Origin of the sequence: Streptomyces sp. SLBN-8D4 (assembly GCF_049739545.1) — a bacterium.
Taxonomy (GTDB): Bacteria; Actinomycetota; Actinomycetes; order Streptomycetales; family Streptomycetaceae; genus Streptomyces; species Streptomyces canus_C.
In genome coordinates this window covers 1-57,671 of sequence record NZ_JBMGQC010000002.1, presented here as the reverse complement: position 1 = coordinate 57,671, position 57,671 = coordinate 1, and the positions used below count along the sequence as shown (strand labels likewise).

At 68.2% G+C, this 57,671-nt stretch carries 46 protein-coding genes and 2 pseudogenes (1 of these 48 running past the window's edge); 24 read left to right on the top strand and 24 right to left on the bottom strand.

Annotated elements, in window-relative coordinates; all coding sequences use genetic code 11:
* The 3 genes from RKD20_RS47115 to RKD20_RS47105 all read right to left on the bottom strand — a co-directional run.
* Window positions 1-22 carry the 5' end (the start) of a hypothetical protein gene (locus tag RKD20_RS47115; protein WP_424883559.1) on the bottom strand. The gene continues 665 nt to the left of window position 1, outside the view, so the window shows 22 of its 687 coding nt (coding positions 1-22); the start codon lies at window positions 20-22; its stop codon lies off the left edge, out of view.
* A 316-nt stretch (window positions 23-338) separates the two neighbouring features.
* Complete coding sequence (locus RKD20_RS47110; RefSeq protein WP_424883558.1) at window positions 339-974, bottom strand: hypothetical protein; 636 nt, start codon at window positions 972-974, stop codon at window positions 339-341.
* A gap of 240 nt (window positions 975-1,214) precedes the next feature.
* Window positions 1,215-2,219 (bottom strand): hypothetical protein, encoded by a 1,005-nt coding sequence (locus RKD20_RS47105; protein WP_424883557.1) that lies wholly within the window; start codon window positions 2,217-2,219, stop codon window positions 1,215-1,217.
* A 176-nt stretch (window positions 2,220-2,395) separates the two neighbouring features.
* On the opposite strand from RKD20_RS47105, the gene RKD20_RS47100 reads away from it, so the two are divergent.
* The 5 genes from RKD20_RS47100 (at window position 2,396) to RKD20_RS47080 (ending at window position 6,665) form a co-directional block, all read left to right on the top strand.
* Complete coding sequence (locus RKD20_RS47100; protein WP_424883556.1) at window positions 2,396-2,659, top strand: helix-turn-helix transcriptional regulator; 264 nt, start codon at window positions 2,396-2,398, stop codon at window positions 2,657-2,659.
* A 157-nt stretch (window positions 2,660-2,816) separates the two neighbouring features.
* Window positions 2,817-3,677 carry a DUF6083 domain-containing protein gene (locus RKD20_RS47095; protein ID WP_424883555.1) on the top strand — a complete coding sequence of 287 codons (861 nt, stop codon included), beginning with the start codon at window positions 2,817-2,819 and terminating at the stop codon, window positions 3,675-3,677.
* Window positions 3,674-4,156, top strand: a complete 483-nt coding sequence (locus RKD20_RS47090; RefSeq protein ID WP_424883554.1) for a hypothetical protein — start codon at window positions 3,674-3,676, stop codon at window positions 4,154-4,156. The genes RKD20_RS47095 and RKD20_RS47090 overlap by 4 nt, the downstream gene beginning before the upstream one ends.
* Window positions 4,153-5,664 (top strand): UvrD-helicase domain-containing protein, encoded by a 1,512-nt coding sequence (locus RKD20_RS47085; RefSeq protein WP_424883553.1) that lies wholly within the window; start codon window positions 4,153-4,155, stop codon window positions 5,662-5,664. The genes RKD20_RS47090 and RKD20_RS47085 overlap by 4 nt, the downstream gene beginning before the upstream one ends.
* A gap of 176 nt (window positions 5,665-5,840) precedes the next feature.
* Window positions 5,841-6,665 carry a hypothetical protein gene (locus tag RKD20_RS47080; RefSeq protein ID WP_424883552.1) on the top strand — a complete coding sequence of 275 codons (825 nt, stop codon included), beginning with the start codon at window positions 5,841-5,843 and terminating at the stop codon, window positions 6,663-6,665.
* 317 nt (window positions 6,666-6,982) lie between these two features.
* Here RKD20_RS47080 and RKD20_RS47075 read toward each other — a convergent pair whose 3' ends face one another.
* The 6 genes and pseudogenes from RKD20_RS47075 to RKD20_RS47050 all read right to left on the bottom strand — a co-directional run bounded on the left by RKD20_RS47075 (window position 6,983) and on the right by RKD20_RS47050 (window position 13,596).
* Window positions 6,983-9,058: an NACHT domain-containing protein gene (locus RKD20_RS47075; RefSeq protein WP_424883551.1), complete on the bottom strand. Its 2,076-nt coding sequence runs from the start codon at window positions 9,056-9,058 to the stop codon at window positions 6,983-6,985.
* 348 nt (window positions 9,059-9,406) lie between these two features.
* Window positions 9,407-9,931, bottom strand: coding sequence for an AAA family ATPase (locus tag RKD20_RS47070; protein WP_424883550.1), 525 nt, complete (start codon window positions 9,929-9,931; stop codon window positions 9,407-9,409).
* A 29-nt stretch (window positions 9,932-9,960) separates the two neighbouring features.
* A pseudogene (locus tag RKD20_RS47065) lies at window positions 9,961-10,182 on the bottom strand (IS5/IS1182 family transposase); the annotation flags it as partial.
* Window positions 10,183-10,290: 108 nt separating this feature from the next.
* Entirely contained in the window at window positions 10,291-10,848 is a 558-nt protein-coding gene (gene tpg / locus RKD20_RS47060) for a telomere-protecting terminal protein Tpg (RefSeq protein ID WP_424883549.1), read from the bottom strand.
* Between the two features lie 14 nt (window positions 10,849-10,862).
* Window positions 10,863-13,058 carry a telomere-associated protein Tap gene (gene tap / locus RKD20_RS47055; RefSeq protein WP_424883548.1) on the bottom strand — a complete coding sequence of 732 codons (2,196 nt, stop codon included), beginning with the start codon at window positions 13,056-13,058 and terminating at the stop codon, window positions 10,863-10,865.
* A gap of 307 nt (window positions 13,059-13,365) precedes the next feature.
* Window positions 13,366-13,596 carry a hypothetical protein gene (locus tag RKD20_RS47050; protein ID WP_424883598.1) on the bottom strand — a complete coding sequence of 77 codons (231 nt, stop codon included), beginning with the start codon at window positions 13,594-13,596 and terminating at the stop codon, window positions 13,366-13,368.
* On the opposite strand from RKD20_RS47050, the gene RKD20_RS47045 reads away from it, so the two are divergent.
* The gene (locus RKD20_RS47045; RefSeq protein ID WP_424883595.1) at window positions 13,498-14,349 is read left to right on the top strand and encodes a DUF6192 family protein; all 852 of its coding nucleotides are present in this window, start codon (window positions 13,498-13,500) and stop codon (window positions 14,347-14,349) included. The two genes, RKD20_RS47050 and RKD20_RS47045, sit on opposite strands and share 99 nt — an antisense overlap.
* A gap of 161 nt (window positions 14,350-14,510) precedes the next feature.
* On the opposite strand, the gene RKD20_RS47040 is transcribed toward RKD20_RS47045, so the two are convergent.
* The 4 genes from RKD20_RS47040 to RKD20_RS47025 form a co-directional block, all read right to left on the bottom strand.
* Window positions 14,511-15,068 carry a hypothetical protein gene (locus tag RKD20_RS47040; protein WP_424883547.1) on the bottom strand — a complete coding sequence of 186 codons (558 nt, stop codon included), beginning with the start codon at window positions 15,066-15,068 and terminating at the stop codon, window positions 14,511-14,513.
* On the bottom strand, window positions 15,065-16,969 hold the full coding sequence (locus RKD20_RS47035) for a hypothetical protein (protein WP_424883546.1): 1,905 nt from the start codon (window positions 16,967-16,969) through the stop codon (window positions 15,065-15,067). The genes RKD20_RS47040 and RKD20_RS47035 overlap by 4 nt, the downstream gene beginning before the upstream one ends.
* Window positions 16,953-19,052 carry a hypothetical protein gene (locus tag RKD20_RS47030; protein WP_424883545.1) on the bottom strand — a complete coding sequence of 700 codons (2,100 nt, stop codon included), beginning with the start codon at window positions 19,050-19,052 and terminating at the stop codon, window positions 16,953-16,955. Before RKD20_RS47030 ends, RKD20_RS47035 begins: the two co-directional genes overlap by 17 nt.
* A gap of 344 nt (window positions 19,053-19,396) precedes the next feature.
* Window positions 19,397-19,660: a hypothetical protein gene (locus tag RKD20_RS47025; protein ID WP_424883544.1), complete on the bottom strand. Its 264-nt coding sequence runs from the start codon at window positions 19,658-19,660 to the stop codon at window positions 19,397-19,399.
* Window positions 19,661-20,683: 1,023 nt separating this feature from the next.
* Between RKD20_RS47025 and RKD20_RS47020 the strand changes: the two genes are divergently transcribed.
* Window positions 20,684-25,411, top strand: a complete 4,728-nt coding sequence (locus RKD20_RS47020; protein ID WP_424883543.1) for an RHS repeat-associated core domain-containing protein — start codon at window positions 20,684-20,686, stop codon at window positions 25,409-25,411.
* A 65-nt stretch (window positions 25,412-25,476) separates the two neighbouring features.
* Window positions 25,477-26,010: an SMI1/KNR4 family protein gene (locus RKD20_RS47015; RefSeq protein WP_424883542.1), complete on the top strand. Its 534-nt coding sequence runs from the start codon at window positions 25,477-25,479 to the stop codon at window positions 26,008-26,010.
* Window positions 26,011-26,581: 571 nt separating this feature from the next.
* Here the strand turns inward: RKD20_RS47015 and RKD20_RS47010 are convergent.
* On the bottom strand, window positions 26,582-27,136 hold the full coding sequence (locus RKD20_RS47010) for a hypothetical protein (protein WP_424883541.1): 555 nt from the start codon (window positions 27,134-27,136) through the stop codon (window positions 26,582-26,584).
* Between the two features lie 917 nt (window positions 27,137-28,053).
* Between RKD20_RS47010 and RKD20_RS47005 the strand changes: the two genes are divergently transcribed.
* Window positions 28,054-28,428 (top strand): hypothetical protein, encoded by a 375-nt coding sequence (locus RKD20_RS47005; RefSeq protein WP_424883540.1) that lies wholly within the window; start codon window positions 28,054-28,056, stop codon window positions 28,426-28,428.
* An 855-nt stretch (window positions 28,429-29,283) separates the two neighbouring features.
* Window positions 29,284-29,904 (top strand): hypothetical protein, encoded by a 621-nt coding sequence (locus RKD20_RS47000; protein WP_424883539.1) that lies wholly within the window; start codon window positions 29,284-29,286, stop codon window positions 29,902-29,904.
* A gap of 37 nt (window positions 29,905-29,941) precedes the next feature.
* Here RKD20_RS47000 and RKD20_RS46995 read toward each other — a convergent pair.
* Window positions 29,942-30,037 (bottom strand): annotated as a pseudogene (locus tag RKD20_RS46995) (alpha/beta fold hydrolase); the annotation flags it as partial.
* A gap of 7 nt (window positions 30,038-30,044) precedes the next feature.
* On the opposite strand from RKD20_RS46995, the gene RKD20_RS46990 reads away from it, so the two are divergent.
* Together RKD20_RS46990 and RKD20_RS46985 are read left to right on the top strand one after the other, a co-directional pair.
* Window positions 30,045-31,049, top strand: coding sequence for a DUF2399 domain-containing protein (locus tag RKD20_RS46990; protein WP_424883538.1), 1,005 nt, complete (start codon window positions 30,045-30,047; stop codon window positions 31,047-31,049).
* Between the two features lie 358 nt (window positions 31,050-31,407).
* Window positions 31,408-33,384: an ATP-dependent nuclease gene (locus tag RKD20_RS46985; protein ID WP_424883537.1), complete on the top strand. Its 1,977-nt coding sequence runs from the start codon at window positions 31,408-31,410 to the stop codon at window positions 33,382-33,384.
* Here the strand turns inward: RKD20_RS46985 and RKD20_RS46980 are convergent.
* Window positions 33,344-33,973, bottom strand: a complete 630-nt coding sequence (locus tag RKD20_RS46980) for a hypothetical protein (RefSeq protein WP_424883536.1) — start codon at window positions 33,971-33,973, stop codon at window positions 33,344-33,346. The two genes, RKD20_RS46985 and RKD20_RS46980, sit on opposite strands and share 41 nt — an antisense overlap.
* Before the next feature lie 41 nt (window positions 33,974-34,014).
* Window positions 34,015-35,145 carry a hypothetical protein gene (locus RKD20_RS46975; RefSeq protein ID WP_424883535.1) on the bottom strand — a complete coding sequence of 377 codons (1,131 nt, stop codon included), beginning with the start codon at window positions 35,143-35,145 and terminating at the stop codon, window positions 34,015-34,017.
* A 478-nt stretch (window positions 35,146-35,623) separates the two neighbouring features.
* Here RKD20_RS46975 and RKD20_RS46970 point away from each other — a divergent pair, with 478 nt between their 5' ends.
* From RKD20_RS46970 to RKD20_RS46950, 5 genes are read left to right on the top strand one after another with little or no spacing between them, the layout of a single operon-like run.
* Window positions 35,624-36,763: a nucleoid-associated protein gene (locus tag RKD20_RS46970; protein ID WP_424883534.1), complete on the top strand. Its 1,140-nt coding sequence runs from the start codon at window positions 35,624-35,626 to the stop codon at window positions 36,761-36,763.
* Window positions 36,744-37,250, top strand: coding sequence for a RelA/SpoT domain-containing protein (locus RKD20_RS46965; RefSeq protein ID WP_424883533.1), 507 nt, complete (start codon window positions 36,744-36,746; stop codon window positions 37,248-37,250). Before RKD20_RS46970 ends, RKD20_RS46965 begins: the two co-directional genes overlap by 20 nt.
* Entirely contained in the window at window positions 37,171-37,737 is a 567-nt protein-coding gene (locus tag RKD20_RS46960; RefSeq protein ID WP_424883532.1) for a hypothetical protein, read from the top strand. Before RKD20_RS46965 ends, RKD20_RS46960 begins: the two co-directional genes overlap by 80 nt.
* Window positions 37,734-38,369, top strand: coding sequence for a hypothetical protein (locus RKD20_RS46955; protein WP_424883531.1), 636 nt, complete (start codon window positions 37,734-37,736; stop codon window positions 38,367-38,369). The genes RKD20_RS46960 and RKD20_RS46955 overlap by 4 nt, the downstream gene beginning before the upstream one ends.
* Before the next feature lie 49 nt (window positions 38,370-38,418).
* Window positions 38,419-40,836 (top strand): Helicase associated domain protein, encoded by a 2,418-nt coding sequence (locus RKD20_RS46950; RefSeq protein ID WP_424883530.1) that lies wholly within the window; start codon window positions 38,419-38,421, stop codon window positions 40,834-40,836.
* Between the two features lie 31 nt (window positions 40,837-40,867).
* On the opposite strand, the gene RKD20_RS46945 is transcribed toward RKD20_RS46950, so the two are convergent.
* Window positions 40,868-41,878 (bottom strand): hypothetical protein, encoded by a 1,011-nt coding sequence (locus RKD20_RS46945; RefSeq protein WP_424883529.1) that lies wholly within the window; start codon window positions 41,876-41,878, stop codon window positions 40,868-40,870.
* Between the two features lie 416 nt (window positions 41,879-42,294).
* On the opposite strand from RKD20_RS46945, the gene RKD20_RS46940 reads away from it, so the two are divergent.
* Together RKD20_RS46940 and RKD20_RS46935 are read left to right on the top strand one after the other, a co-directional pair.
* The gene (locus tag RKD20_RS46940; protein ID WP_424883528.1) at window positions 42,295-43,518 is read left to right on the top strand and encodes an esterase/lipase family protein; all 1,224 of its coding nucleotides are present in this window, start codon (window positions 42,295-42,297) and stop codon (window positions 43,516-43,518) included.
* Between the two features lie 140 nt (window positions 43,519-43,658).
* Window positions 43,659-44,018 (top strand): transglutaminase-like domain-containing protein, encoded by a 360-nt coding sequence (locus RKD20_RS46935; RefSeq protein WP_424883527.1) that lies wholly within the window; start codon window positions 43,659-43,661, stop codon window positions 44,016-44,018.
* Here the strand turns inward: RKD20_RS46935 and RKD20_RS46930 are convergent.
* Window positions 43,990-44,816 (bottom strand): IS5 family transposase gene (locus tag RKD20_RS46930; RefSeq protein ID WP_424883526.1). Its coding sequence is split into 2 segments (ribosomal slippage): window positions 43,990-44,451 and window positions 44,454-44,816, totalling 825 coding nucleotides; the frame shifts between segments, so codons are not numbered across the junction. The genes RKD20_RS46935 and RKD20_RS46930 overlap by 29 nt on opposite strands.
* A gap of 88 nt (window positions 44,817-44,904) precedes the next feature.
* Between RKD20_RS46930 and RKD20_RS46925 the strand changes: the two genes are divergently transcribed.
* The 3 genes from RKD20_RS46925 (at window position 44,905) to RKD20_RS46915 (ending at window position 47,103) form a co-directional block, all read left to right on the top strand.
* A complete protein-coding gene (locus RKD20_RS46925) occupies window positions 44,905-45,852 on the top strand; it encodes a hypothetical protein (RefSeq protein WP_424883525.1) in 948 nt (315 codons plus the stop codon).
* The gene (locus tag RKD20_RS46920; protein ID WP_424883524.1) at window positions 45,849-46,634 is read left to right on the top strand and encodes a peptidoglycan-binding domain-containing protein; all 786 of its coding nucleotides are present in this window, start codon (window positions 45,849-45,851) and stop codon (window positions 46,632-46,634) included. The genes RKD20_RS46925 and RKD20_RS46920 overlap by 4 nt, the downstream gene beginning before the upstream one ends.
* 103 nt (window positions 46,635-46,737) lie before the next feature.
* The gene (locus RKD20_RS46915) at window positions 46,738-47,103 is read left to right on the top strand and encodes a DUF2398 family protein (protein WP_424883523.1); all 366 of its coding nucleotides are present in this window, start codon (window positions 46,738-46,740) and stop codon (window positions 47,101-47,103) included.
* 871 nt (window positions 47,104-47,974) lie between these two features.
* Here the strand turns inward: RKD20_RS46915 and RKD20_RS46910 are convergent.
* A complete protein-coding gene (locus RKD20_RS46910) occupies window positions 47,975-48,565 on the bottom strand; it encodes a hypothetical protein (RefSeq protein ID WP_424883522.1) in 591 nt (196 codons plus the stop codon).
* Window positions 48,566-48,974: 409 nt separating this feature from the next.
* Between RKD20_RS46910 and RKD20_RS46905 the strand changes: the two genes are divergently transcribed.
* Window positions 48,975-49,397, top strand: coding sequence for a hypothetical protein (locus RKD20_RS46905; RefSeq protein ID WP_424883521.1), 423 nt, complete (start codon window positions 48,975-48,977; stop codon window positions 49,395-49,397).
* Window positions 49,394-49,606: a hypothetical protein gene (locus RKD20_RS46900; protein WP_424883520.1), complete on the top strand. Its 213-nt coding sequence runs from the start codon at window positions 49,394-49,396 to the stop codon at window positions 49,604-49,606. Before RKD20_RS46905 ends, RKD20_RS46900 begins: the two co-directional genes overlap by 4 nt.
* A 123-nt stretch (window positions 49,607-49,729) precedes the next feature.
* On the opposite strand, the gene RKD20_RS46895 is transcribed toward RKD20_RS46900, so the two are convergent.
* The 4 genes from RKD20_RS46895 to RKD20_RS46880 form a co-directional block, all read right to left on the bottom strand.
* Window positions 49,730-50,866, bottom strand: a complete 1,137-nt coding sequence (locus tag RKD20_RS46895; protein WP_424883519.1) for a hypothetical protein — start codon at window positions 50,864-50,866, stop codon at window positions 49,730-49,732.
* 194 nt (window positions 50,867-51,060) lie between these two features.
* Window positions 51,061-53,583 carry a DEAD/DEAH box helicase family protein gene (locus tag RKD20_RS46890; RefSeq protein ID WP_424883518.1) on the bottom strand — a complete coding sequence of 841 codons (2,523 nt, stop codon included), beginning with the start codon at window positions 53,581-53,583 and terminating at the stop codon, window positions 51,061-51,063.
* 266 nt (window positions 53,584-53,849) lie between these two features.
* The gene (locus RKD20_RS46885) at window positions 53,850-54,326 is read right to left on the bottom strand and encodes a hypothetical protein (protein ID WP_424883517.1); all 477 of its coding nucleotides are present in this window, start codon (window positions 54,324-54,326) and stop codon (window positions 53,850-53,852) included.
* The gene (locus RKD20_RS46880) at window positions 54,323-56,461 is read right to left on the bottom strand and encodes a hypothetical protein (protein ID WP_424883516.1); all 2,139 of its coding nucleotides are present in this window, start codon (window positions 56,459-56,461) and stop codon (window positions 54,323-54,325) included. The genes RKD20_RS46885 and RKD20_RS46880 overlap by 4 nt, the downstream gene beginning before the upstream one ends.
* Between the last annotated feature and the right edge of the window lie 1,210 nt (window positions 56,462-57,671).

The following is a 57,671-nucleotide window of genomic DNA, read 5'->3' as shown; positions in this document are numbered from 1 at the left end:
CGCCGAAATGATGCTCGAGCACGGTTCCGCCCCCGCCGGTCGTAGGGGCTTACACCTGCTGGCGCGTTCATTCCGCACCGTGTCCTTCCCGGTCGTACTGCGCAAACGCCGCGCACTGCGGCTTGTCGCCCAGAGCGGGCGTGCGGGCTTGCAATGCGGACCGGCGGGCCCGCAAGCGACGGCAGACGGCATCGGGCGACTTGTCGCTGCTGCCGCCGAAGCCCCGGCTGGACGATGGGGCGGCGGCCTCAAGCTTCCGGCGAAATCCGTGCCAGAGCCATGTCCAAGACCTGTGGGCGAGCTCGGGGAGCGTACCTTCCCGAGCGGCAACGGAGGTTTTAGCGGTCGGACTGGGCGGGCTGTGTTTCGTCCGTGGATGCTTCGGGGTGCGCGGGAGCGTCTGCGGCGGTGTAGAAGACCGACGAGCCCTGCTTGGTGCGCTGGGCCTGGCTCTTGGCCACGAGTCCTTCGAGTGTGGTGCGTACGACGGTGGTCTTGATGTCACGGTCGGGGTGGGCCTGGCCGAGCGTGGTGGTGATCTCCGCTGCGGAGCGCGGTTCGCTCTGCTTGGTGAGGTGGCCGCGGATGAGCTCCACGAGGGTGGACTTCGGCGTCTTGGGGGTCGCAGTCTTCGGCGCGGCCTTGGCCGTTTTGCTGGCTTGCTTGGCACCGGTCGCCTTCGCGCGGCCTTGCTTGCCCGTTGTGGGCTTGGCGGACGCCTTGCGCCGGGGCGCAGGGACCGCAGTGTTCTCAGGCGACGGCGTGGACTGAGCGGGTGCGACCGCAGGGCCGAGTGCCTTTCGGATGTTTACCAAAACGGTGTGGTCATGCTGCAGGGCGGACAACTGGTCTTGCAGCGCGGTGATTTCCGCCCCGAGGCGCTCCTGTTCCTTGGCGTTGCGTTCGAGGTCGCTCTCCACCTGGGCGGTGTACTGCGAAGTGAGTTCGGTACTCGCGAACGTGGTCTCCGTCATGATGCTCGCCTTTCCTTGGTTCGCGGCTGCGGAGCGAAAAGCAGCGCAAGAGCGGTCACGGTGACGCCGTGTTGGCGCCAGAGCGGATGTGCGTGACGAACTGCAATGTCAGGTCCTGGCGTAGAGAGTACGTAGTAAGGGAGCTGCTTGTTCCTGTTGAGTGGTGTCTTTCCCTCTCAGAGGGCCTCATGAGAGGGCTACCTGACCCGGCCGAGCTGGGGTGCGGGATGTTGCGGGCGGTCAGCTGAGGGGCAGGCGCCAGACGACCTCGCCGGTCTCCCGGTGGTGGCGCCAGGAGGCCAGGGTGCGGGCGGTCACCAGACGGTCCAGGAGTTCCTCGGTCTGGTGGCTAGAGTGCCCGCACAGCCGGGCCAGGACCTCCAGGTCGGCGCTGTGCAGGGCCTGTTCACAGGTCTGCGCAGCCAGCACCAGTGCGGTCAGACGCAGGGCTGACGGGGCAGGCGCGGGCAGCGCCAGGGGCCTGGGACGCGTCGCCCAGTGGGCGGCCCGGTGGCGGGCCCTGCGATCCGGCGCCTGATCCAGGACCCCGGGGTCGAGCAGCTGGACCGTCAGCGGGGCCGGCCTGGGAGCGGGCAGCTCCAGCCAGTGGGCGTGGGCCAGTTCCTCCCACAGCTCCCGGCGGCCGTGCAGGCGCATACCGCGCAGCAGTCCGGTCGGCAGCCGGACATGGCCCCGGCTATTGGCGCGCAGGGCGCACTGCAGGGCCAGGAGACGGGCCGCGGGGGAGGTGAACTGGGGGAGCGCTGCGGCAAGGTAGGTGAGCATCTCCCGCACCCGCAATTGCTCATGGACGGTAGAGGCCGAAGAGGCGGCCGACGGTCGGTTCGCGGCGTGGGGCCGACGCGGGCCGAGCAGGGTGTCCGGGACGACGGCGGTGTGGTTCGTCGCCGCGGCGCAGGCCGCACACGTGTCCGCGAGCCGCCAGGCACGGCCTCCCCTGTCGCGGGTCAGGGCGAGCAGTACCGGCCCCGCGCAGCCGCGGTGGCGTGCATGCCAGCAGCACCCCTGCACCCGGCACTGGCACGTGCGCAGATGTCCCGGCAGCACGTCGGCACGGGCGTGGCAGGCCAGATGCGCCAGGACGGCGGACCGTGCGGAGGAGGCCTGCAGGGGAGGAGTGCGGGCGGTGCAGTGGACACAGACGAGACTGGGCCCGCCCGGGCGCGGGCGCAGTTCCACCATCCAGATGCGCCGCACCGCGGCGTGTGCGCCAGCCAGCCTCATCAGCCTGTTGCCTCCCGTCTGTCGGTGCTGCAGGGGCGGATGCCCCCGTCCGGCATGGGTCTGGGGCACCCGCACCGTAGTGCAGAAACCTGCACCGCCGAATATCACTCTCGCTCCGCCAGATAGTGCAGAAGTCTGCACTGACAGGGCAGGGTTCTGCACCGTCGGATGGATGGGTGACGATCTTGCCGCCCGACCCCGACCTCGCTGCGCTGCGCGTCACGCTCGCACGGTTGAGGGGCGAGCGTGGGTGGACCTTCGATGAACTCGCCGAACGCAGCGGCCTGGCCAGGCGCACCCTCATCGACCTCGAACACGGCCGTGCCGCCGGCACCATCACCACCTGGCACGCCCTTGCCCACGCTCTCGACGTCTCGATCGAAGAGCTGCTGGGCACACTCTGCGAGGACCACACCCCGGCCGGGTCGAAGGACTCCTGACCCGGCCGCACACTGTGCGCAAATCACCCGGACCGGCGAATGGGCATCAAACACGTAAGCGGGCGGTCGAGTGTGTGTTCGGTATGGCTCGGCCACTCGGGGGACCGGCCCCGCCGCCGCACCGTACTCACGGCGCACGGCCTGGCACGGTCCCGCCATGTGCTCCAACCCTGCCCCCCTCGGCCGCCACTGGGACGGCGCCCCCCGCCGCCCACTGCGGACGGCCACAACCAGCCCTAGTCGGCTCCTGCGCACCGGCCACAGCAGCTGCTGCCACCGATGCGGCAACCGCATTGATGTCTACCGGCGCGCCGATCTGCGGTTCGTTGCCCTGCACCCACGAGAGCTGGCCGTCACCCACACTCCTGCCCCCTGCCGATGGCACTTGAGCTGCGGGATCGCTCACCCGCACGAGGACGGCAGCGCCTGGTGCCGCATCCCGCACGCCGTGCTGTGCCCCCGTCGCATCGCCCTCACCCGGCTCAGCCCGTACCTTGAGGAACTGCGCCGCCAACTCGCCGTGCGCTCCCGTCGGCTGGTCGACACCGGCGCCTTCGTCCCACCGCACCCGCCCGGGGCCGTCTGCACACCATCCGCCCACCGGAGACACCCCGCGAGGCGCCCCGCCCTGCCCGTCGTGCAGCTGTTGCTGGGCCGCTACCTCGCCGACCGACCGCTCGAACAGATCGGGTGTGTGGCCCAGACCCGACGGCGCCGCCGCTGCGCCCAGCGCGTGCTCACCCCGCACGCTCCCGCAGGCCGCTGGAGGTTGCTGCCCGCCGACCCGCACCACACCCAACGGGCCCCGCTTGCTGCGCTGATGGCTGTCTACGACCTCAGTCGTCTGACCCACGCCGAACAACTGCGCTGGCGCAGTCAGCGCTGCCCCCTGCACGCCGCGGCCCCCGGTGCGCCCGATCTCGCCCTGACTGGATGGCAGGTCTTTGACCCTCTCCTGCATGTGCAGCACATCCGCGCCCGCCTCCCGCACGACCAGGCCGGCCCGGAAGAGGCATGACCGTGCCCCACCACGCTCTGGAGATCACTCTCACCCGGTCCCTCACCCCGGCGGAACTCCATACCGCTGCCGGCCTGCTGCCGCTCGCGGCCAACCATGACGCCACCCGCCTGATGGCCCTGGTACGCGCCAAAACCCCGGGCCGGGCCGCCCATCGTCTGCGTCATCGGCTCGGCGCGCATCTACCCGTCGACGTGATCACCACCCACTACCCGGACGCGACCGGGCAGATCCTGCTCAACGTCGCCTTCCCGCCCGCCGTCCATGCCGCCCTCCGCAACTCCGCCGGCCAGGCGAGGCAGTCTCCCGGCCGCTTCCTGAAGCAGGCCCTGGAGCGCGCCCTTGCCCGGCATGACAGTGCCGAGGCCGACCGCCTCGACCGGGCCGTACGCGAACTCCTCGCCCACACCACCTCCGCTCACCTGCTGACGGCCCTCGGACGTGCCCTCAGCCGCCACCCCGGAGCACCACAACCGTGAAAGCGACCGACGAACAGGCTGCCGCAGCCGACGCCTTCCACACCGGTGACCACGTGTCTTTGCAGGCCGGCGCCGGCACCGGCAAGACCACCACCCTGGAACTCCTCGCCCGCACCACCACACGCCGCGGCCGCTACCTGGCCTACAACCGGACCATCGCCCAGGACGCGGCAACCCGCTTCCCCAACACCGTCTGGTGCAAGACCGCCCACGCCCTCGCCTACGCCGCCGTAGGCCACCGCTACGCCCGCCGCCTGAACGCACCTCGCCGCCCGGCCTGGCAGACCGGGCAGGCCCTCGGCATCACCAAACCCATCCGCATCGGCGAACGTGACCTCTCCCCGAAGACCCTCTCCTACGCAACCCTGCGCACCCTGTCCCGCTTCTGCCACACCGCCGACGACACGATCACCCGCCACCACGTCCCGCACCTGCGAGGCCTGGACGACCCGGACCTGCGCACCCAACTCGCCTCCCACATCGTGCCGTTCGCCCGGAAAGCCTGGGCCGACCTGCAGCACCCGGACGACGGCACGGTGCGCTTCGACCACGACCACTACCTCAAGATCTGGGCCCTCACGAAGCCGACGATCGACGCCGACTTCCTCCTGCTGGACGAAGCCCAGGACACCAACCCCGTCGTCGAACAGATCTTCCTCGCCCAACGCCGCCACGCCCAGCTGGTGATGGTCGGCGACTCCGCCCAGGCCATCTACCACTGGCGCGGCGCCCGGGACGTCATGGCGGGCTTCGACGGCACCCGGCTGGCCCTGTCACAGTCCTTCCGCTTCGGCCCGCTCCTGGCCGACGAGGCCAACCGCTGGCTGGCCATCGCCGATGCCCCGATCCGGCTGACCGGCACCCCCGCAGTGCCCACCGAACTCGGCCCCGTCGCCCAGCCCGACGCGGTGCTGTGCCGCACCAACGTCGGCGCCATGGCCCAAGCCATGGAGCTGATGGCCGCCGGACACCGCGTCGGACTGGTCGGGGGAGGAGACAGCCTGCGCGCTCTAGCCCTGGCCGCCCGGGATTTGAAGGAAGGACGCCGCACCACCCACCCGGAACTGGTCCTCTTTCCCGCCTGGGGCGAACTGCAGGACTACGCCACCCATGACCCGGCAGGACGCGACCTGCGGCCGTTCGTCGACCTCGTCGACACCCACGGCACGGACGCCATCCTGGCCGCCGTCGCTCAGCTCGTCCCCGAACCCCAGGCCGAAGTCACCGTCTCGACCGCCCACAAGGCCAAGGGACGGGAATGGGCCCAGGTGAAGATCGCCGATGACTTCACCCCGCCCAAAGACAGCGATCAGTGCGATGACACCGGCCGTGCTGTGCCCGGCCCCATCGACGACAGTGAGGCGCGCCTCGCCTACGTCGCCGTCACCCGCACCCGCACCCGACTCGACATCGGCGGCCTGTCCTGGATCCACGACCATCCCGACGGATCCCCGGCACCACCCATAAACATCGCGCCCAGCGCCCTGCCCGTCCCCGCAGCGGTGTGAGGTCCAGCAAGGTGCACCACACCGCCGGCACACCACTGCGCTGAACCCCGGCGAAGCACAGGAGAGCGCGCCGGCACGCCGGGACCGTCGAACTGATCAGCCCCCACGACGGAAAAGTCGAAGAGCACCTCGACGTCACTGCACAACCGGACACCGGTCGACGCGTCGTGGGGGAGGTGCTGCTGGACCTGCTGGGCCTGTCCGAGCTGTTCGCCCCACCGACCGCCGTCGCACTCCTGGGCAGCGGAGCTCGGCTTACCTTCGCCCAGCTCTACGCCTTGAACCACCTCTCCCAGGACATGGTCGACGGCACGGAGGCCGTCCGGGGACAGGCCAATACCGCGCAGTCCTACAAGACGGTCGTCGAGCTCGTGCTCGGACTCATCGATGCGGAGATGCGGGTGCTGACCGCCCGCCGTGACGACCTGGCCCAGACCGTGAGCCAGTTCAAACGCCGCACCGAAACCATCAGCGAGTTCCTGACCGGGAGCTCTGCGGAACTGGAAGAGGAGCTGATCCGCACCCGGAGAGAAGAGCGGGACACACTGACAGCCCTGGAGGAACTCAAGGGACGCATGCGGGCCGCGACCACGTTCGCCGATCCGCTGCGCCAGCGTGTCGCCGCCCTGGAGCAAGCACACTCCAGGGCCCGAGAAGAGGAGAAGAGCGCCCAGAGCGCCGTCTTTTCGGCCCAGCGAGCCCTCCGGAGTGCTCAAAAGCAGCCGGACACCGACCCTGTGCCGCACTGCCCTTCCTGTGCACGGTCGCTGACCGGCCGGGTCGTCCCTGAGGGCGCCTGCGCTCTGTGCCTGTGTGAACTGGACGCTGGCGCGCTAGATGGGGCCGCGCAGGCAGCCGAGACCGCGCTGACCACGGCGGAACAGCGCGCAATCGAAGCAGCCAAGACAACCAGCCAGGCCCAGGATGCTCTTGCTCAGGCCCCATCTGCGGTAGGACAGAGGAATCAGTCTGCGGCTGCCGTGGGATCTGCACCGATGTGAAGGCGTATCAGACCAGGTCATGGAGTTCCGTCGGTGCCCCTGCGGGGGCGATCGTTCGGCTGAAGCTCCGCAGGGCCTTTCTGACCCCTCGCAACCAAGGCTGAGCGATTCTCACCGAAGGTCGGGCACTGGCTTACTTTCTCCCCGATGGTTAAGCGCGCTGGTCAGAGCGTTGTACTGATCGGCGAAACGGGCGAGTGCGGCGGACCCCGACTCATGTCAGGTTGCAGGTAAGAAGCGTGTCACCGGCCCCAAGCCAGCGATCGTTCTCGCAGGTGAATTGCCTTGTGGTGGAGCAGGAAGAAAGCGTGGTGGAGCTACGACAGCCGGTCGGGTGGTTGTTCGGGGGTGGGGTGTGCGATGAGCCAGTCCTGGAGTTCCCGGTGGCGGAACTGGTAGGCCACGCCGGAGATCCGCAGGAGTCCTGCCTCGTAGGCCCAATTCAGGAAGGTGCCGAGCTGCGAGGGCAGTCGACTCCGGATGCAGAGCAGGAAAACCAGGTAGCGGCGGCCAGCCCCAGAGAACCCGTACAGCCAGGCCGCCAACCCCGACGTAACCCAGAACACGCCTACGGACTCGCCTACGGACTCGCCTGCGGGCCCGACCGCGATCCCGGCTAGGAGCCCGACGCCCAGCCCGGCGATGAGCCCGACCGTGAGATCATCCCGCACTGGATGACGGGGGTCTGTTGGCGGAGCGTAGCTCAGGCGATCTTGAATCGCGGGCATGAGCCCGTCCACAATCCCTATCATGGCCCCGCCGTAGAGCCCGAACGCGAGCCCGGCCGCGAGCCCTTTTATGAGTCCGAATCCGAACACGAGCGCGGACGCGAGCCCTAACGCGAGCCCTGCTGCGAGCCCGAACGCGAGCCATCTTGCGATAGTCCGGGCGGTCTGGCGGTTTGGGCCTCTGCTGCGCAGCTGAAGCTGGACCCCTTGAGGCATTGGGGCGAAAGGGCGACTGGCCTGCCAGATGGTTCCCAGGACAAATAGCACGACCACTAAGGCGCCGCACAGTTGGCGGGGTGAGAAGCCAGGCGGGACCTCGGACAGGAGCAGGGGAGTCAAGGCGACAGCGAGGAAGACGGCGAGCAGGGTGTCGGCGGTGCGGACGCGGCGGGGACCGGCCATGGGCCACAGCTGGTGGAGGACGATGTCGGTGCCGCTTGCGGTGGATGCCGATGTGGTGGTGGTGAGGTGGGCGGCGAGAGCGGCGAGCCAGTGGTGGGTCTGGTCGGGGCGGTAGCGGTGGGTGGGGTGCTGGTGGGCGGCTGCGGGAACGTAGCGGGCGAGGAGGTGGTCGCGGACCGCGCTGGGGGAGGCCAGGGTGAGCAGGTGGTCGGGTTCGCGGAGGTAGGCCAGAGTGTCGGCGCGGCGTTCTTCGTAGGCGGTGGCGGCCAGGTTGAGGCGCCAGGGGGTGGCCAGGGAGCGGGCCAGGGTCCCGCTGGGCGCGGTCGTGAGCGTGTCGATGACCGGCTGCCAGCGGTCCGGGCTGGTGCTGCGGGCGGTGAGATACGCGGTGGCCTGGCTGGGGGTGACGTCGTCGAGCTGGATGCGGGCGGCCTCACGTATCCGCAGGTCCAGGCTGGCCAGGTCCTGGTACTGGGTGGTGCGGCAGGTGAGGACGACTGGGGCGTTGCCGGAGGGGCCCTGGTAGACATTGAGCTGCTCCAAGGCGCGCGCGGCACGGCGACGGCCGACCGGGGTGGCGTCGGTGTCCATCTCGTCCAGGCCATCCAGGATCGGCAGGACGCGGTATCTGTCCACCAGCGTGGTTGCGTCGGCGAGGGTGATGCCCTGGTCCCGGAACTGCTGGTGGACCCGGTGGGCGAGCCATTCCTGAAGGGGTTGGTCGGTGCTCCAGTCAGCCAGGGAGAAACGGACCGGGACGGGGTCGGTGTCGGCGCGGCCTGGGAGGGTCAGCAGTCCGAGGACGAGGTCCAGGGCGAGCAGGGTCTTGCCGGCGCCCGGCTCGCCGGTGATGGCCAGGCGGGCGGGGCGCAGGTTCTGGTAGTAGGACACGATGTCGGTGAGGCGGCCGTTAGTTGCGGCGCCGCTCGCATTATTGGCGGGCTCGGTGCACTGGTGGAAGGTCACGTCGATGCGATGGGCGCCGGGCCCGATCAGTTGGGCGCGCTGCCGGGTCTCGGCCGTGGCCACGACGGCGGCCAGCGTCTTCACCTTCGCGTCGATGTCCGCTGCCGCCTCGCGGCGGTCGTCGCGGTAGGCGAACCAGGCCAGGCAGGCGGCCGGCGTACCCACTGCCAGCGCAATGAGTGTGGTGGACAGTCGCGCCACTTGGAAGTGCTTGGACAGCCACAGCGCCAGCACCACGGCCGCGAGCTGCAGGACTGCATAGAGGGCGCCTGGCCGGCGGGTCCGTGATGGTTTCATGCGACGTATGGTTACTAGCCCGCTCAGCAGCGGGCGGACGATCGTCACCTTCGGTTCTGGACTGTGACACGGCATGACATTCCGGCGTGACCTGTGAGGCGGCCCGCACTCGATGTTCGGTGTGAATCACTCAACCATCGTTGCGACAGGTCACTTTCGCCGCGTAGGCGACCGCCCTTCGCCCTCGCAGGTACGACTGTGGCCCTGACCGAAATCCAGTCGGGGCCACACATGCGTGTGCCGGAGAGATCGCCTGTGTGCCTTATCGGAGAGCTCGTTGATCAGTAGTCGTCGGTCGGAGCGGGGGTGGCGGCTCGCTTCCTCCTAGGACCAAGGTTGGCCAGACGGTCACGCGAGCGATGGCCACCGGTCGGCGGCCCACTCCAGCCATCCGGGCCACCCAGGAGGCGGACCTCCTAGCTCATGTCCATTGAGTTCCGTGGCGTCGGGCTCCTCGAACAGCGCCCTCCAGTGCAGGAGCTCCGTCTCGTGCATCACGAAGGTCTGATCAGGGGTGGTCGACTGGCGATGGGCGATCCGAGCACGTTGGGTCTCCTGGTCCACCGGCACGTACACGAGCTGACAGGACGCGCCCACAGCCGTCACCAACCAGCGGATCGCGGATCTCTCGTCACGAGACCAGCATCCGAAATCGAGGACCACGTTCGTTCCCAGCTTCAGTGCCTCCAGGCCCAGCCAGAGCAGCCGTCCTTCCAGTACATCGCGCTTCCCGGCCTGTTCGGGATCGCCGAACAGCGGGAGCATCCACTCATCCGGCGTCAGCCGCAGCGCGTTGTGCTCCTTGGCCAGCTGCCGAGCTCTCGTGGTCTTTCCGGCCCCGGGTAGGCCGACCGTCAGGAACAACCTCGTCACGCACAGATCTTGTCACGAAGGCCAAGTGATCACGGCTTGAACCAAAGGCGGATCGAAGCCACGGTGACGGCGCCGTGGAAGGCATAGGCGCGCTTGTCGAATCTCGTGGCCACGGCCTGGGAGTTCTTCAGCGCGTTGACCGTTCGCTCAACTTCGTTCCTGCGCTTGTAGATCGTCTTGTCGAAACCGACGGGCCGACCGCCCTCGCTGCGGTGGCGGTTGGCCTGCTGGTTCCTCGGCTCGGGGATCGTGAGACCGCTGATCCCGGAGCAACGAACACGGCCACAGAGCGGCGTGGTGGGGGCCTATTGCGGCTCCCCTGGCGCCGTCTCTTGCTTCCGGTGTAGCGTCCCGGCCGGTTACAGCTCGAACTGGAGGTCGACGAGGTCGGTGAGTTTCACTTCGAGGCCGTGGGCGCGGCGGCCGTTGTCGCGGAAGTAGACCTCGCCCAGGGCCTCGGCGGCGATCTGCCGGAGGTCGTCCTCATCGACACCGGCTTCCTGGGCTTGAAGGAGGCGGGCGGCGTGGCGGGGCGGCAGGGCGAGGGTGAGGTGGCGCACGCGGGCCTGGTCGGTGCTGCCGGGGGCAGCGGTGTAACCGAACCGGGCCTGCACATCGATCATGATGCCGGTCGTGGTGGCGGCGGCCTGTTTCGCCTTGGCGCGGATCTGCGGCTGCCAGCGCGTGCGCACTTCACGTTCGAGGCGTTCGGCGAGCTCCGGCCGAGGCCTTTTGATTTTATTCTTCACGTACCGCTCGACGGTGCGCTGGCTGATGCCAAGCAGTTCGGCCACGCGCCGGGTACTGCGCTGGTGCGCTCTGACTAGGTAACGCATCTGCGCCCCGGCCGACTTGGGGATCGGGCGCGTGAACCTGCCCTGCACCGCCTTGTTGAGTTCTTCCCCGACCGTGACCATCGCCGTAACGCTCCCTATTCCCCGGTGTCCTTGGCGGTGACCTCACCGGTCTTGATGTAGCGGGCGAGGTTCGCGGGCTTGCCGTCGGCACCGAGCTGTTCGAGCAGGTCCGCGCCCCACAGCACGCTCTGCGTGCCTTCGTGCTTGACCATCCCGGGCGATACCCCCAGCCGGAAGCTGCCCGGCACGGTCTTGCCGTCGGTGTCATAGGGCAGGACGTCCAAGGGGCTTGGGCCGTCGGCGGCGTACACGGCGCAGTCCGAGAGGACCGCGACCGGGTAGCGGCCGGTGGCCGCCGCTAGGTGAAGCATCTTGCGGTGCATGTTGATGCGGGCCCGGGAGATAACGGTCGCGCGGATGTCCGGCCGCCACGTCGGGCGGGCGAGCGCGGGCCAGGCCTGCCCCGGCTTCCAGCCGCCCCCGCGGGCCTTCTCCTGCAGCTTGCCGATGCCGCCCTTGACGGTCATCTTGACGGCGTCCACCACGATCCCCAGCTCTCGGTCACGGCTCTTGTAGCCGTCCATGGCCTCCAGGAACTGGTGCGGGGACAGCTTCTCCGCGACGCCGAGGTCGGCCATGGTGTCGACGTAGGCGTTCCGCAGCCGCTTGTACCAGCCGTCCAGGAACCGGCCGCTCTCCCGGCGCACCCACGCCTCCAGGGGTGCGACGTCGTAGCCGAGCTCCACGGCGTAGGCGACCGTGGGGGTGGCGTACCAGGCCGGACCCGTGGGGCGTTCGCCGGTCGGGGTGAACGGGCTGGGCAGCAGGTCTCCGCCCAGGTCGCGCCACTGCTTGCCGACTTTCACCCGGTTCAGGTCGACGTGGGAGAGGTCGACCAGCCAGGAGCCGGGCACCGCCGCATCGAATGGGGGGCGGGTGACGTGCACGGGCGGCGAGGCCAGGCCGACGACGGCACCGTTGGCGGCCGCGCCGAAGGCGAGGTTCACGTCGATGCCGACCAGGTGCCGCTGCATGCACTCGGCATCGGTCAGATCCCGCGCCCAGTCGTAGGCCTCCTCGAACAGCCGCTCGTCGGGTCCGCGCACGTGGAAGCGGGGCAGATGAGCCAGGACGGGGTGCCCGTCGGTCGCCTCGCACGGCGCCGGGTCCACCGGCTCGGTTCCCAGCGAGCCGGGCCGGTGCTCGCGGTGCCGCCTGCCGTCGGCGTCCGGCTCGCTCGCGCGGGTCGGCGGGTTGAGCGCGATCATCAGCTGCAGCCCCGTCACGGCGGTGGAACCGACCGGCGTCATCACCCTGGCCGCGTACACGCCCAGCACCCGGGCGAGTTCGGCCGGCTCCAGCTGGGCGGCATGCCCCCAGGAGCGGTCGTCCAAGGCACGCCAGGAGGGGATGCACAACTGCACGCACCTGCGGCGGCTGCCCTGGGCGGGTCGGTAGATCCGCGCCCACGGCCCCAGCCCCCGCTTGGTGAGCTGCCAGTCGGCGCGCTGGAGCTGCCTGATGACCTTGTGTCCTTCCGGGAGCCGCCCGGCAAGCCGCTCGCTCTCGGACAGGACAGCGGGCAGGCCGTAGCGCTCGCAGGCCGCCTCGGTGAGCACCAGCAGCGGGTCGCCGTCCTTCCCCGAGCCGTGCAGGCTCTCCGACCCGAGCTGCGCCTCGGCCAGCGTCCACTCCACCAGCGCGGGCAGCGACTTGGCGGGCACGTCCACGATCAGACCGCCCACGCCGTAGCCCGTTACATTCCGTTCCGTGTCGGCGTCGAGGACGAGCAGCGGACCGTGCGCGTACGCCCCGGGCGCGGGCATGTTCGCCGGGGCGGCCTTGTTCGCAGCGAGGCGCGGCGGTCCGAGGGCCCGTTGGGTATGCGGCAGTGACACGGCGGCCGGGGCCTTCTCGGCCCCGGGTACGGCGGGGGCTTTCGACGCCCCGACCGCGGGCTGAGGCCGTGCTGCGGGCGCTGCGGGGGTCGCGGTGTCCGTGTCCTCCTGCGGGGCGCCGGTGCTCTCGGGGGTGGGGTAGAGCTTGGCGAGTTGCTGGAGCAGGCGCGCGTACGCCTCCCGCTCCGGAGGCCGGGGCTCGGTCCTGCCCGACTCCCAGCCGCCGACGGTTGCCCGCCGCACGTGCAGGGCAGCGGCCACCTCGTCCAGGGTGAGCGCGTGCGCCTGGCGCAGCCGCCTGCGCTCGGCTGGCGGCGGCAGCGGGGACCGGGACGCGACCAGCGCGTCGACCGCGTCAAACAACTCGGACATGGGACACCTCCGTGCCCACCTTACCTTGAAACGCTCTCATCGCGTATAAATGGCGTACGAGTTGCGTGCATAAAGCGTACGGTGGTGTTCTGAATGGTAAGGGCCACGTAGGCCTCGCTTCCGTGGCCGAACCGCCTTCCGGGCCCTTGGCCGCGGTCCGGGGCCGCTTCGACCGGTGGAACCGCCGCGCCCCGGCCGTCCCGAGCGTTCGCGGCTCTTTCCCGAGCAGGTGGAGGCGGTCGGGCCGATGCAGCCCAACGGGGGTGCGCATCCGGCTCCCGGTGAGGAGCCGTTCGGTGTCGAAGCCTCATTGCAGATCTATGCCGACGATCTCGGTCTGGCGCTGAGTACGATCCGCAGTTACCGGTTCGCCGCCCACCGGCCCGAAGGGCAGCGTCGTCACGGCGTCTCCCACGAGGTCCACTACGTCCTTGCGGGCATCGCGGACGACCAGGTGCGTTTCGAGACGATCGACGCCCCTCCGCTCGACGAACATGCCCGGGTGCGGCGCTGGACGACGGGCCTGGCCAAGAAGCACGTCGGGCAGCTCCCGGACCGTCCCGAGACGCCCCCGCAGAAGGTCGCGGCCATTCACCGCCTGCCGACGACGACGAGGTCGCGGCCCAGGTGGCCACGGCCGGGTGCGTCGCCGCCCCGAACGGCCCCTCGCCCACCGTGTCCAAGTGATCAAGGTAGGACAGTTGCCAGACGTTGTCCCGCAGGCGGGGCAGCTCGCTGGGTGTACCCCGGCCGCACGCGGTGCACCGGCAGGGCGATCGCATTCCAGGGGGGATCGACGAGACGGAACCGGCGCGGGCGAGGGGGAGTGGTCACGGATCTGGTCGATGAGGTCGCGTTCCCGCTCCCCGAGTGTGGCCAGGGGTTGGTGTGCCGACCAGGTCGCCAACGCGGGCGTGGTGCCGGCCTTGGATGTCGCGGGTGGCGGGCTCTCGGCGGGCTCCGCATCCCGAGCAATACGGGAGTGGGAGATGCACATGCGGCACCGCTGTCCATTCAGAGGCTTGTCGATGCGTACGACTCCGTGGCAGCCGGGGCAGGCTGGCCGGACGGTCCCGGCCTCGTGCAGCAGGTCGATCAGCTTGAGGATCGCGCGGTGGGGTGCGAAGTGACCGTCGCCGGTCAGCAGAGCTGGGTGGGATTCCAGAGCCCAGACGAGTTTCCGCTGCTAGGAGGGATGCGGTGTCGATCGACGGACCGCGTCGGAGACCGTCTTCCGTTCGGCCTGCGGGTCCAGCCGACGGCCCCGGCAGCACCCTCTGGGGCCAACTAACGCCTTGGTGACCGCCGCCTGGGTCGCTTGTCGGGCTTGTAGGGGGCCATGAATACCTGGTGGCTCGTGTTGGATTGGAAGCTCAGCTCCTGACGTCAGGGATCACCAACCCGGTGTACGTATGCGGTCAGAGCGCTAGCAAAGGCGGTTGGTGGTATCGGTCACCGCAGAACGACTCCGACGGCGCCGAGGGCGAGGGTCAGGGAGAGCAGCACCACGGTGACCCTCGCGAGCCTTTGGGTGGCGGACTGACGGGCGCGCAGGGCCTCGACGTCAGCGGCCCAGGACTTGTGGAGCCGGGTCAGCCGTTCGTCGGCTGCCGCTTCAAGCGCTGTCGCGGATGACCGGGCCTCCTCGACGGCCTGGCTCACCTTGCGGAGGACGGCGGCCGTGTCCTCGCGTGCGGCGGCCGACTGTGCCTCGTGGCTCCGATTTAGCTGCTCGGCTAAGTCGCTGGTGAGGGTCTCCAGTTGGCAACGCAGTTGCTGGTTTTCCCGGATCAGCGCCTCCTGTTGCTTCTTCAGTGCGCGGGCAGCGTCGTCCTGTTCGGCAGCCAGCCCGTTCAGGTCCTTCCTTAGCTCTGCCAGGGACTTGTCGAGCCGCCCCACTTCTTCGGCGACCCGCTCCACCGTGCTCGCGGCCAGCGGTCCGGTCAGCTGTTCGACAACATCCTGGAAAGAGGCCCACAGCGGCTCGGCGGCAGAGGGCTCATCGGTCATGGAAACATCCGGTTCAGATCGTGGATCCCGCGCAGGGCGGCGAGGACGAGCCAGGACCGCTCGTCACCGTCCGACTTTGCCGCCCGGTCCAGCAAGTGGTGGACGTACGACTCGTTTCTCTCGCTGTGTATGGCCCGTACCGACCGGGCCACCGTGAGGTTGGCCGCGTCCTCGACCTGCGCCTCGGACGCTCGTTCGAGCAGCTCGTCCAGCTCGGCGACCGCGCGCGCCAATGCCTCGGCGGTGTGGCCGCCGTACCGGGACGCGACCGTGCGCTGCTGATCAGCATCGGCCTCGGCCTTGGCCACCCGGGCGGTCGTCGAGTCGGCGTGCTCGCGCAGCGTAGTCCGGATCCGGGCCGGCATACGCGTGCCGACGTCGGTCATCCGCTCGTAGCAACGGTCCGGGCCTTCCCCCATGAAGCGCTTCCACCGTTCGCACAGATGGCAACAGCCGCACAGCTCGTCGTAGGCCTCTCGTATCCGGGTGCTCAGGTCGTGCGGCGGCTGACGCGGCACTTCTGGTTCCTCAGTGGTCTCCCGCCAGTGTGTCCACGCTCTGCGTGCGGCTTCCGTCCAGGCGGCGCGCTCCTCCTCCTGCTTCGCGCGAACCAGGCTGCCCTTCATGCCTGGCCTGCCGGGGCGGACGTACACAACCGGCCACTCGGCGAGCCTTTCCAAGCGTTTCCGCAGGGCCTCGGTTCTTTGGCGAGCTGCCTTCGCGGCCGCTTGGGCCCGTTCCACGAAGGCAAGTGCCTCGGTGTGCGCCTGCTTGGCGCGCCGCCAGGCCTGCGTCGCTGTGCCCAGTGCCTTCTCACGGCGTCTGACGTTGTTCCGTACGACCATCTCGACCCTTGCGGCGATCTCCGATGCTGCCAGATGCCTGCGGTCGGGATCCGAGTAGCGGGCAAGGGTGTCGCTCAACCGCCGCAGCAGCTCGTCACAGACGGGGGCCACCGCCTCGGCGTAGTAGGGGTCGCTGTCCAGCAGCTCCTTCCAGGACTCGCCGATCTCGACCGGAAACAGTGCGCTCGGCGCGACAAGGGGCAACTCCGACACCAGCAGTTGCTCGGCGTAGTGCTCCTGGACGGCCGCGACGACCCGGTCGCGGGTCCAGCCGGGGTCCCCGGGCTCGCCGAGGACCGCGTGCATGTGCCTGCGCACGCTGTCACCGCTGAATGCCCTGGTGAACACCAGGCTGAAGCGGTGTGCCTGGTCGCCCCAGCCGAGCAGGAAGGGGTTCTCGGTGATCGCCGGGTCCCGGACCATCTCGGCGAACTGGTCCGCCGAGACGACGAACACGACGTGGTCCACCACGGGCGCGTAGACGGCCAGCAGGGCCCTGGCCGCCTCCCGTTCGTCCACCCCGGCGCCGTGCAGCCCCGGCAGGTCGAAGACCCGCAGGTCCGTTCTCCGATCGGGGCCGGCGAAGCGGTCCGGCAGCCCGATCTCCAGCGGCCGCGCCCGTGCCTCCCAGTGCAGCCGGTCTCCCGTTGCGCCCGTGCGGAACGACCGTAGCCGCTTCTTCAGTTGCTCCGAGGTCAGCCAGGCGGTTCCCGGGTGCTCGCCGGGCGCGTCGCCCGAGCCGTCGTAGGCCAAGGACCATCGGTCCGGGTCCCCGGACCACTGGTAGCGGATGGGCACCGGCGTCGCCGACTGGCCACGCCCCCGCCCAGCCCGCAAGGGGACGGCTGCTTCGGCCGCGGCCTCTGGGTCGGTCACGCCGAGCAGCCTCAGCAACAGGGTCGTCTTGCCCACCTGAGAGTCTCCGAGCACCATCACATGGGCGAGATCGGACTGCTCCAGGGCTTCGTCCACCCCTCGCAGCCTGGCTCGCAGCCAGGCGACGGCCTCGGCTGACCACGACCAGCGCAGCTGGTCGAGGTCAGCCGACTTCGTCATGGCCGAGCGCCTCCAGCATCCGCTCGCGGTAGCTCTCCACCGCACGTGTGGCCGACACCAGCCGGAACTGGCCGTTGAGTTCGCTGTCCGCTCCCAGCGCCTGCTGCAGTCGGGCCTGCAAGACCTCCCTGGTTACGCGCAGCAGTTCGTCCACGTTCTCCAGCACCTGCCGCTCCGCCGCTTCCCGATGGCGGGCCAGCAGCGACCTCGCCAGGCCGACACGCTCGGACATTTTGTTGTTCCAGTCGTTGAGAAGCGTGGCGCCGACAACACCGACGCCGACGGTGGTGAGCAGCAGCGGCGAGGCGGTCGCGCCGAGCCCAGCGGTCTTCACGCCTCTGGCGAACAGGCCTGCCGAGAGCTTTCCTACGTTCGCCAGGAGGTCGATATCCTCGTTGACCAACTCGTCCGTGCCCAGCAGGAGACCCACGGTGCCCAGTAGCGCTTTTCGCTCATCCGCGAGGTCGCGCAGTAGGTGCGACAGTTGTTCGGGCGACTTCGTCGTCTCCAGTGTGCCGTCGGGCGTCGCGAACTCGCCTACCGCGAAGGCCCGGGCGTCGAGTGTCATGAACGGCAACGCCCTGACAGCCTGCACGAGTCTGCCTCCGACGTTCACCGTAGGTGAGACGGTGCCCCGGAGGTCGTCCGGCTGCGCGTCAGCGTCGCCGACGGGCGGCCGGCCCGTCAGAACCAGTGCGACATCGCGGTCGAGACGGCCCTGAGTGAGCGACCCCGTGAAGGCCCCCAGGTAGACTTGCCGTTGAACCCGGACGGTTGCCTCGATGCTCCCCAGGTAGGCGGCGTTGGGCCCAGGCAATCCTGGCTGCTCCGACTCCGCAGGCGTCAACCAGGCCTGCCGGACCAGCTCGATCAGGCGGTCGTCGCGCTCGTTCCTGCGTCCCTGGAGGAACTCCTTGGTGCGGATGGCTGCTTCCTCCAGCCCTCCACTGTCATGCAACAGCTTCGTCAACCTGGTTGAAGCCCGGTCCGTGTGCCGGCCGTAGTGCTCGGCCACCTTGGGTGTGAGCGCGCGCCGCAATCCGTCGCTCGCTTTGTCGAACTCGTCCAGCAGTTCCTGGATCTGCTCGGCGACCTCGCTGTCCAGGGCCTTGCGGTCACGTGCCGCCTTGGCCAGCCTGAGGACACCCGCGAGATCCCGCCGGATCAGTTCACGCATCAGGTTGGTTTCCAGCCGCCGGCTGTCCCGGGCCCCTCCACGCTTGGCGTCGATCCGCGTCCTGAGCGTCTTGATCCAGTCCTTCGGGCTACTACCGTCCTTCCCCACAGGGACGACGTCCGCCCGGTCGACCCCGAAGACCTCTGCCGCGCGAGAGGTCCGCTCCTCGATCGCCTCGGGTGCGGAAGCCTCGCAGCGGGGCACTGCGACCACCAGGTGCAACTCATCCTGGTTCCGGCGCAGCAGGCTCAGCAGTTCGGGCTGTCCGGCGTTGGCCAGCCGGCGTTCGTCGGCAACGAGGAGCGCGGCCGGGCTGGTGGCCAAGACGATCTTCATCAGCTCCTGCCACTGCTCCTGGGCCCGGCCCCGCTCCAGGCCGGGCAGCAGCACGAAGCCGGTGCCTTCCAACTGCCAAAAGCTCAGCGGGACTTCGAGCTGGGTGAGCAGCACCCGGGCATCCTGACTCTTCACATGCTGACGCCATTCCTCGCGTTGCTCGGCGGAGTAAAACTGCCGCTCCACGAGATGGCCGCTGCGCTCAGCTTGGGCGCCAGGCTGCCGGAAGACCACCACCCCGCGCGGCTCCTGAAGGCCCGCCCGCTCGACGATGGCGACCGGGCACTTCTCGCCCAGGCCGGTGTTGTCCTCGAGCCAGGCCTCCGCATCCGGATAGAGGTTGCGGGCAAGCAGCGTCTTGCCGGCGCCCTGCTCGCCGGCGATCGAGACGAACTGGTGCTCGCCGAGCGAGCTCAGCACGTAGAACTGCCGTACCAGGAGCAGCCAGTCGCTGTTGTCGGCGCCCTTGATGTCAAGCTCCACGCCGAGCCGCATCAGGGCCATGGCGAGCCCTTGCAGCAGTCGCTCCGCCTTGACGAAACGACCGTCGGCGTCTTCCTGTTCATCCATGTGCGTGCCCTCGGAGGAAGCATGTGGGAGACCTGCGTGACGATGCGTGCGTGGCTGCCCAGCGCACAGTGGGGCGGCCGGTTCCGTGGCCAGGGAGGTGCGAACGGCCCTCACCGTTCTGCAATAGGTGTCCAGTATGTCTATAAGCCAACAGCCGATGAAGACGGTTGCACCAAGTCCCAGTCTTTTGCACTCTAGATCCCCCTACGGCGGTGGACGGCGGTCATTCGATTGCGCGAGGGTGAGGCGCGACGCGGGGGGCGCTCCGGCGCGTGATCGACCGCCGCCCGTATCCGAAGCGCCCCGACCCCGACCCTGCGCGCCCAGCCGATCGCGGCCCACTCCTACGCTGCCCAGTCGAGCCCGAGGAGTGCCAGCTGCTGGAGGAGCCCGGTCGTGTGGTGCGCCAGGGCCGCAACGTCCCTCCGAGGCAACGGCGCGATGCCGAGCTGCTTCATGCGCTCGCGCTGCAGGTCCGTCAGGTCCTGCCAGATCTTCCGCCAGACGGACGTGACGTTTCGGATTGCTGTCGCCCTGGTCGCCGTGCCGAACCCAGCGGCCCGGCGGCCCCTGACATGGGGGTTCCCGTCCGCTATGGGGAGCGTCACAAGGGGACGACGTCGGTGCGGTGGTGGGGCATAGTCGGCCGCGCGGCTTCTGGGTGGCCAACCACGTCCGTCCTCGCCGTGGCCGCAACCCGAGGCCGCCGCCCCGCGGTGACTGCGATAGGCACTTGCTCAGCGCATGTTGAGCGGAGCCCGCCCGTGCTGGCGGGCGGGCGATCTCGCTGGCTCTCTCCTGCGGCAGGCACCGGCGGCTCCTGCTCTCCCGAAAGGATGAACGCGATCAAATAGCTCTCGAACCCCTCGAGCCCACCACGTTCCTCGCGCCGGATAGCGGCGTCGAACCGCTAACGGGAGCCAGTTCGGCACTGCGCCCACACCAGCACTCGATAGGTACGGGCGGGATCCAATTGCACGAAAGGCTCACCGGGTTCGGCGTCTGACCAAACACCTCGAGAGATCCAGCCGAAGGACCGGCAGGACCGTTGAGCGTGTCCAGCGTCGCCATCCGGCCCTTGTAGGCCAGCTGGTAGTCCACAGATGCCACCAGAGCCCAGCCTGGCCCTGGTGCGTCGTCCTCTTGGTCCCTGACCGCTACCACCACGGGTGCAGCGCGCTCCTGGACCCGCGACGTCACGATGACCTGTCCAGGAACGACGATGACAGGCTCGTCCGTCTGGAAATCCGGCTTGCCCTCCCTGCGTTCGAAGCCCGGCTCCCACATCTCACTCGATATTGACTGCTCCCACGTGGCTGATCTCTGGCATGCCTGGAGCCTGTCAGGAATGGAGCAGCTACGTAGCAGCGGTCGGCCACGTTTGAGCCGCTGGGTAGCTCCCCGCAACGGGGCGCGCCGTTCGCTCGTGTGCCGCCCTGCACCAGTGATCGTTCCGGGCCAATCCTGGCGGCTCAAGCAGCCGCGCCCTAGCTAGCCCTACGAAAGAGACGGCTTCGTGCCGTGTGGAGGGGACGATCCGCAGGTGAGTCCTCCGGTTAGGGTGGCGGGGGGGCGTGTGCTTCGGGTTGGTGCGCGTGAAGTGGCTGTGGTTTTGAGGGGGTTGACGGGGGATGGGCTACGTCCTGCCTGGCTGGATGGACGAGATCCTGGACTTCATCGGGATCAACTGGCCGAACGTCGACGAGGACGACTACCGCGAAATGGCGGATGCCATGCGGGAGTTCGCCGACCAGTTCGAGGGCCATGGTGCGGAGGCGCATGCGGCGGTCAGCCGCATCCTGGCGTCCAGTGAGGGCGCCGCGGTCGATGCCCTGCAGGAGCACTGGGACCTGGTGAAGTCCGGGCATCTGGAGAAGGTGCCCGATATCGCCCGCCTGTTCTCGGATGCCTGTGATGTGGTCGCGGACATCATCTATGGGATGAAGACCAAGGCCGAGATCGAGCTCGGGGTGATGGCGGCCTCGATCGGTGTCAGCCTGGGTCTCGCGGTCGTCACCGGCGGCCTGTCCGCGATCATCGGGGCGGCGGAGACCGCCGCGATGCGCCAGCTGATCAAGCGGATCATCGACGAGGCGGCCGACCAGATCGTCGATGAACTCCTGGCTCGGGTCACTGAGCCGATCACCGGTCGGCTGGAGCAGATGGTCGAGGACACCGTCCTGGACCTCACCGACAACCTCATCAAGCTCCCGCCCGCCACCGGCGGCGCCGGAGCGGGGGAGGGCGGTCATGGCGGCAGCCACACCGGCATGATGCTCGCCTCCGCAGGCGGGCCCTCCGCAGGCGGCGGGGGAGGGGGCGGCGGCCGGGTCTTCATCGACCACGAGGAGTACGAGAACGGCGCGGGCAAGCTGTCCCGCCACGGCGAGGCCCTGCACACCGACTCGCTCGGTTCACTGGGCCGGGCCAAGGGTGCCTTCGGCCGCACCCGGGGCCGCGATCCATTTACTCAGGCATTCGACTCTGTGCTGCACGGTGCGCTCGACGGCGCGGAGAAGGCGCTGAAGAAGGTCGGCAAGCACCTCACGGAGGACGTGCCCGGCGGGTTGCGCGCCACCTCGCGCACCCACCGCCAAAACGACAGCGACATCTCCGACCGGCTCAAGGCACTCACCAAGGGCGAGTCGGACACCCCCAAGGTGCCCGGCGCCCGCAGGGGCGGGCGCAACGGCAAGGGCCCGGATCCGCTGAACAGCGCCCGCGACGATGCACGCCACCACGGTGTGGAGCCGGACAAGCGCATCTGCCGCACCGACCCGGTCGACGTGGCCAGCGGCCAGATGCTGCTGGAACAAAGAGACCTGGACCTTCCCGGGGTGCTGCCGCTGGTCCTCAAGCGCACACACCTGTCCGACTACACCTACGGCATGTGGTTCGGCCGCTCCTGGGCCTCGACGCTGGACGAGCGCATCGAGGTCGACATCCGCAACCAGGCGATGTGGGCGCGCGAGGACGGCACGATCCTTGTCTACGAGCAGCTGCCTGGCCCGCAGACACCTGAGGTCTGGCCGTTGGAGGGGCCGCGTATCCCGCTGCGGCGGATCTCCGAGATGGGCGCCCAGGACCTGGAGTTCGCGGCAACCGACCCGCGCACGGGCTGGACGCGCTACTTCTCCAAGCCGGGCGGCAAGGGCTGGCAGCTGTGGCTGACCACCATCGAAGACCGTAACGGCAACCAGATCGACATCCACCGCGACGCCACCGGCCGCCCCCTCGACATCACCCACAGCGGCGGCTACGACATCAAAGTCACCGGCGACCACGGCCGCGTCACCGCCCTCGCTCTACGCGGCCAAGGCGACGGCGAACACGCCCTGCCCGTTGCCGAGTTCGGCTACGACGAAGACGGCGATCTCACCGGGGTCATCAACTCCTCTGGCACGCCGCTGCGTTTCACCTACGACGCGCAGGGCCGCATTACCTCGTGGACCGACCGCAACGCCTCCACCTACCGCTACGTCTACGACACGGCTGGCCGTGTCGTGCAGACCGTGGGGCCGGATGGCTTCCAGTCCAGTACCTTCGTCTACGACGCCGAGCACCGCACGACACGCTGGACCAATGCGGTGGGCGCGGTCACCGAGTTCCGGCTCAGCGAGCGCGGCCAGATCATCGCCGAGACGGACCCGCTTGGCCACACCACCGTCCAGCGCTTCGACGACCGCGACCAGTTGCTCGCGCGCACCGATCCGCTCGGCCGCACGACCGGCTTCGAGTGGGACGAGTACGGCAACCTCGTCACGGTCGAGCACGCCGACGGACGGCGTACCCACGTCACCTACAACGACCTCCACCAGCCGATCACCATCGTCGAGCCGGGTGGCGCGCGCCTGGAGTACGCCTACGACGAGCGGGGCAACCGCACTGCCGTCACGAATCCGGCCGGCCTGGGCGTGCACTACGCCCACGATGCATCCGGCGGCGTCACGGCGATCACCAATGCCCTCGGTGAGACGGTCACGATCCGCTGCGACCGCGCCGGGCTGCCCGTGGAACTCGTCGACCCCCTGGGCGTGGCCACCCGCTACGAACGCGACCCCTTCGGACGGCCCGTCGCGATTCATGGTCCCGACGGGCAGAGCACCCGCCTGGACTGGAACGCCGAAGGCAAGCTGCTCCGCCGGACTTACCCGGACGGCAGCACGGAGTCCTGGAGCTATGACGGCGAGGGTAACTGCACCGCTCACATCGACCCGGCCGGTGGTACCACCCGTTTCGAGTACACGCACTTCGACCTGGTCGCTGTGCGCACCGGCCCGGACGGGGTGCGTTACGCCTTCGAGTACGACGCGGAGCTGCGGCTGTGCCAGGTCACCAACCCGCAGGGGCTGACCTGGACCTACCAGTACGACGCGGCGGGACGGCTCACCGCGGAGACCGACTTCGACGGGCGCACCCTCTCCTACGCCCTGGACGCTGGCGGGCAGCTCACCGCCCGCACCCTGCCCTCCGGCGCCGTCATCGGCTACGAGCGCGACATCCTGGGCCGCACGGTCCGCAAGAGCGTCGACGGCCACCACGTCACCTACGCCTACGACACCCTGGGTGAACTCGCCCAGGCCGCCAGTGCCGACTGCACTGTCACCTTCCAGCGCGACAACGCGGGCCGCATCATTGCCGAGTCCGTCGACGAGCGCACGCTCACCTTCCAGTACGACGCGCTGGGCCGCCGCACCCAGCGCACCACGCCCACCGGCGCCGTCAGCCAGTACCGCTACGACGCGGCCGGCAACCGCAGCTCGGTCTCCGCCTTCGGTAAGACCATCACCTCCGCGCACGATGCCGCGGGACGGGAGATCGCCCGGCACATCGGCCCTCACCTCGCGCTGGGCACCGCCTACGACGAGCTCGGCCGCATCGCCACGCAGTCGCTGCACGGCGGTGGTGGAGAGCAGCTGTGGCAGCGCGCCTACGCCTACCGTCCCGACGGGCACGTCACGGCGATCGACGACGCCCGCGACGGACGGCTGCGCCTGGACCTCGACACTGTCGGCCGGGTCACCTCCGTAACCGCGGCGACCTGGAGCGAGACCTACGCCTACGACGAGGCGGGCAACCAGAGCGCCGCCCAGTGGCCCGGCACCGGCCACCGCCAGGAAGCGGGCGGCGAGCGTGAGTACGACGGCATGCGCGTCACCCGCGCCGGCACCATCCGCTACGAGTACGACTCCTCGGGCCGCATCGTCCTGCGCCAGAAGATCCGCCTGTCGCGCAAGCCGGACACCTGGCGCTACACCTGGGACGCAGAGGACCGCCTCACCACCGTCACCACCCCCGACGGCACCCTGTGGCGCTACCTCTACGACCCGCTCGGCCGCCGCCTGGCCAAACAGCGCATAGCCGCCGACGGCGTGACGGTTGTCGAGGAGACCCGGTTCACCTGGGACGGCACCACCCTCGTCGAGCAGACCACCCACACCCCCGGCACCCCCGACGCGATCTGCCTCACCTGGGAACACGACGGCCTCACCCCCATCTCCCAGGCCGAACGCAAACTCCACGCCAACACCCCGCAAGAGGTCGTCGACCAGCGCTTCTTCGCGATCATCACCGACCTCGTCGGGACCCCGACCGAACTCGTCGACGACCAGGGCCACACCGCCTGGCGGGCCCGCAGCACCCTGTGGGGAATCACCGGCTGGGACAACGGCGCCACCGCATACACACCGCTGCGCTTCCCCGGCCAGTACTTCGACCCCGAAACCCAGCTGCACTACAACTACTTCCGCCACTACGACCCGGAAGTCGCCCGCTACCTCACCCCAGACCCCCTCGGCCTGGCCCCGGCACCCAACCCGTTCGCCTACGTCACCAACCCGCTCACCTGGATCGACCCGCTCGGCCTCGCGCCGCAGTCGTGCCGCAAGAACGAACCCGACGACCCTAGCTGGGGCGGCCGGGTCGTCTACAGCCGCGATGGCGGCCGTCCCGGAGCCATGCACGCCACCCTCGGCCTGGACATGATGGGCGCCAACCCCACCGACCCGCACGGTGACCCGCCCGGCTGGGAGAAGGACAAGGGCTTCAACCGTGCCCACCTGCTCGGCGCTCAGCTCGGCGGCTCGAACTACGACCCCCGCAACTTCGTCACCATGCACTCCTACGCGAACTCTCCCGTCATGCGGCACATCGAGAACCAGGTACGCGCCGCCGTCACGAGGGGGGAGATCATCCAGTACAGCGTGACCCCCGTCTACGACGGCGCGAACAAGATCCCTCTCGGGGTACGGGTCGAGGCCCATGGCAACAACGGCTTCCAGTTCACCGAACATCGAAGCACCGGCAACACGGAGCCCACGAACTCGGCCTTCATTCCCAACAAGAAACGCGGCACCTGACCCGCAGCCCGCCCGTCACGCGCACGTGATAGAGCAGGACAAGCACATCCACGGAGGGAGACTTCATGAACGCCGCACTCGCCCGCCTCACCCAGCTGATCACCCCGCCGTCCGAGCCCAGGACCACGGACTGGGACGCGGTCCAGGAACAGCTCGGCGTCACCCTCCCCACCGACTACAAGGAACTCATCCACGCCTATGGCGGAAGCAACTGGGACGACTACCTCTACCTTCTTGAGCCTGGCTGCCCCAACGACAACTACGACCTGATCGAGTGGGAAGACCAGCAGACCGAAGCACTCGAAGGACTTTGGGAGTTCGAGAAGAAGCCCGACGAACTCGCGGACGCCGACAGCCGGGTCATCCCCTGGGCCACCACCGACAACGGCGAGTGCCTCTACTGGCTCGCAAAACCGGGCCAGAACCCCGACCAGTGGACCGTCATGGCCAACGAGGCCCGCGGCGACCGCTGGGAGCACTACCCGATGACCTGCACCGAATTCCTCCTCGCCGCCCTCACCGGCGACGTGCAATCCGGCGTGCTCTCCTCCCGCTTCCCGCTCACCACGCACGAATACCGGCAGCTGACAACCGTCTGAGCAGCCCACGAGGTGTCGTGACCAAACGGCGCCTGAGCTGGCCGAAGCCGACCCGGGCGCCGTGCACCAGGGCACAGTTACTGCCACGCGTCCGCCCGGCGCCGAGCGCGGAGCGCGGAGCGCGGAGCGCACGTGCGTACATGAAGCGTACGGGTGGAGTTCTGGGTGGTATGCCACAGGCCTCGCTTCCGTGGCCGAGCCGCCTTCCGGGCCCTGGGCTGCTTGTGGGCGGTGGAGACGTCCCTGGACCCGACGGCCATCACGGCCTGCCGAAAACACTCCACTCTCCTGAGGACACACCCCCCGTAGCGGTTGAACACACCGCGAGCCTGCGTACCGCGAACCGGCGAACCAGGCGCCGAGCGGTGCCATCGGTCCGGACGATGCCGACCGGCAGACACAGCCTGGACAGCAGCCGCCGCCAAGCGGAGGGGGCCGACGTCGAACACCACCTAAGTTCGTCCACGCCCCCTGCGGAAAACAGTGCGCACGGACCCCCGCGCCCGCACGCGCGATGCGTCGGCACGGGTGGCAGGGCAACCAGAAAACAGTCGACAGACGCGGGCCTCGATCATGGCTGGCGGGGCATTGCTGTCAGGCCCAGTTCTGCGCGGACGGCGTTGATGAAGTCCTGTTCCGCTGCCCACAGGCGTTCGAAGGCTTGTGAGGGGATGTCGGTCTCCGACAGTGTTGCCCGGGCCGCGGCGACCTCGCGGGCGCAATTGACGAATAAGACTCCGGCCCGGACGGTCTCTGGCCGCTGGGTGACCAGGCGCATGGCGGTGAAGCCGGCTTCCAGCGCTTCCTTGTAAGGTCTGCCGGTCTCGTTGAAGAACGGCATCAGCCGACCGGGTTCACGGGGGTGGGGCACCGCGGTGATGGATGCGCCGGGATCGAGGACGTGGGCGACGTAGCGGCGGTTGGCCGCCAGGAACTCATTGCACACGGACAGGCGGATATCGCGCCACCGCCGCTGATGCTCCCGCTGCCACACCTGGACCGGGCCCTGAAGAAGATCGCCCGAAAGGGTGGCGGCATCGTACTGCTGGACGGAGTGGTGATCCGCACCCGGCGCAGAACCGGGAAGGAGAACGGGAAGAACTAATCCGGCAAGAACAAATGCCACGGCCTGCTCGTGATCGCCCTCACCGACGACCGGGGTCGACTGTTGTGGATATCGGCGGGCCCGCCCCGGGCGCACCTAGGAGATCACCGTCTGCCGGCACGACAAGCTCACCCGGAAACTGAGGGAAGCCGGGCTCGGTGCCATCGCCGAGCTGGGGTTCGTCGGCCTCGACGACGGCGGCCCCGACGCCGACCCGGCGGTGATCACCGGCTACAAACCCGCCCGGAACCGGCCCCTGACGCGAGGCCAGAAGCTGTCCAGCACGGCACTTACGGTCGTCCGGGCACCCGTCGAGCACGGCTTCGCCCACCTCAAGAACTGGCCGTCCTCGGCAAGGTACGCACCGACCCCCTGGGCGGCCGCCCTGGTTCGGGCCTTGCTGGTCCTCACGAACCGCGGAATCGCCAGATGACCGACGATCTATACCAAAGTCACCTGCCAGCGACCAGCATGAGCATCCCGATGCCCACGCACACCAGACCCGTGACCAGAAACTTCAGCTTGCTCACCGCTCAATGGTCTCGGCCGCCCTTCTGTGCGCCCCCCGTGATCGCCTTCACCATCGCGCTCCACGTCTCGGAGAACGGCGGCCCTGGACCTGGCACTCCTCCCCTCGGCACGGCGTACGGCGCCCTGATCACTTGGGCGGGCCTACGCCTGGCAGCCCCGCGAACGGCGTCCCGCCTGCCGGAGATCCTGACGGCGGCCAGCAAGGGGTAGGTGCTGGCGGGCCTGCTACGCGCAATGCCGTACTCAACATCATTCCGGGCATGGTGCGGGGCGGTCCTTTGCGCTGCGCTCGTCCAGGGTCAGTGCCATTTCTGGGCGACTAAGAGGTTTCCGGCTCCTGCTGACGGCGCGTATGCCTACGATTCAGGCGTTCGGCGTACTGGAGAGAAAAGCACAATAGGAGAGACATGTCCGAAGGACAGATGTCGCCCGACCGCGCGGAGCTGGAGAAGCTGCTCGGCAAGGACATCGACGAACTGCTCGTGCTCCTGGCGCAGTCCGACCCGGAGCATGCCGAGACGATGTTCTCGTCCGACGAGGCGAGGGACGCCGGACGACGCCGCTTCGAACAGTTGTCAGCCCCTCTGCGCCGACGTATCTGCCACGAGTGGCGCTACTGCGAGAAGAAGGCGAATGGCGACCTCACGGACCACGTCGAGATCGCGGTGGCGGTCGCCGACCTCATCACCACGGTGGTGGGCGGTCTGCCGGTGGCACTCGTCACTGCCCTCGTGATGAAGCGGGGCCTGAACCAGCTCTGCGGATGCGGTGCCTCCAGTTGACCGTTCCTCCCAACCTGAGTGGCAGTTACCAACCGCGTACGGACCATCTGCGCTTTAACGCCCGCATTCCCGATGAGTTCCCCTTCATCGACTACGAGGTGCGCCGGGCCGAGGACCTTTCCGGGCTCGCCGTCATCGTCGAGGAGTTCCTGCATCGGTGCCAATGGGCGGCGACGCCGTTCGGCCTGGTCTACCGGACCGCCGCGCTGGTACAGGCACGTTTGGGACTGCGCCTGCTGTGCACGCTCGCGGCTGATCCCTCGCTCCGCCTGCCCACCCCCTGGACCAAAGTCCGTGTGAAGGACGTCGCGGCGCCGCTCGCCGAGGATCTGCACACCGTCAACGCTCTGGAAACGCTGATACGTTTCCTGTTCGGCGCACCGCTGGGCCGTCCGCTGAACGAACTGAATGCCGCGCTGGACACGGCCAGGGAGGCACTGACCCACTTCTCCCCGCTGTTGTTCGGAACGTTCCAGTCATGGAACCCACGAGACGTCGTCTACCGGCCGGACGGAACACCCATCACCAACCGCACCACCCGCGAGGTGATGGAGAGCCATGCCTCCGCGTTCGCCGTCGAGTTGCTGAGGTCGCGCTCCGCGGCAGCGGCAGGACCATGGTTCGACGAGCACACTCGGCGCAAGAGGATCGGCATGTACGCCGCGCTCGAAGAGCTGACGAACACGGCCCGGCTGTCGCTGGAGTCCCTTCCGCACCTCGGCACGCAGTGCCTTCTGCAGCGTCGCCGACCTCGCGATCGGCGAACAGATCGCCGATGTAGCAGGACTGCCACCACCTGCCGACTACATCGAGTCCGTGCTGCCGTACGTCCGGTACGGGACGGCGCTGAAGGACGTGGCCCAGTCCGCGGACGCCCTGGCCCTGCTGGAGAGGCAGAGCCCCGAGGAGCACGCCGATCTCGACGACGCCCTGCGACTGCGCGTGATCATGCGCAACGCACTGACGATCAGGGGCCAGGCGTCGCCAGTGCTCGGGTTTCCGGTCATGTCACGGCGTCCGGTCATGCTCCGCAACGCCGCCGCCGCCCGACAGTGGTGCTTCGAGGAGGTGAGCGCGCTGCAGACGGATGGCGATGTCGGACTCGTCGAGGAAGCCCTCGTCGGTGCCACTGCCCACGCGGCGATCCGCTTCTTCACGGTTCAGGGAGAAATGCAGACGGACGCGGTCCTGTTCGAACCGACCGTGGAGCGTTTTCTTCTCCTGACCCGCCTGTGCGACTGGCCCGTCGTCGAGTATAACGACGGGATGGAAGTCTTCCTGTGCGACGCGATGGACGATCCCGGTCCCGTGGTGATCGGCCAGGCGACGGTGTTCGAGGTCTCCAAGGCGATCCATGCGCTGTTGAAGCAGTCGTGTACGGGTTTCGACGGCGACGCATGGCGCATCGGCATCCACCAGCGCTCTCTGACCGAGGTGGTCGGCGTCCGCGCCGGGCAGCTCGTGGGTACGCCCTGACCCGGCCGGCGAGTGTCAGACCGGCTGGGCGTCGGGCTCAGGGCACGAACACCGCTTCCAGGAACGGTTCGATCGCGGCGCGCCAGGCCTCTGGCTGGTCGTAGTGGACTAGCTGGCCCGCGTCACGCAGGTCACAGGCGATGGGGAGGCGGATTATGCCTGGTGCGCCTGGGTATCCGAAGCCGATCTCGCCGTGGGCTCCGGCCAGGGTTCCTGGACCTCGGCGACATCGGCCGTGCTCACGTGAAGAACTGGTCCGCTATGCCCAGGAGCAGTTGCCGCACCTGCCCCGGCTCACCTCACGAGCCGCTGAAGAAACCGTTCCCGGGATGCGCCGTCTCATCGACGCCCTCGCCTCCCTCACCCGCCGCCTTCCCCACGCGCCGCCCCGCGCCCTGGCCAAACTCGCCCACGAACACGCAGGCGACCCCCCACTACTTCGATCCCGCAGCCGGGCCCGGACAACGTCTTATTACCGCTCTCACCGAACTCGCAGACCACCCGGAACCCACCCGCCCCGACCACATACGCGCCTTGCTGGCCAGCCACGGCATCATCGCCGGCCGGCTCTCCGCCACCGTCCTGCTCCACCAAGTCAGACTCTCCGCGACGGTCCCATCGACCGTCGCCTCAACGAGGCCACTACCCCCGTCGCCCTCAACCTTCTCGATCTCACCCGCACTCCGCCTCAGTTGGCTCCGTATCCGTTGACCGTCGTCGAGTGCCCCTCCGTCCTCGAGGCCGCGATGGAGTGGGCCAGCCCCCAGCCCATGGCCTGCACCAGCGGCCAGCTTTGGGCCGTCGACCACGCCCTCCTCCAACTGGCAGTCGACCAGGGCGTACCCCTGCGTTACGCAGGCGACCTGGATGCCGCAGGCCTGCACATCGCCGCCACCGTGCAGCAGACCTACGGAGCCGTGCTTGTCGCTATGGACACAGCACTCGTGCGTGCAGCGGGCGACCGGCCGTCTGTCATCCCGCTCGGCCCTCTCCCGAACAGTTGTGATCCCGAGCTGATCGCCCAGCTCCAGGCAACAGGACGCGTCCTCTACCAGGAACACGACGTCGTACTCATGCGTCTCCTCGACCCGGCGTCCTCATCACGGGAAACCTTGCACCCCACTCCACGACAGATGGGGAGTTAACCCCGGAATGCGGATAACGCAGATAGAGTGCTGACCCACGTGCCACGCAGCGCTGCCGAGGATTCTCCCCTTGATCCACTAATCACAGATAAGCGCCAAGGCGGGTCGGGTGCGGTCTTCTACAGTCCACCTGGGTGATCCAGGCTGTTGCAGAAACTGAAACGAGGCAGGGTTGGTAAAACCGCATCGCAGCTCCAAGCTGCAGACGGACGCGCATGCTACCGCCGCCCGGGCGGTCCGTCTGCGTCTTGCCGTTTCGCTGCACCGTCTTGTCGAGCGTAAAGCGCTGCTGAGGGCCGCTGGGAAGCAACCTCGTAGCAGCGTCTCGAATCAGAAGCCTCAAGCGCGGAAGGCGTACGTGGCACGGTTTCGGAACATCGCAGAATCGTACCTGCCGCTCACTCCGATCACCATCTTAGTGGGGAAGAACAACTCAGGTAAGACCAATCTCTTGAATTCCCTGGCATTGATTTACCCTGACGTTCTCGTCGAGTTCATGGCGGATTATCGCCAATTCTTCGGGGGTGGGGGAATGCATGGGCAAATCAGCCAGTTCTTGAGAGTTCTCCCACGGGGCAGCGAGCAAGACCGTCGGCCCACGGTCGCAGCAATGCTCCTGGATAATGATGCGATATCGGTGAGACTGGAAGACGCGTCGAAGGGCATGGTGGCTACATGGTACAGGGGGCGAGCGGCGATCGGTTCGCTTCACGTAGAAAAAGAATTTGGGAAAGCGCGAGTATTTATCGGTGACGATATCCCGGATCGACTGGATCTGCGCCGGATCACTCGACCGGTCAACTCCGACCAGAATAGGAGCAGTCTGAGGGAACTACAGACCAAGGTCTTTGGGGATCTACGGATCTCCTTCCATGACGCCGGCACCGACGACCAGATGAAGATCGACGAATTGGATGAACTCCTCGCAAATCGATCCGTCGAGGAAGGAGGCGTAGGCGAATTCCTGGAGTCTGCCTCTCAAGCGTTTGGAATGCCTCGCCTTCAATTCCTCCCCATTCGCTCCTTGAATATTCAAATTCTACCGTCTCCGGCGGACATTCGGCGAAGGGGGCAACGATTGGAACAACTTCGTTCTGTCAGGAGCGAGATCGCGTCTGTGCTCGACCCGCATTCGATAGTGGGGAGGCGGGTGATTTCAGTCGTAGACGATCTCATTGAGGATCTGGATCCGAAAAATCCGGAGGGTGGTTTCTTCCTCGGCGGCGGTCTGACCGTTGCCGACGAATTTACTCTGGCTAAAGGTATGGGAAGTGGGTTCCGGTCGGTACTCCTCCTCTACTATAAAGCCCTTCATAATGACATTCTGGTTATTGATGAGCCGGACGCATTTCTCCATCCGGCTCTCCATGAGCGTCTTGCGGCATTTATGCTGGAGCGCTGCGATGAAACACAATTCATCATCAGTACTCACTCCGCCCCGCTGATTAATGCACTCTGGGCGGACCCTCGCGTCAGCGTCCACAGGATGTCTGATGGGGCGGTCAAGGTCGACCGTACTGGGGGACGAAGTAGACGCCACATCTTCGATACTCTGCGCAATGTGGGAGTGCGACCAGGTCAGGTACTGCAGAGCAACGCGGTCATCTGGGTGGAAGGCCCTTCCGACTGTATTTACATAAATCGCTGGCTGAAATTGTGGACAGATGGAGAGGTGAGGGATGGTGTCGATTACGCGTGCATGTTCTACGGCGGACGACTCCTGGCGCGGCTCACTGCAGATTCCAAAGAGGGTGCCGGAGAAATGCGTTCGTTGACCGCCCTGAATAATAATTGCATTGTCGTCATGGACAGCGACAGGAAGGTTTCTGGCCAATCGGTGAACGCCAGCAAGCAGAGGATGGTCAGAGAGGTAGGGAAGGTTGGTGGGGTGGCATGGATCACGGATGGGCGTGAGATTGAGAATTATATCCCTCCCCGAATTCTCGAAATGCTGGGGCTGCTGCCTCCAAAAAGGCATCCCGGAGATTACGGGGACGTGATCGCATCTGTTGCGAAAGAGAGAGGGAAAGGGAAGAAGTACGTGGACAAGGTCGCAATAGCAGAGCAAGTGTGCTCCAGGATCACCCGTAGAGATCTGGAGGAGAATGGTAAACTCGCGGCCCCGTTTGGAAGAAGTAGCAGCCAAGCTCCTCGCTTGGAAACAAACCTGAGGCACTGTCACCTTTTCTGCGCCGGTCGACGGTTTGGTGTCCAGTCCCGGACCGATGCCTCGACCTCCCGCACATGCCAAACGTCGTCATGGGCGCGTGCCGCCGTAATGACGCTATACCGGCTTATGCGTTGTCGAAGACCACCGAGCGAAAACCTTCGGTGAACAGTGCCCCGTACTCCATCGCGGTGGGCACGTCGACGGTGGCGTCGACTGGGTAGATCAGTCGAACGAAGGCGTAGGTTCCAGGGTGTTTGGTCAGATGGGTCTCAATGTCGCGCCAGAGCTTGCCTGCTGGTGAGATGCGCCGGTTGGTGCCGGGTGACTGTAGGAAGTAGTTCGGTCCCCCCTCCAGGCCCCCTTGAGCATGTGACATCGCGTGTCCCTTGTCGAACCCCGATCGGCCAGGGTAGCCGCGGTGGTAGGAGTTGTCGCGCGTGTTCGGGGCTGTGTGCTTTGACCTCCCGTGCATCAATACGGTGCGTTTTGCTGCAAGGTCGAAGAGCACGTCGAACGCTCCATCGGTGAAGGTGTAGAGCTGGCTCTCACCGGCCGTATGGCGGTAGCAATCAGCCGCGATGTCGACAACGTCTTCAGCGAACCGGGCCACAGCCTGTGCGTTGGCCTCAACTGGCACGTACGGCAGGTACGTTGTGGTATTGGCGCGTATCCCGGGCAGGCCGGCGGCAATCGCCTCGTCGACGCGCTGCGTGATCGGCATCGAAGGGCGACGTTTGCGCTTGCTGGCCGGCACTGGGTTCCTCCTGCCGAGTCGTAATGGTGTGGGGTGAACAGTCAGGGCCGGCTCGGTGGCACGAACGGGTTCTCTGCGCAGCTGCGGCTTTCCTCGCCGGGTTCGCACACTTCGATGCGCGGTGAGCTGACAGTCACGCCAGCCGGCTCGCAGGCGTCCTTTCCGGCGAGTGTGATGGTGACGGACACGGGCGTCCGGCCCGGCATCGGCATGTCCACGTGCTGTCTGGTATGTCGCGGCGTTAGCTTTCCCGACCGCGTCAGATCCTCACGCGTGGTGACCGTCCAGGCCACAGCGCCGCACGGCCGGTCCAGGCGGAAGTCGACGAGCAGTCTCGCCCGGTCGTACTGCACGGTGTCCGGCACGAGAACGAGCTTTGCGTCGGCGGGCTGCATCGAACCAGGAGGGGTCATGGACGTCCAACCGAGATCCGTCAGGAACGGACCGTACGAACCTTGCGCATTGGGCGGGTTGACCGTTCGGTCGTTGTCGATCTGCAGGGGCACTGTCATCGCGGGCTGCGGAGTGTGCTGGGGGGAACTGCCGGCAACCACGACTACGCTAAATACGGCGGCCAGGCTGCTGGGAGTGATGAAGCCGAGGCGGTCCTTGACAACAGAGGACCAGATCGTTCTCCGGGAGACGTGAAGATAGCGTCTTGCTGCGTACCACAGGTCTCTGTCGGCCAGATTGGCGGCCAGGGCCTGGGCATCCCATATCTCGAGCTGTATCCCGTGCCTTTTCCGGGCTTCGGCGACGAGAGCCGCACGCTGCCCTTTCGGCAGGGGCTCGATCGCGAAGTAGAAAACCCTCGTGACGGGCTCCCCTTGGGAGCAGATGGAAGCGAGATCTTTCCTGATCTTCGCGGGAAGCCCCCTCCGCTGGAGAGTGCACGCCATCGCCGCAGGCTCTTCCTTCACCAACGCGTTGAACACCGAGGTGCGCGACTGGCCCGGTGGGACGGGACTGATATTGCTCCAGTGGGTTTCCGCGTCTCTGCCCTGATCGCCACCGCTGCTCACCGGGCCGGTAGACGGCATCAGGTTGCTCGCCAGCCGCTTCCGGGCCACTTCCAGGCACAAGTCCTCGAACGGATGGTGTGCGTTGTGAGATCCGAGCCGGACCAGCTGGAACTCGATGTAGCGCTGCAGTTGGACACGATCCGTGAACACGAGGTCTCCGCCGGAACCGGGCACGCGACAGGGAATGACACGCCTCGGCCTACTGCGGAGCGCGTACCAGCCGAGAGACTATCTGCAAGTTCGTCCGGCGCGACCTCATTCCGGCTGCTGAAATCCAGCCAGAATCCAACTGGCGTTACCGCGGGTGACCCTGTGTTCGTTGAATGCCTAGGCCAAAGGCGGCAGTGCCGGGACCTCGAAATGTCGAACATGTTCGCGAATCCGGGTGGTGTCTGAATCTCGTCTGCCCCGCGCCGGAACCTGCATCACTGGATGCCCTCCTGTCTCCCGCTTCGCGAGGACTGTGCTCCACTACGATGAACATGGGGGCATTGCAAGGTGTACTGAAAGTGAGTCGCATGGCGGCCGCTCGCGCCTGTCTCACTTGCGGCCCCTTGGGGTGGGGCTTCGAAGTAGGGGCAAGGCCTTCGCGTCGGCGGAGGGTCAAAGATTTTCACGTGGGGTGGGAATGACAATCGATTTCGGGGATTTGATCGTCGACGAGGCGATCGTGCACTCGATTCCGCGGAAGTTGAAGGCCGACCTCACTCCCGTGAAGGTCAAGTTCAGTGAGGCCATCTGCAGCCTCGACGGAACGGTCCGCGGCGAGCTCGAGTTGAAGTTCAAGGACGTACTGGTCAAGCTGGGACGCGAAGTCGTCGTGGACGCGGAGTTCAAGTCGCGGCTGCCGGACCAGGTCAGAGCGTTCCTGGGGGGCGAACGGGGCCTGGTGGAGGCCTCGAAGGAGATCGCCGAACTGCTGCTGGCCAGTCAGCCCACCAACAGCTCCGAGGGGCTGCTCCTGGTCTCCTCGGTGAGGCTGGACGGACACCGGGGCCTGCTCATGGTGAAGCTGGAACCCGAGTCCGGGATGCAGGCCACGGCGATCACCACGGACGGTGGTCTTCCCACCTTCAGCGTTGCGTACTTCGCGAACCTGCTCTTCACGGAGGCATCCAGGGTCTACAAGCTCGCCCTGTTCACGGCCGACGGGCTGAGCGAAGAAAGCCTCGAGGGCTGGGCCGCCGACATGCAGATGGCCGGCAAGAAGCTGGCCAAGTTCTTCCGCGAGGCGTTCCTGGGGTGCCAGCTGAAGAACGAACCGCGCCAGCTCACGCTCCGCTTCCACGACGCCGTCGCTGACTGGATCAACTCCCAGATTCCAGACGCCGACACACGGATCGCCTACCTCATGGCCCTCCTGGTCGAACTGCAAAGCCCCACCCCTGTGATCGACCCCTACGCCTTCACCAGGTCACGGCTGCAGCCCGGGCACAGGACCAGCCTCGAGAACTATCTCCGCGACAGCGAGGTCCCCGAGCAGGTCTTCGACAAGGACACAGAGCTGGTCGAGACCAAACTCCGCAAGATGCGCGTGGCCTTCGACAATGGCGCCTTCCTGGTCGCCCCGATAGAGGCGGTGGACCACGGCTCCATCACCGTGGAAGACCTGGAGGACGGCACGACACGACTGACCGTGACCGGCGTCATGACCGAGACACGCAGCTACGGCCAGGGCAGGCCCAAGCAGCGCACCGCCCAGCACAGCGACACCGTTCCAGCCGCCCCCAACCCCCCATTCCTTAACCGTGACGCTGACCGCTCATGACGCCTACCGCCGCTACCGCCTGGAGCGGCCCAGGATCGAAGAGGCAGTGGAGCTCACGGCTGCCTTCATACGTCGCCGCGCGGCCCGTCGGCACCTGAGCTGCCAGGTGACCTGCCGGGCCAAAGAGGTCAGCAGCTTCATCAAGAAGGCCTACCGCAAGACCGAATACACCGACCCCTGGACGCAGATCACCGACAAGGCCGGCATCCGCCTCGTCGTGCCCTACTCCAGCCTCCTCGACGAGGCCCTCGACCTCGTCACCGGCGACGGCTTCACCTGCATCCGGATCGAGGACGACCGCGAGAAGCCCGGCTTCGAAGACCGTCTTGAATATCCGCGCCTGCACGTTCAAATCCGTGCCCACGGGGAATGGTTGGACCCAGACGGGGCGCCGTATGAATGCGAGGGTGCAGATCCGCACCGAGGCAGCAGACGTGTGGGCGCGCATGTCGCACTCGCTGATGTACAAGCCGGGGGCCACCACTGACATCCCGTCCGATGTCAGACGCTCGCTGTACCGTTTGATCGCCCTGGTCGAGTTGTACGACTCGGAGGTCGAACGGGGGGTGACAGCGTTGGCCGAACACCCTGACTTCAGCCGCAGCAACCGCCTCCTGGCCGAGGCCGAACGCATCTACCAGACCTTCAGCCAACACCCCTACGACCGGGCGCTGTCCGAGGACGTCGTCGACGTCCTGGTCGACACGATCGGGGACGAGCCCGGCTACGCAGATCAGCTGGTGGAGTTCGCCGAGCAGAACCGCGGCCGCATCGAGCGTGCCTACGAGCAGTTCGGACCGACCAGCGAACAATTCCTCGAACACGGCCGTTACCTTCTGGTCAGCCAGCCCGAGAGCCTGATCATTTTTGAGAGACTGGCCAACGCCCTGTACGACCTGCAGGAGACTTGGGAGGGAAACTTGGAGAGCCGACTGCTGACGGACCTGGCCAGAATCTGGGGAGTGCGCTGGTGAGTTCAGCCCAGCCGGAAACGCCCGCCCTCGCGGCCGCCACCGCCATGTTCGTGGAAGTACTGGTCGTGGGCATCGGATTCGTCACCGGGCTCGCCCTGTTGGCCGCTGCGGCTGCCGGGCCGGAAACGACCGCCCGAGCGGCACCCGTAGCAGGGTCAACACCCGCCGCGGGGGCGGGCCTTGCTGCTGCCTACGCTCTGGGCATCCTCATCGACCGGGCTGCCGACAAGGCCCTCGCGCCCGTCCGCCGGCGCCTGCGCCAGGCATCGTTTCCCACGGACGGCGGATACGCCCATGCCCGCCTGACGCTGGCAGCACAGCCTGCGCTGGTCGCTCTAGCCGACTACGCCCGCTCACGGATGAGGATATGCCGCGGCTGGATCCTCAACACCGCCCTGCTCACCGTCGCCGGCGACCTTGCCCTCCTGCGCTACGACGTAGAGCACAAGACCCTGCTGCTGGCATCAACCACGGCCCTCGGCCTGGCCCTGACCGCGGGTTTCTACTTGTCCTGGCACACCATCACGGCCACCGGCTACCGAAAACTCGCACAGCAGACCGCCAGCTCCACCGTCGCGACGCTTCCAGCACAGAACAACACCACACCGACCACACCCGCACCGCCCGGCTGACCTGCTTTACTCACAGCGACCCCAGAAGCCGGCGACGGACGACCAGCCCATGACCACCAGTCCCACCCCACGCAGCGCGCAGCCCACGCTCTTCCCACATCAGGAAGAAGGCCTGCGCCGCACCGTCAGGCATCTGCGCCGGCCCGGCAGCCGTGCTCTGTACGTCTCGGCAACCGGCACCGGCAAGACCGTGACCGCCTCCCGCATCGCAGACGCTCTGGCCGCCCGCCTGGTGCTGTTCGTCGTGCCCACCCTGGACCTGGCGGCCCAGACCGCCCTGGCCTGGAGAGCCGACGGCCGCAGCGAACCCATGGTGATCGTCTCCTCCATGGACGCCTCCGGCCACGACTCCCTGGTCGCCGCCCACGTCACCTCGACCTCCCAGACCCGCACCCTGGCCCTGTTGATGTCGTCGGTCGGCCCGGGCAAGGACGGAATCCCGGCGCTCACCGTGATCTGCACCTACGACTCCCTCGACAAGATCGAAAACACGCTGCACAGCGCATTCACGGTGCCCGCCTTCGACCTGGCGGTCATGGACGAGGCCCACCGCATTGCCGGACGCACCGACAAGAAGTGGGCCGCCGTCAACGACGCGCACCGCATCCGCGCCGACCGCCGCCTCTACATGACCGCCACACCACGGATCTTCGCCGCCCCCGTCCTCGCCGAATCGGCCGCCCCCGCCCGTGCCGGCCGCCGCACCAGCACCGAACAGCCCGGCCTCGAGGCGCTGGCCAACAGCATGGACAACGAAGCCACCTACGGGAAAAAGGTCTTCGAATACCCCCTCGCACAGGCCATCGCGGACGGCATGGCCGCGGACTACCGCATCGTGGTGCCCACCATCACCGACACCCAGCTACGCGAGCGCCTCAACCGTCCCGCCTCCAGCGGACAGTGCGACAGCGCGCCCGGCACCGAGGACGCACTGCGCACCACCGCCCTGCACCTGGCCGTCCTGCGCGCCATGCGCCAACACCAACTGCGCCGGATCCTGGTCTACTTCAACCTCGTCAGCGACGCCCAGCGCTTCACCCGCGAACTCGACCACACCCTGCGCCTGCTGCGCAGGAACGCTCCCGACCTGTGCCCCGACACCCGCCCCGAGCTCTTCTTCGTACACGGCGAGCACACCCCCGAACAACGCACCGGCATCTTTGCCCGCTTCGCCGCGGCCGACAGCGCGATCCTGGCCAACGCCCGCCTCATCGCCGAAGGTATCGACATCCCCAGCGTCGACGCGATCGTCTTCGCCGACCCCACCCGCAGCGTCGTCCGCTGCGTCCAGGCCCTGGGCCGCGCGCTGCGCCGCGACGTCTCCGGCAAGATCGCCAGCCTCATCGTGCCCGTCTACATCCCGCCCCAGGCCGACCCGGAAGACATCCTCGGCACCCCGTACGAGCCGGTATGGGCCATCACTACCGCGCTGGCCAGCCACGACCACCGCATCCTCGAGCGTCTGCCCGACAAGACCCACCGCCTGTCCACCGAGACCAGCCAGCTCATCGAGCACCGCTGGCACTTCGACTTCACCGTCCGCCCCGAACGCATCGCCCGTGCCCTCGACCTGACCTCCTTCGACCCCCGCGACAGTAGCTCTCGCTCCCGCCGTCAGGGCTTGGCCGCCGCCCAGGCCTTCCACGACACCCACGGCCACCTTGACGTCCCCTCCGACTACACCGACTCCTACGGCTACACCCTGGGTGCCTTCATCACCACCATGCGCGACGCCCGTACCGCTAACCGCCTGGATACGGAATGGATCGCCGAACTCGACACCCTGGACATGATCTGGGACAAGCACGATGCGGCCTGGCGTGCCCGGCTCACTGCCGCAGCCGACTACCACCGCGCGCATGGCCACCTCGCCGCACCAGCCACCACACCTACCGGAGCTTGGCTCGCCGAACAGCGCTCGTTGGCCACGCACGGCCAACTCGACCCCGCACGAGCCGCTGACCTCGCGGCTATCGACCCGGACTGGCTCCTGCCCCACGGCCCGGACTGGCACCGTAAATACCACCTGCTGCGCGCCCACTTGGCTGCGGGAAACGACCCGCATGTACTCGACCGCACCACAGTGCTGGGGAGCGTGAAGATCGGCAGCTGGCTGCATCGCCAACTCAGCGGCTGGCACACCCTCGCCGGCCATCAACAGCGCCTACTGACCGACATCGGGGTGGACGCACAGACCCATCCGCTGACCGCAGTCCGTCGCCCCCGTCGCACCTTCGCCGAAAACGTGCAGATCCTCGAGTTCTTCCTGCACCGCGAGCGCCGAGCCCCTGCCGCTCGCGAGGAGATCACTGTCGACGGCGACCGGGTCAGAATCGGCTCCTGGCTGGCCAAAGCTCGTTCGGCACACCGCAGTGGTCAACTCTCCTCCGAGCGCGTCGCTTTGGTCGCGCCGCTGTTCCACGGTGACTGGACTGACGAGAGCGCGCCTCCTGCCGTGCAGTCCTAGCCTTGCCGCCCACCGCGGCTGCGCAGGTCACTCACCGCGGCGGTCCGTCAGTGCCCCGGTCCGGCGCGAGCTGGCCAGCTGCGGCCATCACCAGGCGGGAGAGCAGGTTTCCGGAGAAGCCGAGCACCAAGGCGGAGGCCAGGGCAATGGGGCGTTCGGGGTCGTCCCAAGAGTTGCTGAGGAATACCTGGCCCAGCAGGTTGAGTTGTGGATCGGCGAGCATGCGGATGAGGAGCAGCCCAGCAAATGCGGCCAGAGAGCCTCCGACGGGGCTCAGCAGCAGCACTCCCCAGGACGACGACGGCCGGGGATGCGAGCGCAGTACCCCCAACACCGGTGAGAGGAAACCGCCGAGAGCACCGAAGAGCATGGTCGTCTGATGGTTCTGTGTGAGTCCGAGACCGAGTACGACGAGGAGGCCGACGGTGGTCAGCCAGAGAGCGACGCGCTGTTCCTCGTAGTCCCGCTCGCTGGCGCGGTCTTCCTCCTCGTGCACCTCTTCCTGTACTGCGGCGAGCACGCGAGGCAGGTCCTCCGCCCGTGTGTCGGCGAGCAGTTGTGCCAGAGCGGTGTGCTCGGGCGATGAGGACCGCGCAAGACGCAGCTGTAGGGTCCGGGCTTGCGCGGAGATCTCGTCGAAAGGCTGAAGGCCCGTCAGGTCCCGTTCCACCGAGTGCAGCGCGCGCCACGCCGAGGCCAGCTTCGACAGGGGGATGGACACCACCCCGGCCGGCCCTTTCCCCAGGCGCCAGACGACGGTGCCGAATCGGTCCAGATCGTTCAGCCGCACGTGTACCCCGTCGATCGCGCGCCGCCGCGTCTCGTCGGCGGCCAGATCACGCGCAGCTGTTGGACCGGCCGGTTCCGAGGAGTCTGCAGCCTGCGTTTGACTCTCCAGGACCGTGGCCCTCACGCGCAGTTCCTTGATCCGGACCTGAAGAAGCCGGTAGCGGGGAGCCGCTATCAGCCCCCGATTGGTGACGAAGACGACCCCCAGGTAGGCCGCGCAGGCCAATACGAGGTGCCATGCGTCGTTTCGCAACGCCTCTCCCTTCCTAGCCATCCGTCCCAGGGATCCGTCAACAGGCCATCCTGGCACGGCAATTCAGCGAGAATCGTGGTTAGTCGGCGTATCTGGTGGCATGCTCGGTCTAGTCGTGATTCATCCATGGGGGGCGAGACATGGCGGAGCGTCTGCGTCTCATAGTGCTGGTCATTCCCGGGCTCGGGGGGAGTGTGTTGGCTTCTCCGGACGGAAGTTGGCGGGTGGGGCCCCGGCTGGGGGATGTGGCGGCATGCCTGAGGGATCCGGAGCGGCTGAGCTGTGGGGCGAACCCGCGTCTTGCGCCAGTCGACCTGGTGCGGTCCGCGTACGTCGGGCCCTGGCGTCTCGCGGGCGGTTACGGCGAGTTGCTGGCGGCTCTGGACCGGCGCTTCGGCAGGCCGCGAGTGGAGGTCATGAAGAGTGCCGACCGGCTTCCGGGGGCAGGGCCCGCGGACGTCCTGCTATTTCCGTACGACTACAGGCTCGGCATCCGTGACGCTGCCGAGCGGCTGGGGGAGTGCCTCGACGCGCGGCTGGGTGGGACGGGCCGCGAGCAACGACAGGCGCGGTGGCGGGTCGTCGTGGTGGCGCACTCGATGGGGGGGCTGGTGGCACGCCATTGGATTGCTCGCGGGAACGGCGCCCGGTACTGCACGACGCTGATCACGCTCGGTACGCCGCATCGAGGTACGCCGCAGATGCTTGACCAACTCATCAACGGCGTGGGCATGGGACCAGTGCGCTTCGATGCGGCCACTGCCGTGCTGCGTGACTGGCCGTCGGCCTATGAGCTGTTGCCGCAGTACCCCGTCGTTCTCCCGGCTGCACAGCGCAGGAACCCGAACCCAGTCCTTGCCGACCTGCTTCGGCCGGGGGAGCTGAACCAGAACCTCGTAGGGGCCCGCTTTCTCGGCGGCGTCAAGGCGGGCAGGGCAGAACACGAGGCGATCAAGGTCGGTTGGGAGTCCCTGTTAAGGGCGGGCCTGGCCCCCGATGTCATTCCGGTGTGCGGTAGGGGGCACCCCACGCTCACTCATTTCGAAGAGAGGGAGGGGAGCCTTCGCGCGGTGGCGGACCGTGCCCCTTCCTGGCTGTCTTTCGGGCGGTGGCGGGGCGACGGGACCGTTCCCGCTGTCTCGACGCTCCCTCTCGAACTCGACGAACACCGCGGGGCGTGGCGCATTTGGGCCAACCGCCACCGCATGTTGCCCAGTGCTGAGGACGTCATCGAACTTCTGAGCACACTCAACGAGGACACAGCCCGGGACATTCAGCGGGGCCGCGTCACGCGCGTCCGTCTCAGCCTCGGCCTGAGCCTGCCCGACCTTGCGGTCGAGTGCGAGCCCATCGGCGTCAAGGTGGAACTCATCGGTGACCACCCTCAGGATGCTGCCGGCGGCCGGGTCATGGTCCGGGACACGGCAAGCGGGCGACGGTGTTACGAGGGACCGCTTGCCCGCCTCGGCGAAGAGCCGGCGAGTGCCGACGGGAGCCCAGGCGGCCAGCGCGCCCGGTACTGGGTGCACCGGATCCCGGGACTGAAGGCCGGGCTGTACTCGGTGAAGACGGGGCTCTCCGCGATCCCCGGTCATCGCGATGTCGTTACCGAAGACTTGCTGGCGGTGGTGGCTGCATGAGCGACTGGCCGAAGTGGGACTACCGGGTCAGCCCTGGAGGGCTGGCGGACTATGTTCAGCCTCGTTTGGTCCGTAAGGCCCTGGGGCGGGCTGCGGGGGCTCTGCCCGGCCCTGACTCCGAGGCTGATCGGCTGGGGCAAGTGAAGGACATCTATGCGGTGTTCCAGCGCCGTCGCATCCGCTATGTGGAGGCGCCGTTCGCGTCCGGGGACGGCGGCCAGGACATCCGGACCCCGGGCGAGGTTCTTGGCCGCGGAGGCAGCGGCACCTGTCTGGACCTGGCGGTGGTTTTCGCCGCTGCCTGCATGCACGCCGGACTGAAGCCGGTCGTGGTCGTCCTGGCGGCAGTGGAGGACAATCAAGCCGACCATGCGGTGGTGCTGGTCTGGCTGGACCCCGCGGGGGAGCGCTACCCCCTCGATGCTCCCTACTACGCGAACTATCACCACCCGGGTCGTCTTAGACGTCATCTCATTTGGCGAGTCTGCGGTAGCAGATGAGGGTGCAGGCGATGCTGGTGAAGCCTAGGAAGTGCTCGGCTTTGCGCTCGTAGCGTCGGTGCAGTCTGCGGCATCCGGCGAGCCAGGACATGGTGCGTTCTATGGTCCAGCGGTGGCGGCCCAGCCGGGTCGAGGACTCGATGCCTTTGCGGGCGATGCGGTGCTTGATGCCGCGTCCGCGTAACCATCGCCGCAGGTGGTCGTAGTCGTATCCCTTGTCGGCGTGGAGCTTGGCCGGCCTGCGCCGTCGGCGTCCGCGCCGTGAGCGGATCGGCGGTATCCCCTGCACCAGCGGGATCAGCGCCTGGCTGTCGTGCAGGTTCGCCCCCGAGATTCCGACGGACAGGGGCAGACCGGTCCGCTCGGTGATCAAGTGTATCTTCGAGCCGTACTTGCCCCGATCGACAGGATTCGGGCCTGTCAGGTCCCCCTTTTCAGCGCCCGCATGTTCACCGAGTCGATCGCGCACCGGGACCAGTCCAACTCGCCGCGGGAGCCCAGCTCGTCGAGGACCAGGCGGTGGAGCTTGGCCCACACGCGGGCCTTCGTCCACTCGGCAAAGCGCCGGTGAGCCGTCGCTCCTGACGGACCGAACGAGGCGGACGGCAACTGCTGCCACGTGCAACCCGACGTGGCCACGAACACGATCGCGGCTAGCACTTCGCGGTCGCCGTGCCGACGCCGGCCACCTCCTTGGGGCCGCGACGGCGCCTCCGGCACCACCCTCTGAAACAACTCCCACAACTCATCCGGCACCAGCCGCTCAACGATCCCCACCACGATCGGCAGCTTACCCATCCAAATGAGATGACGTCTTAGCCGGTCTGCCGCCCCGGACCGCCATCCGCCGGAACTCGAGGGTGCCATCAGGAGCACCGCCGACGGTATGCAGGGCAGCTTCCTCGCCGTGGACGTCGCTCTCGCCGCACGCCAGGACGTAGCGGCCCCCGACGTTCCCTTCGAGGAAGCAGTCACTGAAGGAGGCCGCGCTGTCGATGACGCTCTGGGTGAGCAGCACCACTGGCGGTGGCTGCTGGGCGTCAATCTCGACCGAGCCTGGCACAAGGACCGCTTGCACACACCGCCCGTGGTCCTGACCAACAACATCCCGGCGCTCGTCGCGCTGGTGGTCCTCATTCTCGCCCTCATCGGGGTCCTGTTGCTGCGCGTCGTCTCGGCCGGCAGCACAGCAACCCAGGCGACATCGGGCACAGGCACCCCATCCTCGGTGCCGACGAGCGCGCTGGACTCATGCGGCAGCACAGGGCTGGCAGGCTGGCGGCTGCGTACGAGCATCCCGTCAGCCCTGGCCCGGGACGGCGCCCTGATCTACCACGTCGGCTCGGAGGACACCCCGTCCAAGGGCGGTCCCGTCCAGGCCCACCATGGAGCCTGGATCCAGCAGGCAGTACTCGCGACGCAGCCCTACATCCGGGACGTATCGGCGATCATCGGCGTGGCCAAGACCACGTTCCCACCGATTCCTATCACCTTCGAACTGCGCAGCGCCGACGGACGCAAAGTGTTGCGCAAGGCCACCGTGCCCCTGACAGAGAAGGAGAACAACCGCGAGCTCTTCGCCCACTTCTCGCCCGCGGTCGCCGTGCCAGTGGGCAGGTATGTCCTGCTGAGGGTGACCGATGAAGCACCTGCCGGCCCGTCTGCAGACGCCGACCAGGTGGGCATCTACGTGCATGACAGGGGAGGCGATCAGGTAGTTGTGGCCCCCGTCACAGGATGCGCGGGAGACGTCAATCCGGTCGATCCCGTGCCCAGCCCGCTCTATGGCGATCGGCTGCTGTCCGGAAGCGTCGTGGGAGGCACCTCCCCATGAAGGAGTCCGGACGGTATGAGGCGCGCGGCGGCCCCCCGGTACCGCGCAGCGAACAACGGCACAAGATCAGGCGCCGTGACGTTCTGATCGCCGGTGGTTTCGTCTGCGTGGGCGTCACGGCCCTGACCGCGCTGCTGGTCTGGCATCAGGACCCGTCACGTCCCGAGCTGAAGTGGGGTTCCGAAGACCGGCCGGGGGAGCACTACGTCAAAGACGTACAACTCAAGGTGGCCGGTTGGGTGGGCGCCTACGAGGGCAAGCCGTATGCAATCGACGGGCAGTTCGAGGTGCTGACGCACGCGGCCGTCAAGGGCTTCCAGCGGGCGGCCGGCCTGTCCGACGACGGGGTCGTGGGCCCCGATACATGGCGGGCGCTCGACGCACTGGAGGGCGCCGACGCAGGAAGCCGCCACTTCCCGCTCTCCGCCCTTGCCCCTTCCGAAGACCTGAAGGCGGGCGCGGTCCGCGAACACGTCCTGCAGTCCCATCTGTTACGGCTCGCCTATCGCTTGGAAGCTGTCCGAAGCAAGGTGAGCCAGACGTCACCCATCGTCGGGAAGACTCCGGCGCCGGTGAGGACCCACGTCGCCTACCGGCCGCGCGGGGTGGCCATCGCCGGGGAAAGGGGAATCCAGGCCGCTACGCATGCTTACGGCACCGCGGCGCACCTCTCAGTTCCCGGCATGCCGGCAGGCGAACTCGCTTCGCTTCTCCTGGCCAGCGACTTCTCGACCGCGGTCCCGCTGGGAAACGGCATCGTGCACGGAGACCGCGCACGATGATCGTATGGCCGCAAGCCACGGGTCGAACACGAAAGGTCCCTGATCGAGCTTCACCGGCCGGCCCCCGGCGGGGGTCAGGACTCTGCATTCGGGGAGCCTTGACGTGGCCGATGACGGCCCGGCTGTAACCCAACGACTGCGTCGCCTGGTCGACGAGCCCACCGTCCACTCGGACGATCTGCCCACCCCGCAGCGTGACTATGCCCGTGACCGCGCCGACGAGGTGATCACCGCCGCGCGCCTGGGCCTGGACCTTCGCGTTGGGGTGCGCGCCGAAGGCGCTGCCGTGATCGACGAAGGACAGGGCGGCGCGACACGGCACCGAAGTCTGCAGCTGTCGAAGTGCTCGTCGTGCAGTGTCGCGCTGCTCCGCGGAGCAGTAGTCAGCCGGTGGGAGCGCTCGGTAAAGGTGCGGGGGCCGGTGGACGGTGGTGGCTGCTGGCCGGGAGCAGATGGGGAAGTGGGGTGACGAAGGGATTGAGGCCGGTGGCGAGGTGCTCGGGAAGGACTTTCCGTTGAGGGTGCTTCGCGGCCGAGTGTTCGGGACAGGGCGGTGAGGGCGGTCTCGATGCCGGGGGTGAGCTTGTCGGGGCGGACGCTCATCTGGTCGACGGCGAGGGCGAAGACCTTGAGGCCGGCGGCGAGTCCGGCGTCGTCCTGAGGATCAGGGCGCGCCTACCGCGACCGCTTCACACGCGCCCAGTACGCCCAGGCCGACCTCGAACAGCTCCTCGACCACACTCAGGAGACCGTCCTTGCCGAACAGGCCGAGCCGTCGGCCTGGTTCATCGCCGTGCCCGCCCCGAGCGTCCGCTGCCGCGCACCGCCCCGCCGCTGACACCGGTCGTCACCGAATACGGCGGCTTCCGCAGCATCCCCGATCACGCCCGCCGGCCTCGCCGCATCCAGCCGGTGACCGCCCTGATCCACCCGGCCGACGACAACGACGCGCTCGGCATCAGCGCTCAGGACATCCTGACCGACCTGGTCTCCCAGTTCGGCATCACCGCCCATCTGTAACCGGCCGCCGGCGAGCCACCGCACCCGGCCGCCTCCGCCAGAGAGCAGCCCGCCCGCCATGTTCCCCGAGACCCCCGTCTGCGACCGCCTCGTCGCCGAGCGCGGCGGCATCCCCGCACTGGTCCGCGGTGAGGCCGACCGCCTCCACCGTCATCTGGCCCAGGTGCTGCCCCCGCGGCCGACGGTCGCCCGGGACCGATACAGACGGACGCCCATCGCTAGCCAGGGCCGTCACGCGACGCCGCGTGTATGCCGGCCGGCTGCGGACGGCACCGGAGCGGGAGTCGACGCCGGGGCGGCCGTATCTCCAGGGAGCGCGATCAGAAGCGGAACGGCCACCTACGCCTGCGAGGTTCTCTGAAGCCGGCGTACAGCTCGCGTACGCGCTCGGAGATGGCTTCGTAGGCGGCTTCCACTGCCTCGCTCGTCTCTGTGAGCGCTGTGTAGATGCCGATGCCGAGCGTGCCCCTCTGCATGCCTTCCTCGAACGTCGCAGGCGCGTTCCGGTACACGGTCCAGGCCCGGTTGGTGATGCGTTCGGCAGCCACCTTGACCAGCTCCCGTACCTTGTCGTCGAGGATAAATCCGACCTGTGCGTCGAGGGCGGCGTCAGCCTCCCTGATGGCGGTCCGGCATTGCTCGGCGTGGTCGTCGGGTGGTTTCGAATAGCGGGGGTCGGGTTTCTTGGCGGAGATGAGCTCGTCTCCGTGATGGCGCAGGTTCCGCAGGAGCTGGTTGACCTCTACGAGGTGCTCCAGCTCGAACGCTTCACGCCGTTCGAGCTTGGTCCGGAGGAAGTCTTCCCGCCGCTCTCCGCGCTGGCGCTGGTGGTCGACCCAGTTGGACACCTGGGTCAGCAGGCTTCCGAGGACGAGACCCGCGAGTCCCCACCAGTACGTTGCCTGTTCCATGGCCGGAGTCTAGGCAGGGGTGGCCCGCCCCAGGCCCGAGGACTCACCGGGTCGGAGAGTCAGGGTTCTCGGGGTGCCGTGGGGCTTTCACAGACCTCACGTGCGTGCCTCAAGACCCCTCAGATGCTTGTGAGGCACGTACCGATTCCGGGCCGTCCTTTACATGCCTCATGGTCTCCAAGCCGCCCTGGATAACCCAGCCCCGAGCCGCGATGCCGGGAGCCGACGGCGTCCGCACCGTCGCTCTGGTCATCGACGAGGACCAGCACCGGCCCCTGGCCGAGTACTGCCGCATCATGCTCCGCCGGGTGCAGGAGCGTTACCCGGCGGCATTGGGCAGCGGATGCGCGGCGATCTCTCCAACCACCCTCCATTGCGTGTACAGCATTTTTTTGCGATCATCGTAATCATGAATTTGATTGGTGACCTTGCAGCCATCCGCATCCCCCTGCCGCAGCCCGGCGACGTCACACCCGAGGAGCTTCACCCCGAAGCCCGCGAGGAGGCCGAGCAGGCCCGTGAGGACTACGCGTCCGCTCTCGAGGCCCAGTGCGACGACCTGAGCGAAGACCCCGTCCTGCTCGCACTCGGCAACGCCCGCGCCGCCCGGGAGGCCGCCGACCGCGAAATCCGCCTTCTCCTCGCCTACGCGCGGGAGTTCCACGGCGAACGCCCCTACAAGCTCGAACCCCTCGCCCAGGCCAGCGGCATGACGCCCTCCGGCATCCGCACCGCCTACGGCAGCAGCGAGATCGAAACCGTCGCCCGCGGCATCGGCCGCACACCCGACAGCCGCCGCGCCCGGCCCCCCGCCACGCCGGAGCCCTCATGAGCGACCACCCGGAAACCGCTGCACCGGCCTGCACCTGTCTGCCGCCCTGGCCCGCCCTGGCCACCGTCATCGAGGGCACGACCCACCCGGTCGTGCCCTCGCCGGCCCACACCCCCGCCTCCGCCCTCTACCTCGCCCACTGCACCGAATGCGGCGCCGCCTACACCGGCCCGTGGAAGCGACTGCCCTCCTCATCCCGCGCCGCCTGAGGACATCGTGCGACGCAGAAACGCACCGCGTGCCTGTGGCCATGGCCTTCTCGGAGCGGTCGGCTATCGGCGTATCGCGCGTGCGCCTGGGTTCGGCTCCGGTCTTCTCACCCCGGAGCCTGGTCACCGGGTCGGCTTCTGATGACGGGCGAGGAGTTCGGTGAAGAAGTCCGTCAGGACTCGTTCACCGCCCGGGCTGGTCAGTTCCCAGCCGCCGAAGCGGTAGATCTCGTATCCGGCGAGCCTGAGCCGGCGGTCCTCGGCGACCATCTCCGCGTACAGCTGCGGCACGGCGGTGTGAGTGACCCGCCCTTGCTCGTCGGGCGGGCTGGGCCGGCCGTAGTGCTGCACCCCGTCGACCTCGATGACGATGCGCGAGCGGTCCGGCGCCAACAGCAGGAAGTCCATCCTCTGCCGGTACAGCGCCCCGGACCGCTTGCCGCTGCGCCGTGAGTAGGGGTCGTAGTGGAGATAGACCTGCGGGATCAGCGCGGGCAGGTCGAAGCCGCCTTCCTCGGCGTAGCGAGCACAGTAGGTGATCATGAGGAGTTGTTCGGGCGGCGAGTCCAGTGACCGGTAGAGACGCCGGTAGAGGGCGTCGGCGGCACTCTTCTCGTCGGCGTCGGGCTGGTGGTTGTTCGTCCACCAGGCGACCATCTGCCGCCAGGTGAGCCCGTGCGGCGGCAGGGGATCGGTGAAGACCAGGCAGGTGTCGGCGTGGCGGACGATCTCCACGTCGTTGTTCACCGCGTCGCGCAGCACGATCTGCGGTTTCGCGCCGTCGGCGGCGAAGATCAGGTTCTTGAAGGTGCCCGACGGCCCCTTGGAGAAGCGGCGTTCGTACTCCAGCTCCTGCAGGTCCTCCAGCGCGTCGCGGGTCGGGCCGAGGATCTGCTCGATGCAGTCCCGGCGGGCCTGCCAGCTGCCCCGCATGTCGTTGTCGCGCCAGTAGGTGCCGAAGCCGCGCGGCCCATCGAACGTGCGAAACGGCCAGGCGGGCGGTTTCAGGGCGAGGCGTTCCAGGACGGAGCGGTGGGCCTTGATGACGACGGGGACGTTGTCGTCATCAAGGTGCCTGCCCTTGCCGTCGGTGCCGTGGGAGACGAAGTCGTGGTGCAGAAGTCGGGTCAGCGCGATGGCGACCTCCAGGTCGGTGCGGCCGGCTGGAGGGCCGAACCGCAGCGACTCGACCAGCCCGACATTGAGCACCCACGGCTGAGCCCAGCCGTCCCCGCGGCTGAAGAACGCCTCAACGTCCACGCCCCCACCCCCTGCGCCCGTAGAAAGCACCCCGGCCCCTGTAGCAGCCAGTTCACCAGATGCCGCTGACACGCCGTCACCCCGCCCACGGACCTTGGCGGTTGGGGCCGACGCCATCCCTGCCGCCGCAGGGGTTCACACAACCGCAGACGGCCCGCACGGCCACCTCCCGCGTTCCGCGACGTCGGCGACGGTCACGAGGTGCGCACAGGTTCGGCGTAGGTGGTGAACAACCGGTCGCCGGTGAGCTTGTGGTGCGCGAGCTGTTCGCGGACGGCCTGCTCGTCCGCCCAGCGGTCCGGGCTGCTCGCGAGCGCGGCCGCGTAGGCCGTCACGGCCTCCTTCAGCTTCTCGAACAGGGCCGGGGTGACGACGCGCATGCCCGGCACCGCGATGGCCTTGGCGTCGCTGACCTGGCTGGGATGCAGCATGACCGCCACGGCCTCCACCTCCGGATTGTGACCGTTGAGCCAGCGGATGCTGCCGCCGAGCTGGTCCATGTCCTTCTTCGCGATCGTGTCGGTGATACACCCCGTCTTCAGCTCGACGACCGCCTGCCGCGCCGCCGAGAGCGCCCACAGGTTGTCCGGGCCCGTGCCGTACAGCTTCTCCGGACGCGTGCTGGCGAACCCGAGGTGCTCGCCCAGAGCCTGCCAGGCCCGCTCGGCGTCATCGGAGCGCTCCTCCTCGCCCCACACCACGTCCTCGAACAGCGCCTGCACGCCGAGCCTGAGGCTGACGCCGTCGCGGTACTGAGCGCCCAGGAACTCGGCGGCGGCGCGCGACTGCACCGCGGCCGCCTTGAGCTGGACGGGGGCGCCGCCGTTGACGGGCCGCAGGACGAACGGGTTGTCGTCCAGCGCCCCGGCCAGGGCCCGCTCGGCGGCCGCGTGATCGGTCAGGTGCAGGTAGGCGGCCTTCTGCTCACGCAGCCAGCCCCGCAGCGCCCTGTCGCCGGCACCGAGGTCGTTCACCGCCTTCTGTACCCGCTCGGCCGCGGCCGGGGCGCGGCCGGTGGCCGCGAGGTCGAACGCCTCGCGCAGCGCGACGGCCTCGCCCCGCACCGTCCCGTGCTCGGCGTAGCGCACCTCCGCCAGCGCCCGCCGGCTGCGCTCGCGCCACTGCGGCACCCGCCCCAGGCAGGCCCGCAGCGCCTGGCGCACCGCGTCCAGTCCCTCGCCCTTGATCTGGCCGGCGATGTCCCGGCTCAGCTTCAGCTGCGCCTGCGTCGCCGGGGAGAACAGAGCCAGGTGGCGGGCGTCGTGGATCGCCGTGGCGAGCTTCGCCCCCAGCAGCAGGACGGCGCAGTAGTCCTCGCCGTCGCGCACGCCGCGGCCCATGCCCTGCTCGATCCGCTGGACCTCGCGGGCTAGACGGACTGTGCTGTCGGCCAGCGCGACAGCCTCGCGCCGCTCCACCCCGTCCAGGGGCCGCGGGATCTGGTCGAGGATCAGCAGACGGCAGGCGCCGGCCGGGAGGTTGACGCCGTCGTACTTGTTGACCAGCACCACCAGGCCTACATGGCTGGCCTGGAGTTCCTTCACGCCCGCCTCGAGGTCGCCGACCCGCCAGATGTGGTGGGCGTGGCGCGCCCAGTTCGCGGCGGCCCGGTCGCTGGGCACCAGCACGACCACGTTGACCGGCTCGGTCTCGGCGACACCGTCGCCGTCCTGGTCCCCGTCGGCGAACTGGCGGGCCAGCACGCGGACGGCCTCGTCGTCCAGGTCCGGGTTGAGCGCCACCGGGGCCAGGATCATCCGCTCACCGAGGTCGGCGGCGCTGCCCGGCGTGACGGGCTTTGCGACGAGTGCCGGGTCGGCACCGAAGTCGGTGACCAGGGCGCTGTCGTCGGCGAGCGTCGCGGTCAGGTAGACCCTGCGGCGGGCGCGCACAAACGACGGGATGCGGTCGATCGGCGGGCACGAGGGCCTGATCTCGATCGCCGACGACGTCGCCGTCGCGGCGCACAGGTGCAGCACCTCCGCCAGCAGCGGCCACACGAACTCGAAGACCCGCTCCGTGCGGTGCGGGCGCAGGATCTTCAGCACCTCCTCGCGCTTGTCGGCCCACGCCCAGAACGGGATCGGCGCCAAAGCGGTGGGGTCCTTGTCCTCCAGCCCCGACCAGGCGTTCGCCGACTGGTGCCGCAGGTCCTGCGCGAACAGCTCCAGCAGCCTGTCGTACGCCTCGTGCCCGGCGGGCACCCGCAGCCGGAACTGGTCCTCGGTCCGCGCCAGCGCGGCGTGCGCGTCATCGACGACGACGATGCCCAGATCGAGCGGCTCCTTGCCGTCCCCGACGACACCGAAGGCCGACCTGCCGTTGAGCAGCTTCTGGTAGTTCGTCACCAGCACGGCCTGGGCCGTGAGGAACGCCGGGTCGTACGGATCGTCCGTGGTGGCGATGTTGAGCTTGGCGGCCTCCTCGCGGACCTGCTTGACGAGGTAGTTGTCCGGGGTCAGGTAGACGGCCTTGCCGATGCCCTCGTTCAGGGTGCTCTGCGCGATCAGCAGGCCGACGGCCGTCTTGCCCCCGCCGGTGTTCTGCTTGATCACCACATCGCGGTCACCGCGCCGCTCGAACCACTTGTCCAGCACCTCGCCCTGCTCGTGCCGCAGGTAGGGCCACGGCCGGCTGGCTAGCCCCGCGTAGATGTCCCGGGGCCGCAGCAACGCCTCGCTGCCCCCCGTACCGATCCGATCCCAATCCAGCGCCACGCGCCGTCCTCCCTCGTCTGACCCGGCGGCGTCACGCCGCCTGCACTTTTTCGTTCTTCAGGGCCGCCGCACACCCGGCGACGGCCTCGCGCCGCACCGATGTCCCCAGGCCTCGGTGCGGCCCTGCCACGGTCTGACTCCCGCCCCCACCGGCGGGGCGGCTTCCCTGCCCGCCGGGAAGCGGCGGGCAGGGAAACCACCCGTTCACGGACCACGCATGGACCGTCAAGCCGGTACCGCAGGACAGCGGCTGTCTCCTACGGCACCTAGGCGGGCAAGGAGACCAGCGTCGCGAGCGTCTGCGTGAGATCCACCCGTGGGTGGGCCGAGCCGTCCGCAGGGCTCAGCAGCCGGGCCGTCCACCCCTCGGCGACGCGGACCGCCTCCAGGGGGGTCCCCTCCGACAGCGGGAGCACGGTCAGCAGGCACCAGGACGTCCGCCGGGACACCCCGGCCGTGCGGTGGGCGTAGTGCTCGGCCAGCCGGCCGCCGACCGCGCCCGGGCCCTGGCGGCACACACTGCCCACGTACCGGCACCCGCGGCGGTTGTCCCACGCGACATACACCGCGCAGCTCCCGGCCACCCGGCGGCGCACCACGTCCGGGCTGGCCCGGCACACCACCACCGGCGAGCCCTCGCTGCCCTCTGCGGTCGCGGGGAGGTCGAGCACCGGGCCCATCAGCCGCAGGACCGGCCGCAGCGCCTGGCCAATCGCCGCCGGCACAGTCAGAGCCGTGCTCACTCGGTGTCCTCCTCGTCCCCGTCGACGTCCTCATCGACCACGAAGATCGAGGGATCGGCCGGCCCGAACTTCGCGAGGATCCCTTCGAGCTGGCCCAGCTGCACACGCAGCGCCTCGACGGCCTCGAAGGCACCGAAGACCTGGTTGCCGCGCTTCTGGCTCATACGGGCCAGGGCCCGTCCGGCCTTGGCCGCGCTAGTGATGCCCTGCTCCAGCAACCGGCGCTGCCGCGCGTCCTCGGCCTCCGGTTCCGCCGACGTGCCGTTCATCTTGGCCTTGGCTGCCGCGCGGTTCTTGGCGATGGTGGCCAGGGCCTGGGCCGGGTCGGCGGCGTGGACGAGGTCCCACTCGTAGTCGAGGATCTCCTGCTCGCCGGTGCTGTCGAGCATGGGCTCGCCGTCGTGGACCATCACACCGCCGACCTCACGGTCCTGGGTGTGGAACAGCTTCGGCAGCACGGCCGGGTCGGCAGCGACGTGGGCGACGGCGATGGAGTGCACCATCCGCAGTCCACCGGAGGTCTTTGACAGCAGCTCCAGGAGCTTCACCGGCGTCGCCCGGAAGGGCGCCTTGTAACTGTCGCGGTCGGTGCCCTCCTTCGAGCCGCGGTCCCGCGTGATGTACCCGTCGAGGATCGCGGCGGTCCCGCCGAGCACGATCAGCTCCGCGACGGCCCCGTCCTCGCCGGCCAGGGCACGCGCGAGGATGTCGTCGAGCACCCCGAAGGCGTCGTCTCCCTTGGTCAGCTCCCACGGCTGCTTCCACACCCGGTCGGTGATCGTGCCGCCGTTGCCGAAGGCCCGCAGCGGCTGCTCGATGCCCTCCTTGCTGCGGTAGGCCGACAGCGCCATGGGCGCCAGCCGCTCGCTGATCGGCTGGCGGCGAGCCACGCGCATCCCGAACTCCTGCTTGATCAGCTGGTTCATGGCGTCCGCGTGCGGTCCGGCGAGCACCGCGTGCTGGTGCACGGCAGCCGACCACAGTCGGTGCGCCGGCACCCCGAGCAGCTCGTGCATGGTCTGCGTACCCACCGTGCCCGACAGCACCCGGTGCACGTCCGGGACGATCAGGCCCTCGCGGTGGGCGTGCCGGTAGACCCGCTGCATGCCCTGCGTGTTCTGCGCACCCGACGTCCAGGCGGTGACGCGGACGTGCAGGGTGGCCAGCAGGTCGTCCCGCGCCGCCACCAGGTCCCCCAGCGGCGCACCCCCATCCGCCCGCGCGCCGACCACGACGGTGGCGGGGAAGGCCAGCGTGTGGCCCTCGCGTCGGGTCGCCTCGGTCAGTGTGGGCGCCGCCAGGTTCTTACGGGTCCGCGCCGTCAGCTCGGCCACCCGCCGCCGCGCGGCTGCCTGCTCCGCGCGGCTGCGGCCGCCGGACTGCTCGGTGGAACCGATGACGGAGGCGATGCAGGCCGAGATCGCCTTCTCGATGTCGCCGCCGGTGCGGGCCAGCCACATGCTCACCATCCGGCTGTTGCCGTCGCCCGCGACCAGGAAGGTGTCCTCGGTGCCGTCGGCGTACACGACCCGCATCACGAACAGCGTCAGCGGTTCCTTCACGCCCTGCTGGAGCACACTCGAGGTGTAGACGTTCTCGCCCTTCTGGGCCTGGTACGTCTTCCGCATGCTCTCGGCGACCGCCTTGGCGAGTGCCTTGCGGTCCCGCATGTGCACCGTGAAGACCGCGAGCGGCTGGCCGGTCTTCGGATCGACCACGGTCTCGTACACCGGCACCAGCGACGTGGACGGTGCCACGTCCATGGCCGTGTGCAGCTGGTCCGCCCACCGCTGGTTGATGAAGTCCGGCAGGAAGTCGAGGTCGAGGTAGCGGTAGTGCGGCGCGGTCGCGTACAGCATCCCGCCGACGACTGGCTTGGCCGTCAGCAGGTTGATCGGCTCACGGGCCGCCAGCGCCTGCAGGCGCTCGGGGTCCACCGCACCCGAGGTGACGGCGTTTGCCGCCGCCTCGTCCAGCGAGACCTCGGGGTTCGCGAGCAGCTCCTTACGGGTGCTGCGGAGCTTGGTCACCGGCTGCGGGTCCGCGACCGGCTCGGGGCGGCGCAGCAGGGGCGGCAGGCCATCGTCGGGCTCCTGCCCGTCCAGGCCGCCGAAGTCGTCGAACGAAGAAGTCACGATCTTGCCCTCCTGGGGCATCGCGCGCAGCAGGAAATACCCGCGGACAGGGCACGTGAGCCACTGCCTCCACTGCGCGCCGTCCACAGGGAGCGGCGAGCGCCGTCACGCTCCATCGGCGGCTCATGTCTCCGCGATGTCCCGTGCCGACCGGCGTTCCACGGTTCTAGGCGAGCTGCTGGTCAGTCGGATCCTTAGGGGACCGAACTCCCGTCGATGACGGGCGCCAGCCGCTCTTCATGCCTCAGTTCGAACCCTGCGGCATGCAGTTCCATGTAGCCAGAGCGGTGCGCAACCGACGACAGCAAGCTGCGTCGACAGCATCCGATTCTACGCTCATCTCCCCCTAGACCAGATGAATTTCGAACACGCAGCTCAGAAGTACCAAGAATCCTTGATCCGTTCGAGAGATCCGACTCCAACGCCGGTTATGGTCTAGGCCACTTACGGAGCTAGTCATTGGACAGCGCAGCCCCAGCGCGATTCAGGCAAGCGCCCTGGCCAGATTCACCTGCCTGCAGCTCCCGGCGCCAGGCCACGAGGCGGTCCGGGATGCCGGGCGCGCTCACCACTGTCCGGCATCCGCGGCGTAGCCCTCCGGCCGGCACCCGCGAGCCCCGCGAGATTCTTCCCATCCCCGCCCGGCCGGTGTGACCAGATAGAGGTGCCGTCCCCGCCCCGGGGAGCCGGCACGAAAGGAGTCCGACCGTGAACAGAACCCGACGGCCCGGGCCGGATACCGCCCTCCGCGCCCTACTGTGGCTGTTGGTGACATCCGCCGCTGTGCTCGCAGCCCAGAGCCAGCAGTGGGCCAGCGCGGTCACTACGGCGACCGCCGTCTACGCCATCCCCGGAACCCGCCCCCCGTAGGCCCCAGTTGGAGAGGCACCGGGCCCAGATCCGGATTCCCGGAAAGTTCTCACGGAAGGAAACACCCACCCCACTTCTGGTAGCCAGCCGCCCGCGAAGCGGGCCAGGGGCCGGGAGCGCAGCGGACGGCCCCCAAGGCCCCGGGGGACCGGGGCCGCCTGAGCCTGCGTCAGCAGGCTCACGGTCCACTGGAGCGTAGCGAAAGAGGACCGGCTGGCTCGAAGCGAAGCGCAGAGCCGGACCCTCACCGCGCAGCGGTGAGGGTGTCACTCCGTCAACCTCCGCGCAACGCGCGGAGGTTCGCTGGGAGCCTGCGAAGCAGGCTCTTACCCGCTCCGCG

What these genes read in the sequence shown, in the direction of transcription:
- RKD20_RS47030 (WP_424883545.1), bottom strand. Translation starts at nt 19,052, where the DNA reads ATGGATGAACAGGAAGACGCCGACGGTCGTTTCGTCAAGGCGGAGCGA.
- RKD20_RS47015 (WP_424883542.1), top strand. Translation starts at nt 25,477, where the DNA reads ATGAACGCCGCACTCGCCCGCCTCACCCAGCTGATCACCCCGCCGTCC.
- RKD20_RS47090 (WP_424883554.1), top strand. Translation starts at nt 3,674, where the DNA reads ATGACCGTGCCCCACCACGCTCTGGAGATCACTCTCACCCGGTCCCTC.
- RKD20_RS46900 (WP_424883520.1), top strand. Translation starts at nt 49,394, where the DNA reads ATGAGCGACCACCCGGAAACCGCTGCACCGGCCTGCACCTGTCTGCCG.
- RKD20_RS47020 (WP_424883543.1), top strand. Translation starts at nt 20,684, where the DNA reads ATGGGCTACGTCCTGCCTGGCTGGATGGACGAGATCCTGGACTTCATC.
- RKD20_RS46905 (WP_424883521.1), top strand. Translation starts at nt 48,975, where the DNA reads ATGAATTTGATTGGTGACCTTGCAGCCATCCGCATCCCCCTGCCGCAG.
- RKD20_RS46990 (WP_424883538.1), top strand. Translation starts at nt 30,045, where the DNA reads ATGGGGAGGCGGATTATGCCTGGTGCGCCTGGGTATCCGAAGCCGATC.
- RKD20_RS46920 (WP_424883524.1), top strand. Translation starts at nt 45,849, where the DNA reads ATGAAGGAGTCCGGACGGTATGAGGCGCGCGGCGGCCCCCCGGTACCG.
- RKD20_RS47110 (WP_424883558.1), bottom strand. Translation starts at nt 974, where the DNA reads ATGACGGAGACCACGTTCGCGAGTACCGAACTCACTTCGCAGTACACC.
- RKD20_RS47035 (WP_424883546.1), bottom strand. Translation starts at nt 16,969, where the DNA reads ATGACGAAGTCGGCTGACCTCGACCAGCTGCGCTGGTCGTGGTCAGCC.
- tpg (WP_424883549.1), bottom strand. Translation starts at nt 10,848, where the DNA reads ATGGTCACGGTCGGGGAAGAACTCAACAAGGCGGTGCAGGGCAGGTTC.
- RKD20_RS47005 (WP_424883540.1), top strand. Translation starts at nt 28,054, where the DNA reads ATGTCCGAAGGACAGATGTCGCCCGACCGCGCGGAGCTGGAGAAGCTG.
- RKD20_RS47105 (WP_424883557.1), bottom strand. Translation starts at nt 2,219, where the DNA reads ATGAGGCTGGCTGGCGCACACGCCGCGGTGCGGCGCATCTGGATGGTG.
- RKD20_RS46925 (WP_424883525.1), top strand. Translation starts at nt 44,905, where the DNA reads ATGCAGGGCAGCTTCCTCGCCGTGGACGTCGCTCTCGCCGCACGCCAG.
- RKD20_RS46950 (WP_424883530.1), top strand. Translation starts at nt 38,419, where the DNA reads ATGACCACCAGTCCCACCCCACGCAGCGCGCAGCCCACGCTCTTCCCA.
- RKD20_RS46910 (WP_424883522.1), bottom strand. Translation starts at nt 48,565, where the DNA reads ATGGAACAGGCAACGTACTGGTGGGGACTCGCGGGTCTCGTCCTCGGA.
- RKD20_RS46970 (WP_424883534.1), top strand. Translation starts at nt 35,624, where the DNA reads ATGACAATCGATTTCGGGGATTTGATCGTCGACGAGGCGATCGTGCAC.
- RKD20_RS47095 (WP_424883555.1), top strand. Translation starts at nt 2,817, where the DNA reads ATGTGCTCCAACCCTGCCCCCCTCGGCCGCCACTGGGACGGCGCCCCC.
- RKD20_RS47075 (WP_424883551.1), bottom strand. Translation starts at nt 9,058, where the DNA reads ATGAAACCATCACGGACCCGCCGGCCAGGCGCCCTCTATGCAGTCCTG.
- tap (WP_424883548.1), bottom strand. Translation starts at nt 13,058, where the DNA reads ATGTCCGAGTTGTTTGACGCGGTCGACGCGCTGGTCGCGTCCCGGTCC.
- RKD20_RS47040 (WP_424883547.1), bottom strand. Translation starts at nt 15,068, where the DNA reads ATGACCGATGAGCCCTCTGCCGCCGAGCCGCTGTGGGCCTCTTTCCAG.
- RKD20_RS46940 (WP_424883528.1), top strand. Translation starts at nt 42,295, where the DNA reads ATGAAGAGTGCCGACCGGCTTCCGGGGGCAGGGCCCGCGGACGTCCTG.